Raw genomic sequence first — 55859 nt, forward strand, 5'->3', positions numbered from 1 at the left:
TGACCTCGTCGTCGTGCAGGGGGCGGAAGGGCGAGCCGCCGGGGGCCACGTCGTCCTTGTAGCTCTTGTCGAACCAGGCCAGGCCGGGCACGTTTTCGTGGGAGAAAACCTGGAGCACGCCCGGTATAGCCAGTACCTTGTCGGCGTGGATTTTCAGGATTTTGCCTTTGGCAATGGGGCTGCTGACCACGTAGCCGTACACGAGGTCGGGCACGTTGAACTCGGCGGAGTACTTGGCCGCGCCGGTTACCTTGGCCGGTCCTTCGACGCGGCTCGGCGCTTTGCCGACGTGATTGGTAGTGCTGCTCATCGGGCTGCTCACGGATTACTGTTGTTGAATACGTTGGTTGCCTTTCCGCCCGCGGCGGCCTGCTTCAGAGCCCGCACAATGGCGCGCCGGGCCAGCTCAATCTTGAAGTCGTTGGCGCCCTGTCCCACGGCCCCTTCCACAGAGGCCTCGGCGGCCTTGCGGAACGTGGCCTCGGTAGCGGGCTGCCCCTTCAGCAGGTCCTCGGCGGCGGGACTGCGCCAGGGCTTGTGGGCCACGCCACCCAGGGCCAGCCGAGCATCCCGAATGGTGGTGCCGTCCAGCTCCAGGGCCGCCGCCACCGACACCAGGGCAAAGGCGTAGCTGGTCCGGTCGCGCAGCTTGAGGTAGCTGAAGTTTTTCTCAAACCCCTTCTTAGGCAGCTCCAGGGCCACTATCAGCTCCCCGGCTTTGAGGGTGTTGTCCTGCTCGGGCGCGTCGCCGGGCAGGCGGTGGAAGTCCTCGAACTTGATGCGCCGCTCGCCGCCGTTGCCGCGCACGTGCACCACGGCTTCCAGGGCGGCCAGGGCCACACACATGTCGGAGGGGTGAGTAGCAATGCACTGCTCCGAAGCGCCCAGAATGGCGTGGATGCGATTGTAGCCGCCAATGGCCGAACAGCCCGAGCCGGGTTCCCGCTTGTTGCAGGGCGTGGCCAAATCGTAGAAGTAGTAGCAGCGGGTGCGCTGCATCAGGTTGCCGCCGTTGGTGGCCATGTTGCGCAGCTGCGGCGAGGCCCCGGCCAAAATGGCCTGGCTCAGCAGCGGGTAGCGCGCCTGCACATCGGGGTGCCAGGCGGTGTCGGCGTTAGTGGCGGTGGCGCCCAGGCGCAGGCCACCCTCGGCGGTGGTTTCGATGCTGGTGAGCGGCAGCTTGTTGAGCCCGACGAGGTGCGTGGGCCGGGCCACGTTTTCCTTCATCAAGTCCAGCAGATTGGTACCGCCGCCGATGTAAGCCGAACTATCGTGGCCGCTGAAGTCGCGCACGGCAGCATCGACCGACTCGGCGCGTGTGAGGGTGAAGGGGTTCATTGGTGTAGAGCTTAGAGCGAAGAGGTGAGAACGTAGATTGGACTGCAAGGCCAGACGCGGTGGGCCGGCTGTTTCTCAGCTCTAGCTTCTGAGTGCTATGCTCTTTTTATCTACAACTTCCTTCACGGCGTTGAGGATGCCCACATAGGCCCCGCAACGGCAGATGTTACCGCTCATCAATTCCCGAATTTCGTCTTCGGTGTGGGCCTTGCCCTCGTTGATGAGGCCCTGCGCCGAGCAAATCTGGCCCGGGGTGCAGTATCCGCACTGAAAAGCGTCGTGGTCGATGAAAGCCTGCTGCAGGGGGTGCAGGTTGCCTTCCTGGCCCAGGCCTTCGATGGTGGTAATGTCGGCTCCTTCCTGGAGCACGGCCAGCGTGAGGCAGCTGTTGATGCGCTTGCCGTCGACGAGCACGGTGCAGGCCCCGCACTGGCCATGGTCGCAGCCTTTCTTGGTGCCCGTCAGGCCGGCGTACTCGCGCAGGGCGTCGAGCAGCGAGGTCCAGGGCGCCAGTTCCAGGTGATGGTCCTGACCATTGATGCGCAGCGTAACAGGGGCGGCTGGGGGCGGCGGCAAAGATTGGCCGGCGGATTTGGGGGTCGACGTTCCACTCATAGCACGAAGCGGGTGAGAAGGTTTGGGATTCGACGAAGCGGCGGAATGGACATGCCGCACTTCGGCATAGATGTTTCCTTACGCCCATTTGCCGCACTAGTTGTAGAGCTTGCCGTAGTTTGCGGGCATTATGGCATCTTTTTCGGCCTCCCTACCGGTATAGAGAAACGTCTGCCTTTACTGCTGCCATGCTCACGCCTCCCGAACGCCACCGCTACCGCCGCCACCTGCAGCTCGCCGAAATTGGGGAGGCCGGGCAGTTGCGGCTACGCGCAGCGCGGGTGCTGGTGGTGGGGGCCGGGGGCCTGGGCTGCCCGGTGCTGCAATACCTGGCGGCCGCCGGCGTGGGCACCCTCGGCATTGCCGATGCCGACCAAGTGGAACTCAGCAACCTGCAGCGCCAGGTTCTCTACGGCCCGGCCGACGTCGGTCAGCCCAAGGCCGAAACCGCCGCCCGCGCCGTGCAGCGCCTGAACCCGTTGGTGGCTTGCGAAATTCACAGCCTGCGCGTCGACCGCAGCAACGTGTGCACCTTGGTAGCAGCCTACGACGCGGTGGTGGACGGCACCGACAATTTTGCCACCCGCTACCTGCTCAACGACGCCTGCGTGAGCTTGGGCAAACCGCTGATTTCGGGCGCCATCTACAAGTTCGAAGGCCAGGTGTCGGTGTTCAACTACCGCGGCGGCCCTACCTACCGTTGCCTGTTTCCGGCGCCGCCCGGCCCCACCGAAGCCCCCAACTGCGACACTACCGGCGTGCTGGGCGTGCTGCCGGGGTTGGTAGGCACGGCCCAGGCCACCGAAACGCTCAAGGTGCTGCTCGACCTGGGCGAAGTGCTCAGCGGCCGGCTCTGGGTTATCGACGCGCTAACGTTTCAATCCCGCGCCCTGCGGTTTCCGCGCCACCCCGAGCGCAGCCTCATCAACCTCGACACGGCCAACCCCACCGATTACACCGACGCCATGTGTCCACCGGCCGTAGCCCCCATTTCGGTGGCCGAGCTGCGCCGCCTGCTGCATTCGGCCGCGCCGCCGTTTCTGCTCGACGTGCGCGAACCGGATGAATACGCTGCCGGCCACCTGCCCGGTGCCACATTGGTGCCGCTGGGGCTCCTGGCCGAAAACGCGGCCACCATCCCGCAGCACCAAACCGTGGTGGTGTATTGCCGCTCCGGTGCCCGCAGCGCCCGCGCCGTGGCCCAGCTGCAGACTGATTTCGGCTACACCAACCTGCTCAACCTCGAAGGCGGCATCAGCGCGTGCGACGCCGATTTGCTCGGAGCTTAACCATGCCGCAAACCGCCACGCCCCCCACCCGTCCGCGCCTGCGCTTCGACCGCCACGAGCTGGCCGGTGCCTTCGGCGACTTGGGCACCGACTTGCCGCTGCTCATCGGCGTCATTGCGGCCTCCGGCGCCGACAGCGCAGGCATTCTGATCATGTTTGGGCTGATGCAGGTGTTTTCGGGCCTGTGGTATGGCATGCCCATGCCGGTGCAGCCCCTTAAAGCCTTTGCGGCCCTGGTCATTGCCCAGAAGATTCCCGGCCGCATCATCTTCGGCGGCGGGCTGGCCATTGGCGTTTCCATGTTGCTGCTCACCATCACGGGGCTGATTGATGCCCTGGCGCGGCTGGTGCCCAAGCCCGTGGTGCGCGGCATTCAGCTGGGCCTGGCGCTGCAGCTGGCCACGCTGGCCCTCAAGGAATATGTGCCCGCCGATGGGTGGCCCGGCTACGCCCTGGCTGCCGCTGCCTTTGCTCTGACGGTGGTGTTGCTGGGGCACCGCCGCTGGCCGGCCGCGCTGGCTGTCATTGCCCTAGGCATCGTGTATGCTCTGGTGTTCAAGCTCGATCTGGCCACGGCCCAGCGCGCCGTGGCGCTGCATTTGCCGACCTGGCACCTGCCCGCCCGCGCCGACATCCTGACCGGCGCCGTGCTGCTGGCCCTGCCCCAGATTCCGTTGTCGCTCGGCAACTCCATTCTGGCCACCCACCAGGTAGCCGCCGATTACTTTCCCGAGCGCGGCCTGACGGTGCGCCAGATCAGCTTCACCTACGCCCTGATGAACTTGGTAAATCCGTTTCTGGGCGGCTTTCCGGTGTGTCACGGCTCGGGCGGCATGGTAGGGCACTATGCTTTCGGGGCGCGCACCGGCGGCTCGGTGGTGCTTTACGGCCTGCTGTTTCTCGTGCTGGGCCTTGTGTTCAGCCAAGGCTTTGCGCAAGTGGTGCAGCTATTCCCATTGCCCATCCTTGGCGTGCTGCTGCTCTTCGAAGCCCTGACGCTGGCTGCTCTGCTGCGCGACGTGGCCGAATCCAGACCCGCTATGCTGGTGGCCTTGCTCGTGGGGCTGTTGTGCTGGGGCCTGCCCTACGGCTACCTCGTGGGCCTGACGGTGGGCACGGCCGTGCATTACGCCATGCGCCGCGGTTGGGTAGGGCTCGGCAAATAACTTCGTGGGGCTGGGCACCCGCTTTTCCACTTCCGTCATGACCCCGCAAGCACAGAACACCCAAACCGCCGTTGCCTTCTACCAGTTGATGTTCAACGACTGCCAGCCCGCCGAAGCCGTGGCGCGCTACGTGGGCGCCGAATACATTCAGCACAACCCGCACGTGGCCGACGGCAAGCAGGGTTTCATCGAGTACTTCGAGCGGATGCAGCGCGAGTACCCCGGCAAGCACGTGGAAATTAAGCGCACCGTGGCCGAGGGGAATTACGTGGTGCTGCATTGCCGCCAGCTCTGGCCCGGCGACCAGGATTGGGCCGGCATCGACATTTTCCGCTTCGACGACCACGGAAAAATTGTGGAGCACTGGGACGTGCTGCAACCCATACCCGGCGAAGCGAAAAACAGCAATACCATGTTCTAGCTTCCGCGTCGGCAGCTATTATCCCCCAATGGTCGACATCGACTCGAAGCTGAGCTGGTGCACCGGCCGGCGCTGCTCGGCCTCGAACCCATCGGCGGCGCGGGTATGAAAGGCAGCCGCCAGTGCGTCGCGCAGGTCATCGTCGGAAGCACCGCCGCGCAACAGGGCACGCACGTCGAGCACGCCTTGGTCGTAGAGGCAGGTCTTCACGCCCCCTTCGGCCGTGATGCGCAGGCGGTTGCAGGAGCCGCAGAATGTGCGCGAATACGCTGCAATGATGCCCACCCGGCCCGCATGGCCCGCCAACCTAAACTCGGAGGCCGTGGCGCCGGGGGCCGCGGGCAGCGGTAGCAAGGGGCCGAAGTGGTCTTCCAAGTGCTGCCGGATGCGGCGGTGGTTCCAGGGCAGCGTGGCCGGGGTGGCCTCGTGGCTGCCGCCGTTGAAAGGCATTTCCTCGATAAACCGCACGTTCACGGGTAAGTCGCGGGTCAGTTCGGCCAGCGGCACCAGGTCTTCGATGTTCTGCCCGTCCATTACCACGGCGTTGATTTTCACCTGCATGTCGGCGGCCAGCAGCGCGTGCAGCGTGTCGAGCACCTGCGGCAGCTCGTCGCGGCGGGTGATGCGCCGGAACCGGCTGCGGTCGAGGGTATCGAGGCTGAGGTTGACCGAGCGCACGCCCAACCGGGCCAGCGTGGGCACGTGCGGGGCAGTGAGTACGCCGTTGGTGGTCAGGCCGATGTCGTCGATGCCCGGAATCTGACCGAGCCGCTCGATGAAAGGCAGCAGGCCCCGCCGGACGAACGGTTCCCCACCGGTGAGGCGCACTTTGCGCACGCCCAGCCCGGCCAGTACGGCCACCACGCGCTCCATTTCTTCGTAGGTGAGCAGCTCCTGCCGCGGCACGTAGGCAATGCCTTCCTCGGGCATGCAGTAAAAACAGCGCAGGTTGCAACGGTCGGTTACGGCCAAACGCACGTATTCGAGCGGGCGGCCGTGGGCATCGTACAACTGGGTGGGCACTGCGGACATACAAAGCGGGCTGCGCCGGTGCACTTGCCGGCTGCGTGTGCCACAAAGAACGCCACCACGGCTTTTGTGTTCACATTTGCACCACAAAACATGGGTTTTCTCCTCCTACTTCGTTTATGAACCTCTCCATTGCCCTGTTCGGCATCACCCGCGAAATAGTGGGCAGCTCCGTGCTGCAGCTCGACGTGCCCGAGGGCCAATCGGTTGACGGGCTGCTGACCCAGCTGCGGCAGCACTACCCCGCGCTGGGCCAGCTCAGCAGCCTGGCGGTGGCCGTTAACAACGAATACGCCGAGCCCACCGACCGGCTGCACGAACGCGACGACGTGGCCCTGATTCCACCCGTCAGCGGCGGCTAAAAATCCAATTATCAAGTCATTGGAAGAGACTTCCGTACCCCGGTCCTAAGCCCGTTCGGTCAGTTCTTCCTTGCATTGCGCCTTACTCCATATGCTCATCCAACTCACCGACCAGCCCATCGACGTGGCCGCCGTGCTACAAGCCGCGCAGGCCGACGGCGCCGGAGCCGTTAATGCTTTCATTGGCACCATTCGCAACCAGAGCACCGGCCGGCGGGTGGTGCGCCTGCACTACGAAGCCTACGACCAGATGGCCCTGCACCAACTGCGCCGAGTGGCCGAGCAGGCCGTCGAAAAATGGCCCATGCTCCAGCAGGTAGCTGTGGTGCACCGCAAAGGCACGCTGGAAATCGGCGACGTAGCCGTGGTGGTGGCCGTGTCTACCCCGCACCGCGCCGAGTCGTTTGCCGCCTGCCAGTTCATCATCGACACCCTCAAGCAGGTGGTGCCCATCTGGAAAAAGGAGGAGTACGAAGACGGCTCGGTATGGGTAGCCGCGCATCCGTAGCTATTGGCCACGCAGCTCCTGCTGGGCCGCCGCCCGCTCGGCCGGCGTGTTCACGTTGCGCAAATCCTGCGGCACCGGGGCTTGCAGCACCTCGGTATCGGAGTTGATGAGGACTTTGCGCGGACACGAATACCCCTGGCCCAGAAACTGCAGCAGCACCCCGTAGCTGCGCGGCTCCCAAATGGTGATAAGCGGCTCGGGAAACTCGTTTTCCGGGCTTTGGAAGGCGGTAGCCACGCGGCCGGCGTGCCGGTGCTCCACCAGGTAGCGTAGCGTCTCGGCGGAGAGAAACGGCAGGTCGCAGGCCACCACCAGCCACGCGGCGTTGGGGTCGTGGCGGAAAGCTGTCAGGATGCCGCTCATCGGGCCGAGGTCGAGAAACTGGTCTGGCAGCGGCGTCAGGCCGTCCGGCACGTGGGAAACCTGGTCGGGGCGGCAGGAGATGAGCACGTCCTGGCAAAACGGCGCCAGCAGGGCGGCGGCGTGCGCCTGTTGCTCTTGCTGGTGGTAGCGCAGCCGGCTTTTGTCGGTTTGCATGCGCTGGCTCCGCCCGCCCGTCAGCACCAACCCACGCAACGGCGGCTGACGGTGCTGCCACCACTGTTGCACCCAGGTGGCAATGCCGGCAGTATCGGCCAGGTGCAGCACCGGCACCGAGCCGGCTTGAGCCAGGTGCGCTTCCAGGTACGCAGGCAACTCGGTTTGGCTCTCGGCCAGCAGCACGAGCTGCACATCGGTAAGGCGGTCGAGCTTTTTGTCGAGCGGTTTTTGGGCGCTGACGATGGCCACCTGCTGCCGGGCGCGAAAGTGGTTGCCGTTGACCAGCACCAGGCTTTGGTCGGCCAGCCACTGCTGCTGGGCAAACTTGTCGAAGCCCCGCCGCATATCGAGGCGCCGGAAGTGAATCTTGTCGGTCAGCTCGGCGGCTGCACCGGCTTGCAGGAGCGCATCGGCATCCCCTGCCCCACCCTGCGCCGCTGCGTCGCCGGCGGCGTGGTCGGCATCCACGTAGGCCACGCTTAGCTTGGGGCTAAGATGCGCTGCCAACTGCGCCGCCAAGTCTTTGATAACGCCGCAGGACGCGCCCAGAATGGCCAGTTCGTGGCGGCCGAATTCGCCTGCTGCCGGCCGGGCCAGCGCGGCGTGCTTCTGGTGCTGCTTGGGTTCCATACGTCTCGTTCAGCGCGGCCGAATCGAAAGCCGGCCTTGATGTTAGTTCTTTTGCTCGTCTACGTGCTGGAAGTCACGCTTGCCGCCGGTTTTGCTGAGCAGGCGCGTTTCCTGAATGACAATATTGTGCGACAGCGCCTTGCACATATCGTAAATGGTGAGGGCCGCGACGGAAGCTCCGGTCAGGGCCTCCATTTCCACGCCGGTTTTGCCCGTCACGCTGGTCGTGCATTCGATGACGACGGCGTCGGGCAGTTCCACTTCGATGGTCACCTGGCAGTCGTCGAGACCCAGCGGATGGCAGAGCGGGATGAGGTCGGCGGTGCGCTTGGCGCCCATGATGCCCGCCAGAATGGCCGTTTGAAACACCGGGCCCTTGCGCGTGGGCAGGTCGCCGTGCTGCACCAGCGCCACAATATCGGCGCCGAGCACCACGCGGCTGCGGGCGCGCGCCACCCGGCGGGTTACGGCTTTGGCCCCCACATCTACCATGGCCGGTTGGCCGGCGGCGTTGAGGTGCGTGAGTTTTGAGGAAGTATCCGACATAGAAAGCAACAACAGCGAAAGAAGCCGGCAAGTTGACCAAAACCGCCGTAACAAGGCCCGCGGTTTCCGTTATTCGTGCCGTCCGCACCTTTGCGGCCCGCCTTTGCCGTGCTCCGGGTGCAAACCACAACGGTTACACCGGGCGGCGAAGTGCCTGCCTTTCCTTCCGCGCATGATTTCAGTTGCCGAAGCCACCCGCCTGGTTTTTTCCACCGTCGGCCCCCTGCCTGCCGAAACCGTGGCCCTGCCCCAGGCGGCCGGCCGCGTGCTGCGCGAGCCGCTGCATGCCGACCGCGACTTTCCGCCTTTCGACCGCGTAGCCATGGATGGCATTGCCCTGCGCTTTGCCGCCCTGGAAGCCGGGCAGCGCGCTTTTTCCATTGCCCGCACCCAGTTGGCCGGCCAGCCGCCGCTGCCGCTCGAGGAGCCCCAGGCTGCCGTCGAAATCATGACCGGAGCCGCCCTGCCGGCTGGTACCGACACCGTTATTCGCTACGAAGACCTGGTTTTTACCTCCGAAGCGGGCCGCCGCGTGGCTGCCGTGCAGGTGCTTCCGCCTGCCCCCGGTCACAACGTGCACCGCCGCGCCACCGACCGCCGCCAGGGCGACTTGCTGCTGCCCGCGGGCACCTTGCTTGGCCCGGCCGAGCTGGGCGTGGCCGCCACCATCGGCGCCGGCCTGGTGACGGTTGCGCGCCGCCCGCGGGTGGCTGTGGTGAGTACCGGCGACGAGTTGGTGCCAATCGACCAAACGCCTTTACCGCACCAGATTCGGCGCTCTAACGGGCTGATGCTGCAAGCCGCGGCGCAACAGGCCGGGGCCGTGGCCGAGCTGTTTCACTTCGACGACGACCCGGCCGCGCTGCGCCAGGGACTACCGCCGTTGCTGCGTGAATTCGACGCGGTGCTGCTGAGCGGAGGGGTATCGAAGGGGCAAGCCGATTTTTTGCCCGCCGCCCTGCAGGATGCCGGCGCCGAGCAGCTCTTCCACGAGGTGCGGCAGCGGCCGGGCAAGCCGTTTTGGTTTGGGCGCCATCCTGCAGGCGCGGTAGTGTTTGCCTTGCCAGGCAACCCGGTTTCCACTTTCGTCAATTACTACCGCTACGCCGCCCCGTGGCTGCGCGCCGTGCAACAGCCCGCACTGCCAATGCTTCCAGTATTCCACGCAGTGCTGGCGACTGATGTGGTGTTTCGACCGGCCCTTACGCATTTCCTGTTGGTGCGCCTCGTCAGCGCGCCCGACGGCCGCTTGCTGGCCTACCCGCTCGACCGCACTCAGAATTCCGGCGACCTGGCCAGCCTGCTGCTCGCGGATGGTTTTGTGGAGCTGCCTGCGGAGCGCGAAACGTTTGCCGTGGGCGAGGCGGTACCCGTGTGGCGTTTCCGCTACTAAAGACCAATCAGGCAGTCCGAGTGCAGAGAATGTCCTCCGCTCATTAGATACAAAGAGTGGCGCCGAACGCATGACCATGATATGCGTACATGGGTGTTGGCCTTCCCAGCCCACCGCTTACGCTATTACCCTTATGGCCCAGGAAAACCTTAACCCTACGGCGCCTGCCGACGACCACGACGAGGCACGCCGCACGTTTCTCAAGCAAACTTCGGTGCTGACGGCCCTGGCCCTCACGCCGGGTCCGGTGGTGCAGGCCGCAGCGGCGCAGTGGGACGAAAAAGTAGCGGCGGCTTTCGAGAAAGTGCCACTCAAGCTCGACATCAACGGCAAAAAATACCGCTTGCAGGTGGAGCCGCGCACGACGCTGCTAGACCTGCTACGCGAACAACTACACCTTACCGGCACCAAAAAAGGCTGCGACTACGGCCAGTGCGGCGCCTGCACCGTGCACGTCGACGGGCAGCGCGTGAACAGCTGCCTCACGCTGGCCGTGATGCAGGACGGCCGCAAAGTCACCACCATCGAGGGCCTGGCCGAGGGCGACAAGCTGCACCCCATGCAGGAGGCGTTCATCAAGCACGACGGGTTTCAGTGCGGCTACTGCACGCCGGGCCAAATCATGTCGGCCGTGGCTTGCATTCGGGAGGGCCACGCCAATTCGGAGGGCGAAATTCGGGAGTACATGAGCGGCAATATCTGCCGCTGTGGGGCGTATCCCAACATTGTGGCTGCCATTCAGGAAGTGAAAAACGGCGGGCAGAAAGTATAACTGCCGCTTTATCGACCAGTTGTATGAACCAGTTTCAATACGTTCGCCCCACCAAGCAGAAGGCCGCCATTGAGGCGCTGGCCCGTGACGCCAACGCCCAATTTATTGCCGGCGGCACCAACCTGCTCGACCTCATGAAGCGCGGCGTGATGCAGCCCCAGAAACTGGTCGACATCAACCGCCTGCCACTGAATAAGATCGAGCGGATGGACGGCGGCATTCGCATTGGGGCCCTGGCCCTCAACAGCGCCGTGGCCGAAGACCAATTGGTGCAGCAGCAGCTGCCGTTGCTGGCTCAGGCCCTGAACGCCGGCGCCTCGGCGCAGCTGCGCAACATGGCCACCGTGGGCGGCAACATGCTCCAGCGCACCCGCTGCCATTATTTCTACGACACGGCCCTGCCCTGCAACAAGCGCGAACCGGGCTCGGGCTGCGGCGCGCTCGAAGGCATCAACCGCATGCACGCCATCTTCGGCTTCTCCGACAAGTGCATTGCCGTGCACCCCTCCGACATGAGCGTGGCCCTGGCCGCCCTCGATGCCACGGTGCTGGTGAGCGGCCCCAAAGGCGAACGGCGCATTGCCTTCCTCGACTTTCACCGCCTGCCCGGCGACACTCCGCAGAAAGATACCAACCTGGAGCAGGGCGAACTGGTGGTGGCCGTGGAAGTGCCCGAAAACGCTTTCCCGAAGAATGTGCATTACCTGAAAGTGCGCGAGCGGGCCTCCTACGCCTTTGCGCTGGTGAGCGTAGCGGCCGCGCTCCAACTTGACGGCAACACCATCAAGGCCGCTCGCTTGGCTATGGGCGGCGTGGCCCACAAGCCTTGGCGGCTCACGGAAGCCGAAGCTGCCCTGGTGGGCAAGCCGGCTACCGAAGAAACGTTTCGGCAGGCGGCGGCCGTGGCCATGCAGGGCGCGAAGGCGTTCAAGCACAATGCCTACAAGCTGAAACTGGCCCCGAACTCGATTGTGCAAGCCCTGAAAAATGCCGCTGGCCTAGCCTAAGCTCCCCATGAAAGAACAACTGCTGCAAGACGGCAAGGCCGTCGGCGACCGGATGAGCCGCGTGGATGGCCGCTTGAAAGTGACGGGTGCGGCTACCTATTCGGCCGAATACGCGCTGCCCAACCTTGTGCACGCGGTGCTGGTGGGCAGCACCATTGCCAAAGGGCGCATCCGCAGCATCGACACCAAGGCTGCCGAACGGGCTCCGGGGGTGCTGGCCGTCATTACGCACGTGAACTCGCCCAAAGTACCCGGCTTTGCCGCCAAGCAGAACCCCGACGAGCCGCCCACCATCGGGCAGCCGTTGCGCGTGTTCTACGACGACAAAATCTACTTCAACGACCAGCCCATTGCGGTGGTGGTGGCCGATACGCTCGAGCGGGCCCGCTACGCGGCCGGCCTGGTGAAGACGCAGTACGCAGCCGAACCGCACCAAACCAATTTCGAAGCCAACAAGGCCCGTGGATTTCTGCCCACCCAGGCCAAGCGCAACCCCAAGTCCCCGCAGAACGACTACGACCGGGGCCAGAAAGACGGCTACCAGTCGGCGCCGGTGAAGCTGGAGGCCGAGTACGTGCACGAGTCGGAAATGCACAACCCGATGGAGCTGCAAAGCATCATTGCACACTGGGAAGCCCCCGACCGGCTGACGGTGTACGACAAGGTGCAGGCCGTGAAGGGCACCCAACGGGCCTTTGCCAAAGACTGGGCGCTGCCGGAAGAAAACGTGAAGGTCATTGCCACGTTTGTGGGCGGGGCCTTCGGCAACGGGCTGCACAACTGGCCGCACGAAACGGCCGCCATTATTGCCGCCAAAGTCACCAACCGGCCGGTAAAGCTGGTGCTGACGCGCGAGCAAATGTTTACGATGGTGGGCTACCGGCCCAAAACCTGGCAGCGCGTGGCCATGGGCGCTACCCGCGACGGAAAGCTGGTGGGCATCACCCACGAGTGCATCGGCCAAACCTCAAGCTACGAAGAGTTTACGGAGTCGTCGGTGCAGCAGACACGCATGATGTACGCCGCCCCGAACGTCTCCACCCGCTACCGCATTCTGGGGCTCGACATCAGCACGCCCATCTGGATGCGCGGGCCGGGTGAGGCTACCGGCGCCTTTGCCCTGGAATCGGCTATCGACGAAATGGCCCATTTGCTGAACCTCGACCCGCTGGAATTCCGCCTGCGCAACCACACCGACACCGACCCGGAAAAGAATAAGCCGTGGTCGACCAAGTACCTGAAGGAGTGCTTCCAGGCCGGGGCCGAGCGCATTGGCTGGAGCAAGCGGCGCATGCAGCCGGGCACGCTGCGCGAAGGCGACTGGCTGGTGGGCTACGGCATGGGCGTGGGCACTTTTGGCGCCAACCGCGGGGTGGCCAAAGTGCGCGCCGTGCTCCGCGCCGACGGCTCGGTGCTGCTGCAAAGCGCCACCACTGACATTGGCCCCGGCACCGGCACCGCCATGGTGCAGATTGCCGCCGATGCCCTAGGCCTGTCTCCCGACAAAATCCGTTTCGAGTTGGGCAATTCCACCTTTCCCACGGCCCCTTCGCAGGGTGGCTCGTCCACCGTCAACACCGTGGGCTCGGCCGTGCTGGCCGCCTGCACCGAGCTCAAGCAGAAACTGCAACAGTTGGGCGGCGCGGCTTTTGCCGGCGCCGCGCCCGATCAACTCACGCTGGCTGGTGGGCAGTTGGGCCTGAGAACCAACGCGGCGGCAAAAGCGTCGTTGGCCGATTTGCGCAAGCAAAACAACGGGCAGGATATCGAGGTAACCACCGAAGCCAAGCCCGGCGACGCCCGCCAGAAGTATTCGATGTATTCGTTTTCGGTGCACTTTGCCGAAGTGCGGGTGCACGCCCTCACGGGCGAGGTCAGAGTAACGAAAATGGTGTCGTGTGCCGACGCCGGCACCATCGTCAACCAGAAAACCGCCGGCAGCCAGATGATTGGCGGCGCCATCGGCGGCATTGGCATGGCTCTGCACGAAGGTGCCTTGATGGACGACCGGTTTGGGCGCTACGTAACCAAGGACCTGGCCGATTACCACGTGCCCGTACACGCCGACGCCCCGCCCGTAGAAGTGTTCTTCGTGAACAAGCCCGATACCCTGGTCGACCCCATCGGCACCAAGGGCATCGGCGAAATTGCCATCATCGGCGTGGCCCCGGCCATTGCCAACGCCATCTTCAATGCTACCGGCAAGCGCGTTCGGGAGCTTCCCATTACGCCTGACAAGCTGATCTGATACCCAACCCGACCAAAACAAAAAGGCCTCTGCGTTTCCGCAGAGGCCTTTTTCAAAACGAGCAGGTTGTAGTCCGTAGGGGAATCGAACCCCTGTTGGCAGAATGAAAATCTGCAGTCCTAACCCCTAGACGAACGGACCAGATTACGTGCCGTGTTCGTTTTGATGATGCAAAGGTAGCAAGCCGAAGCTCTGACGCAATACCTGCTCCTCAAAAAAGTCTTAGCCCGGCAGGATATTTCTGATTTTCAGAAAGAAAAATTTCGGGCCGCTGCGAGCTACTGATAGCTATAGAAACTCCTGGCGGCAGGCTTTTGCCCGATTCTGCGCCGCTTTACGGCTCCTTTTGCAGTCCTGATAAAAAAATAGTCCGCTCGTCACGGCGCGATACCACACCAATGGCCGCGCCAGTTGCCGCTTTTAATGAGCAGCCTGTCGCCTGTACAACGCCTCCACAGCGCCACCTGCCGCAGCGCAAATACGGGTTTGCCCTCGTGCAAATACGGATTTTGGTCACTCGACTGGCCTGATGAAGCCGCGTGCATTTTGGCGGCTGCACCCAAGCCCAACGGTATGCGTATACGGGCTACGCCGCGGCCACCAGCCCACCGTTTCCCCGTCATGAACGTTTTCCACGAAATATTGCCCGACCACTACTTGGTTCTGTTGGCCGATGACCAACCCGCTGCTTCCGCCGCCGATTCGCTGGAGCGCTGCCTGCTTCAGGCCTCGCGCAGCCGCAAACCCCGCGTGCTGGTCGATTGCAGCCGGTTGCAGGCTTTGGCCACATCGCACCGCGACGTGCTGCTGCGCTACCACGAACGGCTCCGCCGGCGGGGCGTGCAGCTGGTGCTGGTGCAACTGAGCCATGCGGTGCAACGGGCTTTCGAAAACCTGACCGAAGACGCCCGGCCCCTGATGCTGCCGGATGCGCCGAAATCGACCAGTTCGGCCGCCTAAACCAAACGCGTCTAAACTTCTGGGTTCCATGAGCGGTTGTTCGGGGTCTTTTCCCCTACTTGCCGCCCTATGAAACTGCTCTACGGCTACCTCCGAAATTACTGGGGGTTGTTGGTGCTGGCTTTGCTGCTCGCCGCCATCAACCAGGTTTTTTCGCTGCTCGACCCCTACATTTTCCGCCAAATCATCGACCGGCACGTGGTGCCGATGGTGGGCGACGGTCCGCCCGTGGGCTTCTGGGCGTTTCTGAGCGGCGGTGCGGGCGTGCTAATTTTGAAGGCCATGGGCGTGGCCATGGTCAGCCGCATTGCCAAGAACTTCCAGGATTATTACGTGAACGTGATTACCCAGCGGCTGGGCGCGCAGCTCTATACCGATGGGCTGCGGCACTCCTTGGAACTGCCTTATCAGGTTTTTGAGGATCAACGCTCGGGCGAAACTCTGGGCAAGCTGCAGAAAGTACGTTCCGACGTCGAGAAGCTCATTCAGTCGTTTGTGAACGTGCTATTTACCTCCATCGTGGGCATCGTGTTCGTGATGTGGTACGCGGCATCGGTGTACTGGCCCATTGCGCCGGCTTACTTCCTCACCATTCCGCTCCTGGGGTTCATCAGTTCGCTGCTGAGCAAGAAAATCAAGGTGGTGCAGAAAACCATTGTGGCCGAAACCACTGCGCTGGCCGGCTCCACCACCGAAAGCCTGCGCAACATTGAGTTGGTGAAAAGCCTTGGCCTGGCGCAGCAGGAAACCGACCGGCTGAACGCCACCACCGACAAGATCCTGAAGCTGGAGCTCAAAAAAGTGCGCTACATCCGCTCCCTGTCGTTTGTGCAAGGCACGTTTGTGAACCTGCTGCGCAATGCCATTCTGCTGATGATGCTGTTTCTGGTGGTGCAGCATCGCATCACGGTGGGCGAGTTTTTCTCGCTCTTTATCTACTCGTTCGCCATTTTCGGGCCGCTGCAGGAACTGGGCAACATCATCAACGTGTACCGCGAAACCGAGGCGTCGCTGGCCAACTTCCAGCAGATTCTCGATACGCCCCGCGACGTGAAGCCCGTGGCCCCCAAAGCCATCGGCCCGCTCCGCACCCTCGACTTCGACCACGTGCGGTTTAAGCACCAGTCGGCCGGCACGGCGGCGCTCGACGGTATTTCCTTCCATACCGAGCTGGGCGAAACCATTGCTTTTGTAGGCCCTTCGGGCTCGGGCAAAACCACGCTCGTGAAGCTGCTGGTGGGGCTGTACCCGCCCGCCGAGGGGCGGATTCTGTACAACGGCGTGGCCGGCAACGAACTGGACCTCGACGCGCTGCGCGAAGAAATTGGCTTTGTGACGCAGGACACGCAGCTCTTCGCCGGCACCATTCGCGACAACCTCCGTTTTGTAGCGCCCAATGCCACCGACGAAGAATGCCTGCGCGCCCTGCACCAAGCCGCCGCCGACACGCTGCTGGCCCGCGCGCCACAGGGCCTCGATTCGGTCATTGGCGAAGGCGGCGTGAAGGTGTCGGGCGGCGAAAAGCAGCGCCTCAGCATTGCCCGCGCCTTGTTGCGCCGCCCTACCCTCCTGGTATTCGACGAGGCTACTTCGGCCCTCGACTCGCTCACCGAAGAGGAAATCAGCCGGACGGTGCGCGAGCTATCGGCCACGCGCCAGCACCTCACCATCCTGATTGCCCACCGCCTGAGCACCATTCTGCACGCCGACCGCATTTATGTGCTGGAGCGCGGCCGCGTAGCCGAGCAGGGTCGTCACGAGGAACTACTGGCCCAAAAAGGCCTCTACTACGCCATGTGGCGGCAGCAGATTGGCGAGCGGCCATCGGCGGCGCCCGCCGCTCGCAAGCTGGAAAAAGTATAGGCTTCTTCTCGCCTACCCAGCAAACGAAAAGGCCGTGCACTGCACAGTGCACGGCCTTTTCGTTTCCCGATTGATACACTTAGTTCTTGGCCAGACGTGCCCGCAGTACGGTGTTGCCGTTCGACCACTCCACCCAGTACCAGCCCGGGCGCAGGCTGGCTACCGACACCTCGGTTTGGGAAGCCGGCAGCAGCCACTGCAACTGCCGCCGGCCGGCCAGGTCGTAGAAAGTCAGCTGCACGGTGCCTTCGGTGGCCGGGCCCAGCACTTGCAGTCGGTCGGTGGCGGGGTTGGGGTACACTTGCAGTTGGCTCGTCACGTCGCCGCGCACCGAAACGACCGGCGAAAACTGCGTGCTGCCGTCTTCATCTACTTGCCGAAGCCGGTAGTAGCGTATGCCGCTCAAGGGGGCTGCGTGCAGGGCTTCGTAGCGGCGCGGGGTGTTGCTGGAGCCGGCGGCCGGCACGCGTTGTACTTCGGCCCAGTCGTCGGAAGCAAGCAAGGCAGTGGTTTCCACCCCGAAATAGGCGCTGTTTTTTTCGCTGGCAGTGGTCCATACCAAGCGGGTGCCGTGGGATGGGTTGTGGGTTGCTGTGAAGCTGACCAGCTCCACCGGCAACACCCGCGGACACACCGCGGGCACGGCGGCAGCAACGGGTGGACTTAGTGCGGGGAAAAACGGCGTACACGGATTGGTGGCGCTGTAATTAAACACGTCTAATCCGGCCGCTACGTCGCTGTCGGCGCGCAGTCGGCGCTTGTTGGTTGCGTTGGCAATGGCAAAGTGCATGACGGCCGTGGGGTCGATGATGTGCGAGAGTTGCGTGCCGTGCCCCAGCTCGTGCAGCGCCACGCTCTCGAAATCGTATTGGCTGCCAGTGGCTTGCGCCGGCCCGAATTGCCAGTTGGTACCGCTGTTGAAGGTATAGTCCATTTCCACCAGCGAAAAAGCCGTGACGCCGTTTAGGGTGCAGCCCGAGTAATACGAACTGGCAAAGCCCAGCACGCCCGTGGGCACTTCCACTGCCGAGCCGAAGCGCACCGCGTTTACGCCGTCGTTGGCGGTAGCTTCGGGAGCCGGCGTGCTGCTCACAGCCCGCCGCAGCTGCGTGGCGCAGGTCCAGGTATTGAGGGCCCGCTCGAAGGACGCCGTGGCCCCGGCCTGGTTGGTAAAGCTGGGGCTGTATTGCAGGGTATAGCCGCCTTGCCCGTCGTCGTTGATGAGCCGCGGGCGGGTGGGCGTGGTCGAGCCGCTGGCCAACGCGTTGGTGAGGGCGTAAACGACGGTCAGCGACGCCGGGCTGGTGCCCGTCTCACCATCGTTGTTGGTCACCCGAAACACGCCCGAGCCCGCAGTGCCGTTGGTGGCAATAATGAGCGACGGCACCCGCACCTGAATTTGGTTGTCGCTCCACAGCACGTAATCGGTAGGGTTGGCCGGCGCGTACATGAAGGGCGGTCCGCCTTGGTTGGCATCGGGAAACAAAACTTGTCCGTTGCCCCGCGTTGCGCCAAAATTGGTCCCGTTGATGGTGAGAACCGCCCCCGTACCGGCCGTAATGGTAGTAGGTGCAAAGCCTGAAACGACCGGCACCGCTGCGGGCCGGTGCTGCGGCAGCGGTTCGGCCAGCGCCGCATTTGCCAGCATCCGGCGCATGGGCTGCCGGGTGAGGGCGAGCAGCGCGGGGTACACCTCCGTTTCAATGGACGCGTAGCGGGTAAATGGATCGGCGGCGGTACGAGTGGTAAGGTCATAGCGGATTATCCCCTGCGGCCCGGCATATAGCCGGAAAAAGCCGGAAGCAGGGTTGGCCGGGTCAGGCTCCAGAAAAAAGACGCCTTGCTGGCCCGGTTGCAGGTTCGCAGCGGTGCTTACCACCTCGCGCCGTCCCTCCAGAGAACCGCCAGGTTCGGCCAGCTGCAAGCGGCCAGCCGGCAGCTGCCCTTGCAGCACCTGGAATACCGTCAGTTGGCTCACTGTGAAAAGGTGCTGCCCGCTGGCTACGGGTTGTTGCGCCCCAATGCCGGCCTCCACCACCAGCGGTGCGCCAGCCACGCGTTCGGCAAGCGTAACTGGCCGGAGCAAACAGCCCGATTGGGCTAGGGCGGCCGAACTGTTGGTCAACAACAAGCCTGCGAATAAGGCAAGGCACTCCCACTCGGGCAGCAGGCGTATGCGTAGCAGTAGCTTCATGAGACAGGCTGGTATTCGGGTTGACGATGGTTGACAAACAGGTGTGGCCCAGACAGTAGGATTTTACGGGACTAACAGCACGAAAAGTCGTTGGTCGACGTTCTACGTATGGCACCGAGGCTTAAAACACACTCCGTTTTTTTGGCCGGAAAGTTGCCTTCTGCCTCCTGATCCTTTGCTTTTTTTCGCATGAGCTCCACCCGCATCCTCCGTCGCCTCGCAGGTTCGTTGCTTGCCGGCTGGCTTTTGTTCACTGGTCCTGCCTCCATGGCCCAATCGTCGCAACGCGACGTATTGCGCGAAATAACCGACGTGGTGGGTCTCAAACCCCGCTTCGAGCTGCGGGCTACGTCGGACGTAGAAAACGCTGCCGCCGTGGTGTACGGCGGCAAACGATACCTGCTCTACAACCCTACTTTTGTGGCCGCCGTGAACCGCGCAGGCCGCACCGACTGGGCCGGCATCAGCATTTTGGCCCACGAAATGGGCCACCACCTCAACGGCCATACCCTGCGCGCCGGCGGCTCCAACCCCTCGGATGAGCTGGAAGCCGACGAGTTTTCGGGCTTTGTGCTCCGCAAGATGGGTGCTAGCCTGGCCGAGTCGCAAACGGCAATGGCCGTGGTAGCGCAGGAAACCGATTCGCCTACGCACCCCGGCCGTACCACCCGCCTGGCTGCCATTGGGCGCGGCTGGCAGCAGGCCAACGGCCAAATTGTGGCCAGTGCCCGCACGTCGGCACCTTCGTCGGCGCCGGTAGCTGTAGCCCAGCGCCCGGTGGTACAGCCTGGTCGCCCCACCACGCCGGTGGTGCAGGCGTCGTCGGCCCCGGTTAGCGTGGTAGGCAAGCTCACGTTCCACAACAGCCCGCAGGATATGCTCTTCGTTACCAATCGGCTGAGCGTGGTGCGTTTCGACCCAGCCGACCACACCACCGAGGTGGTGGGCCGCCTTACCCGTTCCACCAGCGCCGACTTCCCGTTTGTGCTCGTTGATGCCCAGCAGCGCCGCCTTTTTGTGAGTGCCCAAGGCGGCATCTACAACACGCAGGGCCAGCAAATTGGCCGTATGTCCGACCCGTCGTAAGCCGTTTGCAGCGGCGTTTGCTCAGCCGGCATCCGAATCTGGATGCCGGCTTTTTTTGCTTGCGCGCGGTGTTGGGGCACGTTTTTCGGCAGCGCGTTGGTGAATGTTTGCAGCCGAAAAAGTGTTTTCAACCCACGGCAGCTGGCACACGGCCGCGCTGCACTCATCCTCAATTCGTTTCCGTGCCAGAGCTACCCGAAGTCGAAACCTACCGCCGCTTTCTCGACGAACTCGTATTGGGCCAGACCATTGCGGCCGTGGAAATCCTGGATGCCAAAGTGCTGGCCGTGGAAGCCGACACCCTGCGCCGCGAAGTTTCCGGGGCCGCCGTTACCGCCACGCGTCGCCTGGGTAAAAACTGTTTTCTGGAGTTGTCGACGGGCAAGGTGCTGGTGCTGCACTTTGGCATGACCGGCGACGTGGGCGCCTACCGCGACGACTACGACCGGCCCCGCTTCACGCGGGTGGCCCTGCACCTGGACAGTGGCTTGCGCATCGCCTTCATCGACCCGCGCAAGTTTGGCCGTATTCGGCTGACCGACAGCGTAGCCGCTTTCCAGCTGGCCAAAAAGTTGGGACCCGATGCACTAGAGCTGACGGCCGCGGAGTTGCAGACGGCGCTGGCGCGCAAGAAAACCCTGCTCAAGCCGCTGCTGCTCGATCAGCGCCTAACGGCCGGCCTCGGCAACTGGATTGTCGACGAAGTCTTGTTTCAGGCGGCAGTGCACCCCGAGCGGCGGGCCAATACGCTGGAGCCGGCCGAGGTGGAACGGGTGCACGCGGCGGTGCAATTGGTATTGCACACAGCCATCGAGCAAGAAGCCACCTACCGGCAGTTTCCGGCTTCGTTTCTGATTCATGCCCGCGAGTGGGACGAGTCGCCCGACCCGCACTCCGATGCCCACGAGTATTGCCCGCGCGACCGAGCCCCAATTGTAAAAAAGTATGTCGGCGGGCGGGCCACCTATTATTGCCCGACTTGTCAGCCTACGCCATCGGAGGAATAGCCAATAGTAAATCAGCATAAAAAGCCATCTACAGCATATGTAAATGGCTTTTTCCTTTTCCAAAGATTCCGCTATAGTCCGAAACCAGAATTTACTTTTACATATATAAAATTTCAATTATTGTCTTTTTCCGATATGTCCTGAACTAATCGGCATCGCCTCTAGGTTAGGCTTTCAACTTGAAGTACCGGACGAACCGGGCGCTACGAGGAGGACTTGTGCTGCTGCTATCGAAAAGACGCCTACTGAGTAATGTCGCTCATCATTCTTCATCCAAAACCCCAACCGTTCTTCATGAAGAAACTGTCTGTTTACCTGAGCTTGGCAATGGCCTTTGCGGGCCTGGCCGCATGTGAGAAGAATTTAGAGGAGGTAGCGCAGCCCAAAGCCCAATCGGTAGCGGCAGCAGCAACAGCTCAGTCGCCCAAGCAACTGCTGACGGCTTCGACCTGGCGCCAGACCGACTTCGCCACCACGCACCTGGATGCCGCGTCGCAACAGGTAGTAACGTCGAGCCTGTTTGCCCGCTTCAAGCCGGCCCAGCGCGACAACATCACCCAGTTTACCACCGATGGTCGCTACGTACTCGATGAGGGTGCCAGCAAAGTCAACGATGCCGTTGCGCAGCAAAAGAATGGCACCTACTCGCTGAGCGAAGACGGCAAGACCCTGAACGTAACCTTGCCTGATATTCAGCGCCACTACACCGTGGAAGAGCTGTCGGACAACAAGTTGCGCCTGAAACTGACCGATGGTGAAGGCGCCAGCGCCGTGTCGTACATCACCACCTTCACGCACTAACACCGAACCCCAGGGGCTGCCAAGCCCTGCTGCGTCCACCTGCAGCACCGACGCCCGGCCCCCAAGGCCGGGCGTTTTGGCGTTTGGGCAAGGCCACGTTGCGCGGGTTTGACAACCGAGCCGGCACACGCTAGTGCATGTTGCCCAGTCCGCCGCCTACCGAAAACATGGCGGCGCACGCTCCAAAACCGATAATCAGGATCAGTAAGGCACTGAGGAAATACGGCGCCGCGCTGCGGCCGATTCTTTTGGGCGCAACCAATGCCACAGTGCCCAGCAGCAGGTTCACAAGCGCCTGAATGCTATAGCCCAGCGCAAATAATACGGTACTGCCGTTGTCGGTCATTTTTGCGAGGGCCCCCAGTAGAACCGCGGAGCCCAGCAAAATCAACAGGTTGTTGCGCAGCACATGGCTTTTGGGCGCGGGAGCATCGGGTTCCATGAGACTGTATGCTTGCCGTTTAACCGATGAATAGTCCTCTCCTTCAGTGGGTCCATTACGCGAGTTGCTACACGCGCTCGGCGCGTAGTTCTTCCAGCCGCGCCAGCTTTTCCGGGTCGCGGTAGAAGATGTTCATGGTTTCGAAAGGAATGATTTTGCGGTCCTTGGAAATGATGTGTACGCAGGACTTCTTCACGGCGCGCACGTCGAAATTCCAGGCGTCCATGAACTGCAGGATGATGACGCGAAACAGGTTTTCGTAGCGCAACTCGGGAGCCTTCACCAGCGGCAGGCAGCACAAAATCTGGTTTAGCTCGGGCGTGATGGTGTCCACGGTGTTGGCCGTGCTGAAGAGCCGCAGCAGGTGGTTGCGCAGGCCGGCGTCGCGTTCGTAGACGATGGTGTTGCCGGCGTTTTGGAGCAGGTCGGCGGGCTGAATGTAGCGCGTGAGCGGAAACACTTCGCCATCGAGCTTCAGGGCGTAGCCCATCACCAGCGCATCGGGGTTGCAGGGCACGGGCAGCAGGTCCTGGGCCGAGAAAACCGGGCTTTGATCGAGGATGGCCTGGCGCACGTCGGTGAGGGAAAACCGGTCGGTTTCGGGGTCGAAGTGCTCGAGGCGGCCAGCGGCCTGCGTGGGCTGAAACGTGACGCCGCGCACGCACCGCTGCTGCAGCGCGAAGTCGATGATCTGGCCTACTTCGTCGTCGTTCAGCCCCTTTTGCAAGGTGGCCACCAGCGTGGTGCTCAGGTTGTACTTGTTCAGATGGGCCAAGGCATCGAGGCGCACCTGGCGCAGGTCGCGGCCGCGCATGGTTTCCAGTACCTCTTGCCGAAACGAGTCGAACTGCAAATACACCTCAAAAGCCGGCATGTAGCTAGCCAGTCGCGCCACAAAGGCTTCGTCCTTGGCCAGCCGCACGCCGTTGGTATTCACCATCAGGTGCTTGATGGGCTTGCGCTTGCACATGTCCAGGATTTCCCAGAACTGCGGGTGCAGCGTCGGTTCGCCGCCCGAAATCTGCACCACGTCCGGCTCGCCTTCGTTGGCCACCAGCACGTCAATCATGGCCTCCACTTCTTCCAGGGTGCGGTGCCGGCCGTGGGTGGGGCTGCTTTCGGCGTAGCAGGTGGGGCAGGTGAGGTTGCAGCGGTCGGTTATTTCCACCACCGTGAGGCAGGAGTGCTGCTCGTGGTCGGCGCAGAGGCCACAGTCGTAGGGGCAGCCGTAATGCGTGGCGGTGTTGAAGCGGCGCGGCACCTCGCTCGGCTTCACGTAGTTGCGGATGCTCTTGTAGTACTCCACATCGGACGCAATGCGCACTTTCTGCCGGCCGTGCTCGGGGCAGCGCTTGAGCATGTACACCGCGTTGTCTTCGAAGACAATCTTGGCCTCGATGCGCCGCAGGCAGTGCGGGCAAAGGCTCAGGGTGAAGTCGTAGTAGGTATAGGGGCGCTCGGGCATGGGTAGGCCACGGGCGGAAAGGCGGCATCGACCCTGCGGCGGAGAAATATAGCGAGGTAAAATGGCAAGCCTACAAATGGCTGGCCCTACTCGCCGTACCACTACTTCGCCACCGAATACTTCAGCGCCTTGCTCACCTGCGGAAACGCCTGGCGCACGGTGTCGGCATCTTTTCCCGAAGTGTCGAGGAAGTACCAATTCTGACCTTTGTCCGCCGAAAACGCAATCAGCGTCGATTTTACGGTGGTGCCGCCGCTGGGCAGCTGCATATCTGTGATTTGCGGCACCGTGCATTGCAGCTCGCCATTGTTGGTGCTGATGACGGCAGAAGGTTCGCCGTAACGCACACCGCGCACCTTCATTCCTTGCCCTTCCATACCGGTAATGCCTTTGCGCAGCTCCTCGGCCATGGCCTGCGGCCCGCCGGCCATCTTCACCATATCGGGGTGCATAAAGCGCACGAACGATGCGTAATCGTGCTTCACGAAGGCCGTGCCCATGGCATTGACCTGCGTTTTGAGGCGCTGCCTGCGGCCAGCATCGTCGAGGGGCTTGCTTTGCGCGAAGCCCGCTGTGGCAGCTAGCAACAGCAGCAGCAGGTGGCCGAGCCAGAGCAGGCGTTTCTTCGAGTCAGCTGCTTGGGGAAGGAATAGGATTAGCGTCACAGTGGGGTTCAACTAGGAGTGTTTCCTTCAAAGATAACAGCCGACGCGCCCGGTTTTCGGCGGCGGTCGGTGGCCCATAGCCAAGCGTAGTACGCCAGTCCCGCCACGCAGGCCCACTGAATGGCCGTCAGCCCCAGGCCCGGCAGCGGCGGGGTAGGCTTGATGGACTCCGCCCACAGCCGAAACAGCAGGTACGCCACCATCAGCAGCCGAAAACGCCAGCCGTCGGGCAACGGCCGGCGGCGCTCGGTCAGCCAGAGGGCGGCGACCAGCAGTAGCCAGAACCCGATTTCGTAGAGGTTGGTGGGGTGGCGCGGCACGCCGTCGCCGAAGTCAATGGCCCAGGGCAGCGCGGTGGCAGTACCGAAGGTGCCGTCGTCGAGGCCGGAGAGAAAACAACCGATTCGTCCCAGCACCATGCCCAGAATCAGCGGGTACACCATCAGGTCGCCCGACGACGCGGTGACGCCGAGCCGATTTTTGGTCAGCTCCACGCCTATCAAACCGCCGAGCAGGCCACCGACGATGGTTTTGTTGGTGAAGTAGTAGAGCCAGCCGCCGGGCGGGTGCAACAGCTCGTGCGGGTGTTCCAGCAGCCCGAGCAGGCGCGACCCCAGCAAGGCACCGGCGGCCGCGCCCACAAAAATCCAGAGGCGGTGCTCGGTGCTGATGCGGTCGGCGGCGTGCTGACGCAGGTGCGTGTAGAGGCGGTAGCCGAGCGAGTAGGCCAGCACCTCAAAGAGCAAATGCACCGGCAGCGTGAGCGGCCCGAGGGAAAGTTGAACGGGAAACGTCAAATGGCGGCGGGTTGGCGCCGGGCGCGAGGGGCGCCCGGCGCCATCAAGTTAGTCGGCCGATTCGGTCAGGCAAGCGGCCTGGCGCAGCTGTCGTTGCACGGCAGGCAGCGTGGGCAGCAGTTGCTCGAAGGAGTCGAGCACGAAGTAAGTGGTCTGGAACACGTCTTTGCGGAAAGCCGTGTCGAGCACCTGGGCTATGTCGAACGGCTGGCGCGTGGGCTCGGGACCGAGGCTGTAACGGGTTTCGCCGGCCGACGACAGGATGCCCGCGCCGTAGATGCGCGCCGCGCCGCTGCCGGCGTCACGAATCAGGCCAAACTCCACCGTGAACCAGTACAGCCGGGCCAGCAGCTCCGCGGCTCCGGCATCGGAGGCGTGCAGCGTGCCGATGTGGCCGAGCTGGTGCAGGAAGCGGCAAAAGCTGAGGTTGGTGAGCAAGGGCACGTGGCCGAACACGTCGTGAAACATGTCGGGTTCTTCGAGGTAGTCCAGCTCGGAAAGCTTGCGCAGCCACGTGGTAGCGGGGAATTTGCGGGCGGCCAGCAAGCCGAAGAACACGGCGTCGTCGACGATGCCGGGCACAGCCACCAACTCCCAGCCCGTGAGCCGGCGCAACACCTGGTTGGTCTGGCGGAAATCGGGGATGCGGTCGGCCGTGAAGCCGATGCGGGCCAAGCCTTCCATAAACTCGGGCGCCGCTCGACCGGGCAGGGCCTGGAGTTGGCGTTCGAACAAGAGCTGCCATACGTGGCGGTCTTCGGCGGTGTACTGGTCGTAGTGTTGTTGCAGAGCGTTCATGGTGGTTCGCATTGGGGTTGGGAGAAAACGAAAAAGCCCCATTCCGGAATCGGAATGGGGCGAGTATGAGTCGGTTCTTCGGAGACGTTAGGGAGTCTGCTCAGGTGCCGTCGCGCATACACGACCGATGCCGAAGCCGGAGGGCTGGCAGGTCGGGTAATAATAATAGAACGACTGGCGGAAGCGGGACATGCGGCAAAGATGGTGATTTTTGGCTGATAGTTAATAGCTATTGGCCATCGGATGTGAGCCAACAGCTAGCAGCCATCAGCTCATAGCTTTCAGCTGCCTCAAGCCGGGTAGGCCGGGTGGTTGCCCAGCTCGTTGTTCTGCTTTTCGGCTTTGCGGGTGAGGGCGGTTAGCCAGGAGCGCGTCACATCCGATTCGCTCTGGTAGCCGCGCTGGCGCACGTTGCCCAGGTCGCCGGCGTGGTCGGGCAGGGCGCGGTTGATCCAGCTCAGGGCGTTGATGGTGGTGCCCGGCGCCAGGCCATGCGCCAACGACAGCAGCTTGGCGGGCAGCCCCAGAATCAGCTCGGCGTCGCCGCGGCGGCAGGCGTTCCAGATGCTGCGGGCGGCGTATTCGGCGCTGACGGTGAGCCCCGGCAACGAGTCGGCAATCATAAACCAGCCGAACTCCTTCTCGTGCTGGCCCTTCACCACGGCCTGGCGGGCCGAGCCGGTGCGCATCAGGCCGGGGCACACGGTGGTTACGTGCACGCCGTAGCGCAGCATTTCGGAGCGAAACCCTTCGGAGAGGCCCACGAGGGCAAATTTGCTGGCGCAGTAGGGCGCCATGTGCGGCACGGCCACTTTGCCGCCGAGCGAGGCCACGTTTACGATGCGGCCTTCGCGGCGGCTCATCATGTCGGGCAATACGGCGTGCATGGCGTGCAGCGGCGCCCAGAAGTGCGTATTCATCGACTCCTGGTAGTCGCGCTCTTCCATGTGCTCGAGCGGGCCGCCGGTAATGATGCCGGCGTTGTTGATCAGCACATCCACTGGCCCGAAAGCCTGCTTGACTTCGGCCACGAGGGTGCGCACTTCCGTTTCGCTGGTCAGGTCGCGGGCCAGGGCCAGCACCTCGGCGCCGTCGGCGGCCAGCTCTTGGCGGGCGCGCTCCAGTTCGTCGGCGTCGCGGGCGCAAATGGCCACGCGGGCGCCCTCGGCCACGGCCTGGCGGGCCAGCACCAGCCCGAGGCCGCGCGAGCCGCCGGTGATGAGAACGACGCGGCCGCTAAGGCGGTAGGAACCGCGGCGCGACGACCAGAGCGCGGCCGCCACGGCGGCCAAGCCAGCCGCAGCCAGCCAGGAAGTGCGGGTGTGCTTCATGCTGCTATTCTATGGATGCGCGCCGGAAAGGTTACACCGGGGCCCCACGCCTGCCGCCAAACCCGCCCGCTGCGGGAATAAAACCGGCGCCGGTTGCGTTAGGGGCTGCGTGCATCGGTCTGGCACGCTATTTTCGTGCAACCGATTTCCGCCGGCGGACCGCCCGCTTGTTACCGCTCACCCTTCCCCACTTTGCCATGAAACGCACCTTGTTCGCCGCCCTGCTGCTGCTCGCCGCACCCGCGGCGTGGGCGCAGACGACCACCGTCAAAACCAAAACCAAGTCGGACGCTGCCGGCACGTCGGTAAAAACCAAAGGGCCGGCCGCCGCGCCCGCTGCCCCGCCGCTCGACGACGCCAAAATCGAAGCCAAAGCCCGCGAGCTGACGCTGAACCTGAAGCAGGGCTTGAGCCTGACGCCGCAGCAGGAAGTGAAAGTGCAGGAGATTAACGTGCGCAGCATTCGGCAGGTGGAAACCGCCCGCGCCGAAAACCGCACCGACCTGCGCAAGCTCAACCTCTTGATTGAGGACATTGGGCAGGCCCGCCTCGCGGCGCTGAAAGACGCCCTGACGCCGGCCCAGTTTGCGCGCTACCAGCAGCAGCGCGAAAAGAAAATGGGTATTCCCAACGTGCAGGGCGCCCAGGGCAACCCCGTGCCGGGCCTGCGCGGCGAAGAATAGCCGCCGCGCAAACCGCAGCTTTAGAAACGAAAGCAACCGTTGCACTGCGCTGCGACGGTTGCTTTTGCGCTTCATGCAGCTTCCCGTTTTGCGGGAAGACTGATTTCGAACGTCAGGTGGACCTCTATTTCGCGGGGCGGCATCCGACGCTTTTCAGCATCCCTTGCGTCTCGCGGGATGGCGCATGACGGATGAAAGGTGGGCTTCCTGCGAAACGGAAGCCTTAGTGGCCGAATGTGTCGAAGGCCAGTTTAGCAATGATGGCGCAGACGACCACCAGAAACAGCACCCGCACAAAGCCCACGCCGCTGCGCACGGCCAGCCGGGCACCGAGCGTGGAGCCCAGCATGTTGCACACGGCCATGGGCACGGCAATGTGCCAGATGATTTGGCCGGTGTAGGCAAAAAACAGCACGCTGGCGAAGTTGGTGGCCATGTTCACCAGCTTGGCCGAAGCCGAGGCACTCAGGAAATCGTACCCGAACAAGCCCACGAAAGCAAAGAGCAGAAAGCTGCCGGTACCGGGGCCGAAAAAGCCGTCGTAGAAGCCCAGCCCCACGCCCACCAGCACGCCGTAGAGCGGTTCGCGCTGCGCGGAGAGGCGCGGGGCGTGAATCGAGCCGAAATCCTTGCGCCAGAAGGTGTAGACGGCAATGACCACCAGCAGGCCCAGCACCAGCGGCCGGAGCAGCTCGGAGGGCAGCAGGCTGACAACCCTCGCCCCCAAAAACGAGAAAATGCCCGCCGCCACCGCTGCCGAACCCACGGCCGGCCACCGAATGGGCACGTGCCCGGCGTAGCGCCGAAACGCTGCCGTGGTGCCCGCCAACGACGATATTTTGCCGGTACCCAGCACCGTGGGCACCGGCACCCCCTTGAGCAGCAGCAGCATGGCCGGCAGCTGAATCAGCCCGCCGCCGCCCACGATGGAATCAATAAAGCCGGCCAGAAAAGCGGCGGCGCACAGCAGCAGAAGCGTGGTATCGAGAATCGACATGGGCGGCGAAGATAACAGGCGCCGCGCCGCGTATGGGCCGCAACTTCTGCGCTTGCCGCCACGCCGGTGTAACAACCCGGGCCGGTTGGGGGTTGATAGGCTTCACCTCGTGCTGTCATAGCTTATCATGGATTCCCTTTCCCATCGCCCGCTCCGCCTGAGTGTGCTCGATCAGTCTCCCATTCGGCAGGGCGCCACGGCCCGGCAGGCGCTGCAGGAAACCCTGCAGCTGGCCCAGCTCTGCGACCGGCTCGGCTACCACCGCTTCTGGGTATCGGAGCACCACAACACGGCTTTCTTGGCCGGCTCGTCGCCCGAAGTGCTCATTGCCCACCTGGCAGGCCACACCCAGCACATTCGGGTGGGCTCGGGCGGCGTGATGCTGCCGCACTATTCGGCCCTGAAGGTGGCGGAGAATTTCCGCCTGCTCGAAGCCCTCTTTCCCGGCCGCATCGACCTGGGCATGGGCCGTGCCCCCGGCGCCGACCGCCTCACGGCCCACGTGCTGAACCCCGCCAACACCTTCCGCGACGAAGATTTTGCCGAGCAGTTGATGGACCTGCGGGCCTACCTGCGCGACGAGCAAGTGCCCGACACGGTGCACATGAAAGTGCAGGCGCACCCCCAAACCGATACCGCGCCCGAGCTGTGGCTGCTGAGCTCCAGCGGACAGAGCGGGCTGTTTGCGGCGCACTTGGGCATGGGCTTTTCGTTTGCGCAGTTCATCAACCCCCACGGCGGTCCGGCCATGATGCAGCTCTACCGGGAGCGGTTTCAGCCCTCGGCCGAACTGGCCGTGCCCACCGCCAACGTGGCGCTGTTCGTGCTCTGCGCCGATACCGACGAGAAGGCCCGGCAGCTACAAGCCTCGCTCGATTTGCAGCTGCTGCGCATCGGCCGGGCCGACCGCACCGGCTTCCCCACCTACGAGGAAGCCCGCCGCTACGACTACTCCGTGGAGGAGCTGGGCCAACTTCAGCACAACCGCCAGCGCTACGTGTGCGGCACGCCCGAACAGGTGAAAAAGCAGCTCGAAAACCTGGCCCGCAGCTACGGCGTCGACGAGGTGGTGGCCACCACCATTACCGCCGATTTTGCCGACCGGCTGCGCTCCTACGAGCTGCTGGCTGAGGTATTTGCCGTGCCGGCGCACCACTAGCATTCGTTCACGTCACCATCAAAGCCCGCGCTCCGCCACGGCGGAACCGCGGGCTTTGCCGTACACTTGCTTTTTGCGCGCCTGCCCCTTGCTGCCATGAACCGCCCCACTCCCACTCGCTCCGCGTTCCTGTATTGGCTTGCGGCCGCTGCCTGCCTGCTGGTGGTGGGGGCCGATGTGGTAGCGGGCAATGGCAGTAAAATCGTTGGTTCGCTGGCGCTGTTTGGCTCGTTTCTGCTGCTGGCTTTCTTCCCCAACGGAGCCAGTCGCCCGCGCTGGGTGGGCTGGGTATCAATGGGCCTGGTGTTGGTGGCCCTGGTGAGCCTCGCCTACCGCCTCGCCCGCCCGACCAGCTAACCTCCGCGCTGTTACGGCCGCGTCCAGCTGCATCTTTGGTTTCGCTTTCAGTTCGCATGACTCCTGCCCCGCCCATCACTACTTCCACATCCGCTGTCTCGCCACCCTCGGCTTCGCTGCTCCAGCGCCTGGGCCTCGACTGGTTTCTGCTGGCGCTGCTAGCCGTGGTGGGGCTGGCGTACCTGCAGCCGGGCATCGGCAGCAAGGCCAGCGCGGTGCCGTGGGGCAGCATCACCACCGGCGGCGTGGCCCTCATTTTCTTTTCGTACGGGCTGCGCTTGAGCCCCGAAAAGCTACGAGCCGGCATGCGCAACTGGCGCCTGCACGCGGTGGTGCAGCTCAGCACGTTCGTGCTTTTTCCGTTGCTGGCGCTGGCAGTCAGGCCCCTGTTTGCCGGCGCACCTGAAGACGCGCTTTGGGCCAGCATTTTCTTTCTCTGCACGCTGCCCAGCACGGTTTCTACCTCGGTGGTGATGGTCAGCATTGCGGGCGGCAACATGCCGGCAGCCATCTTCAACGCCAGCATTTCCAGCCTGCTGGGCATCCTGCTCACGCCCATTTGGGTGAGCCTGGTGCTGCATACCGGCGCGGCCGACGGCAACCTGGGCGGCCTGGTACTCGATCTGGCTCTGCAGGTGCTGCTGCCGGTGGTGCTGGGCGTGCTGCTGCACCCGCGTTTCGGTGCCTGGGCCGAGGCCCACAAGGCCGGTCTGCGCGTGTTCGACCAAATCATCATCCTGCTGATGGTATTCACCTCATTTTGCGAGTCGTTTGCGCAGGGCGTGTTCCGCAGCTACGGCTGGGGCGAGGTACTGGGCCTGGGCGCGGGCATGGTGGCGCTGTTCCTGCTTGTGTTTGGCCTCATTACGCTGGTGTGCCGCCTGCTGGGCTTCTCGGCCGAAGACCGGATTGCGGCCGTGTTCTGCGGCTCCAAAAAATCGTTGGTGCACGGCACGGTGCTGGCCAAGGTGCTGTTTGCCGGCACCGTGGCTACCGGCGCGCTGCTGCTGCCGCTGATGCTCTACCACGCCCTGCAAATTGTGCTGGCCAGCAGCATTGCGCAGGCCCAAGGCCGCCGAATGGCCGCCGCGGTTTCAGCCGCCGGCTAGGTATGCCAGCAGCGGCAAAGTGTTCCAGCAAGGCATAGGCATTGAAGTCGCCACTTTCATCCCATTTTTCCGGTCATTCGTCCCAACTCGTTTCGGCCGCACGGTGGGCGCAGTATTCTTGCTGGCGAAAGGCCTCTGGCGGATGAGCGCCAAGGCCCGGTTGTTTCACTTGCCTTGCTGCTCTGTATGCTTGCCGTGCCCGTCTTTGCCAAAATCCTGAACGTTTTCGCGCCCGGCGCCGATCCGCTGCCTTCCGATTCGCGCAGCATCGTGCGCGACCTACTGCTGGGCGGGGCGCTGTGGTTTATGAGCCTGCTGCTGCTGGTAGCAGCAGAGGCCCCCAACGAGCTGCGCGTGTTCTGGGGGACGCTGGCGCCCGTTGCCATTCTGCTGCACGTGCTGGCCAGCCGCTACCTCATTCCATCGTCGCTGGGCAGTTCGCGGCCGTTCTGGAATTACCTGCTGAAAACCTTTCTCGTGCTGGTGGGCTCGGTGCTGCCGGTGGGGCTGGTCATCGTCATCATCACCAGCAACACCGACGCCGCTATTGCCTTCAACCTCTTTCAGGTGGCTTTTAACCTGGTCGTTACGGCGCCGCTTTCGTGGCTGGTGTTTCGCCGCCGCCTGCGCCGCCACCAGGCCGTGACGGGGCTGCAGCAGGAGTTGGGGCAGTCGACGGCCAACCTCGATTTGCTTCGCTCCCAGATCAACCCGCACTTTCTGTTCAACGCCCTGAACACGCTCTACGGCACGGCGCTGCAGGAAAACGGCGAACGAACGGCCCAGGGCATTCAGATGCTCGGCGACATGATGCGCTTCATGCTGCACGAAAACCACCAGCCGCGCATTCTGCTGGCCCGCGAAATCGAATACCTGCGCAACTACATCGACCTGCAAAGCCTGCGCACCGCCACCTCGCCCGGCATCAGCATCGACGCCCACCTGCTGGAGGTGCCGGCCGGCGTGCAGATTGCCCCCATGCTGCTGATTCCGTTCGTGGAAAACGCTTTCAAGCACGGCATCAGCCTCCAGCACAAGTCCTGGATTAAGGTAACGCTGCACTGCGAAGGCCACACCCTGTACTTCGATGTGTACAACAGCACCCACGAGCGGCCCGCGCCCGGCCTGGCCGATGATGCCTCGGGCATTGGGCTGGCCAACGTGCAGCAGCGCCTGGCCTTGCTCTACCCCGAGCGCCACGAGCTGCTCATTCGCCAAACCAAGGAAGAGTATTTTGTGCACCTGACCGTGCAGCTCTAGTCTGCTGCACCGACCGCCTTATCTTGCCCGCTTCACCTTTCCTGCATCCATGAAGGCCATTGCCATCGACGACGAACCCATTGCCCTGGACGTGGTGCGGGCTTTGGCGGCCAAAGTGCCGTTTGTGGAGCTGACAGCGTGCTTCACCGATGCTTTTGAGGCCCTGGCTTACCTGCAGCGGGAACCGGTGGAGTTGCTCTTCCTCGACATAAACATGCCTGATATTTCCGGGCTGGAACTGGTGGGCAGCCTGCCCCGCCGGCCGCTGGTGGTTTTCACGACGGCCTACGCCGAGCACGCCGTGCAGGGCTTTGAGCTTGACGCTATTGATTACCTGCTCAAGCCTTTTTCGCTGGCCCGTTTTGTGAAAGCCTGCAACAAGGCCCAGGAGCTACTGCAGCTGCGCGCGGCGGCCCCTGCCCCCACCCCGGCGCGCGACTACCTTTTCCTGAAAACCGGCTACGAGCAGGTAAAGGTGCGCTTCGCCGAAATACTGTACCTGGAAGCAGCCGGCAACTACATTACCGTCGTGCTGCCCGACCAACGCCTGCTCACCCGCATGACCATGCAGGAGGTGTTGGCCCTGTTGCCGGCCGAGCAGTTTGCGCGGGTGCACCGCTCCTACGTCGTCAATACCGCCCGCATCGACCGGATTGAGCGGCACCAAGTGGGCGTGCAAGGCCACCCGGTGCCGCTGGGCGCCGCCTACCAGGACCAGTTGCGGCTGGGTTGAACCGCCGCCCTCAACGGCCTAGGTAACGCCCCAGCTCCGACAACGACCCAATGCCCAGCTCCCGCGCCTGCCGCTGCCGCATGAGCAAGGCGTAGGTGTTGTTGAAGCCCAACGGCGGCAGCCACTCCAGCCCGTAGCGCCGCCGAAACTCCCGCTGCACGTAGTCGAACACCGCGGCGGGCTGCCCTCCCAGCGAATCGAGCGTAGCCACCGACGGCTGCAGCAGCACTTGCAGGCCGGTGCCGGTGTATTCCGGGTACATATCGATGGCGCCGCTGCGCAGGGCTTCGAAGCAGATGGTAGTGCCGCCGAGGCCGGTTTTGGTTTGCACGTCGAGGTCCGTCGCGCCGCGGATGAGGGCCGCGTACATTTCTACCAGAATGTACTGCTCGGCAAAGATTTTGGAGCCCAGCCGCACCACGGCCGCGCCCGGCACTAGCGTCCGTGGGGCACGCCACAGGCCGCGCCGCCGCAGAAACGCTTCGGCCACAGCGCGCGGCGGCTCGTGCAGGTAATCGACGCGGTAGTTCAGCTCGGTCATCACCGAATCGGAGAGCTGGCCGGCCAGTTGGTTGAGCACCGGTAGCAGCCCGGGGTGTGCCCGCAGCACAGTCGGGCGCACCACCGGGGCGGCGAAGTAGGGCGGAAACACGCGCCGGTCGTCGCGCAGCACCTGCAGGTCGTAGGCCCGAATGCGGCCGTCGGTGGAATAGCCGTCGATAACGTCGACATCGGCGTGGCGGGCGGCCTCGTACACCAGCGCCGGGGCCAGCACTACGCTGGGCAGGCGGCGCAGACCGTAGGCGCGCTGCAGGCTGGGCAGGCCATCGGCGCGGCCCACAAACTCGGGGCTGAAGCCGGCTTGCAGCTTGCCGCCCGCCCGTGGCAACAGGTAGAGCACACCCAGCAGCGGCAACAGCACCAGCAGCCCCACGCCCACGCGCACCAGGCGGCGGGCGCTCAGCCGCTGCAAGCCGGCCAGTGCGGCATCAAAAGCCACGGCTAGCGCCGCAGCCGGCAATGCTCCGGCCAGAATCATAACGGGGTTGTTCAGGGCAATGCCCCCGAAAATGAACTCGCCCAGCCCACCGGCCGCCACGTAGGCTGCCAGTGTGGCCACGCCCACCCCAATAACCGTGGCCGTGCGGATGCCCGCAAAGAGCACCGGCAAAGCCAGCGGCAGTTCCACGCGGCGCAGTATCTGGCCGTTGGTAAGGCCCAGGCCACGGGCCGCTTCTACCACGGCGGGGTTTACGCCCTGAATGCCGGCCACGGTGTTGCGAATGATGGGCAGCAGCGAATAGAGCAGCAGCGCCACAATGGCCGGCGTGGCCCCAATGCCGAGCAGCGGAATCAGGAAACCGAGCAGGGCAATGCTGGGCACGGTCTGGAGCACGCCCGCAAACCCCAACACCGCCGGTGCCCAGCGCGGGCGACGCGTGAGCCAGAGGCCCAGCGGCACGCCCAGTAGCACAGCCAGCAGCAGCGCGGCCGCCGTCAGGCCAATGTGCTGCAAGGTTTGCTCACCGAGCTTGCCGGCCTGTAGGCGCCAGAATTCCAGCAGTTCGGTCAGCGTGTCCATGCGTGTTCGGTTTGCAGGGCTTGTTCGAAGGCTTCCATCAGCGGCCGCATTACCGGTGCGGTTGGCTGCGGTAGTTGTTGGAGCGGGTCGGCGGCCTGTGTGTCCGTCAGCGCTTCCAGCGCCGCGTGCACCGAGGTTTCCGGGGGCCAGGCGTCAAAGGCTGTTGGTTCCAACAAAAACGGGCGTATGTCTTTCAGCGTGAGGGTGCGCATCTGTAGCTGCAGGCGCTCGGCGGCAAAAAACCGGCGCACAAAGTCGGTGGCGGGCCGAAACAGCAGCTCCCGCGGCGTGCCCAGTTGTTGCACGCGGCCGGCGTCGAGCAGCAAAATGCGGTCGGCCAACTCGAAGGCTTCAGCCACGTCGTGGGTGACGAGGACGATGGTTTTGTCGCGCAACTCTTCCAGCTCTCGAAACTCGCGGCGAATCCGGGCCCGCGTGACCGGGTCGAGGGCGCCGAAGGGCTCGTCGAGCAGCACGATGGGCGGATCGGCAGCCAGGGCACGGGCCAATCCCACACGCTGCTGCTGCCCGCCCGACAGCTCGTGCGGAAAGCGCGCCGCGTACCGCTCGGGCGGCAGGTGCAGGCGCGTGAGCAACTCGTGGGTGCGCGCCGCAATGGCAGCAGGCGCGTGGCCGAGCAGCCGCGGCACCACGGCCACGTTGTCGGCCACGGAATAGTGCGGCAGCAGGCCCACCTGCTGAATGACGTAACCGATACCGCGCCGCAGCTCTTCGGGGCGCTGTTGGCGCACGTCGCGGCCGTTGATTTCCACGGTGCCGGCGTCGGGTTCCACCAAGCGGTTGAGCATCTTGAGCAGCGTGGTTTTGCCGCAGCCCGAGGGCCCGAGCAGTACCAGTGTTTCGCCGGCAGGCAGCGAAAAAGAAACGTCGTGTACGGCGGCGTGCGCGCCGAAATGCTTGGTGAGGCCGCTGACGCGGATAGCGGGTTCGGGGAGGATTTCGGGCATAGTTGAGGCCGGTAATGTACGGCTTGCGGGTGGTTTCGGCGGCGCCCGCCGGCGTCTGTCGGCGGCCGAAGTAGCCGGAGCCTCAGCAGGTGTTAGCGCCCAGACCAGCGAACTGGCCTCAGGGCGGCCGGTATGCTGGCCGGCAGCAGGCAACCCTGCGGGCGGCTCGGGCCGAGTGAGGCGGCAGTGCGCTGCCCAATAGGCGCCCCGTTGTATCTTGCCTGTTGGCCGCGGGCCCGGCACTGGACCGGCAGCCCCTCTCCTTCTTCTCTCTCCACCCACATGAAAAAACTCGTTTACTCGCTGCTCGTCGCCAGCACCCTGCTTGCGCTGCCTGCCTTTACGCCCGCTCCCGCCCCGGCCGGCGCCCCCACGGCTACCGGCCGCAAAGACGCCGCCGAAACCTACACCGTACAAACCCAGCTGAGCAGCCTGGGCTGGCTGGCCAAGAAAGTAGGCGGCCAGCACCACGGGGCAGTGCCCGTGAAAGAGGGTGCGGTGCAGGTAAAGGGCAAGCAGATTGTGGGCGGCAGCTTCACCTTCGACATGGCAGGTTTAGTTGTGGAAGACACTGAAAGCCCGCGCCTGCTGGCTCACCTGAAATCCGACGATTTTTTCAGCACTGAGAAGAATCCTACGGCCACCTTCGTCATCACCAGCCTGAAACCCATCAAGAACGATGACCGGGGCAACAACGCCGAGGTGACGGGCAACCTCACCGTCAAGGGCATCACGAAATCGATAACCTTTCCGGCCAAAACCGGCGTGAAAGACGGCCTGGCTTCGGCCACGGGCACCACCACCATCGACCGTACCCAGTTCGACATCAAATACCGCTCAAAGTCCCTGCTCGATACGGCCGCCGATAAGGTCATCGACGACCTGTTCATCATCAGCTTCAACATCATTGCCAAGAAAGAAGCTCGCAGCTAGGCTGGCTGCTGGTGGTAAGCACCCGCGCCCGGGCTGCCTGTCGGCGGCCCGGGCGCTTGGTTTTTAGGCGTGTTTCGCGAAGATGCTTAGGTCGGTCAGCGCCCCGACGGCTCCAACTCCGGCTTGGCCGGCATTGGCCGCTCTACGGCGCCGCCGATGGGTGCCAGCGGCTGCAGCAGGCGAATGACGAGGGCGGTCCAGCCGGTTTGGTGGCTGGCGCCGAGGCCGTGGCCGTCGTCGCCGTGGAAGTACTCGTGGAAGAGCAGGTAGTCGCGGAAGTGCGGGTCGCGCTGTAGCAGCTCGTCGTGGCCGAAGGCGGGGCGGCGGCCTTCGGTGTCGCGGCGGAAGATGCCAGTGAGGCGCTCGGCCAGGGCGTTGGCCACGCCGTTCAGGTTCAGGTACTGGCCCGAGCCGGTGGGGTATTCTACCGTGAGCGTGTCGCCGTAGTAGAAATGGAAGCGCTGCAAGGCCTCGATGATGAGGTAGTTGATGGGGAACCACACCGGGCCGCGCCAGTTGGAGTTGCCGCCAAACAGGTCGGAGTTTGACTCGCCGGGCTCGTAGCGCACCTCGAAATCGGCCTCCGGCGTGTTGTACACATACGGGTGCTCCAGGTGGTGCCGCGACAAAGCCCGAATGCCGTAGTCGGAGAGAAACTCGGTTTCGTCGAGCATGCGTCGGAGCAGCTTTTCGAGGCGGTGGCGGCGCAATAAACTCAGCAGGTGCCGCTCGCCCTTGCCCGGCTCCTGCCAGCGCGACACCAGGGCCGAGAGTTGCGGGCGGTTGTCGAGCAGCCAGCGCAGGCGCTGGGTAAAGGCGGGCATGGCTTCCAGCAGCTCTTCGTCGAGCACTTCCACGGCAAAGAGCGGAATCAGGCCCACGATGCTGCGGACTTTGAGCTTGATGCGTTCATCGTCGGGTAGGTGCAGCACGTCGTAAAAAAACTGATCTTCTTCGTCCCAGAGGTTGAAGCTGCCGTCGCCGGCGCGGGTCATGGCCTCGGCGATGTAGAGGAAGTGCTCGAAGAACTTGCCGGCAATGTCCTGGTACACGGGGTTGGTTTTGGCCAGCTCCAGGGCAATGCGCATCAGGTTGAGCGCGTACATGGCCATCCAGCTCGTGCCGTCGGCCTGCTCGATGTAGCCACCGGTGGGCAAGGGCGCCGAGCGGTCGAACACGCCGATGTTGTCGAGGCCCAGAAAGCCGCCCTCGAAGATGTTGTGGTTGTTGCGGTCCTTGCGGTTTACCCACCAGGTGAAGTTGAGCATCAGCCGGTGAAACACCGACTCCAGGAACTCGGTGTCGCCGCGGCCGTCGTTGAGCTTCTGGTCCATTTTGTACACGCGCCAGGTGGCCCAGGCGTGCACGGGCGGGTTCACGTCGCCGAAATTCCACTCGTAAGCCGGCAGTTGCCCGTTGGGGTGCATGTACCAGTCGCGGGTGAGCAGGCGGAGCTGGTTTTTCGCAAACTCGCTGTCGACGACGGCCAACGGAATGCAGTGGAAGGCCAAGTCCCAGGCCGCGTACCAGGGGTACTCCCATTTGTCGGGCATCGAAATGAGGTCGGCGTTGTGGAGGTGCTGCCAGTTGCTGTTGCGGGCGCGGCGGCGCTCGGCAGGCGGCAGGTCCACGGCCGGGTCGCCGTCGAGCCACTGCGTCACGTCGTAGTAGTAGAACTGCTTGCTCCAGAGCATACCGGCCACGGCCTGCCGGTAGATGTTGCGGGCGTCCGGGTCGGGCTGGGTTTCCTGCAGGCAGTTAAAAAACGCGTCGGCCTCGCCGAGGCGCTGGGCAAACAGCTGGTCGAAGTCGGCGAACGGCTCGGCCAATTCGGCCTTGCTCAGGCGCAGGCACACGCGCTGCGAGGCCCCCGGCGCCAGCGTAAGGGAGTAGTGCGCAGCCACTTTGGTGCCTTGCTGCGCGGGGTTCACCGCCGCTTGGTCGCCTGCTACAATGTAGTCGTTGATGCCGTCCTTGAAGTAATGGCCTTCGGGTGCTTCGAGGTCGTAGAGCCGCGCGCCGTTGGTCTCGTTGTCGCAGAAGAGCAGCTTGGGGCTATCGGCGCAGTAAAGGTGGTAGCGGCCCAGGTCGCGGTGCTCGGCTTGTACGGTGGCAGGGCCGTTGCTGTGCAGCTTGGGGCGGTACCCGTCGTAGCCCCAGCTCCAGGTGTTGCGGAACCACAGCTGCGGCAGCACCTGCAGCGGTGCGGTTTTGGGGCCGCGGTTGTGCACCGTTAGCTGCACCAGCAGGTCGTCGGGCCCGGCTTTGGCGTATTCGATGAACACGTCGAAGTAGCGGCCCTGGCTGAAGATACCGGTATCGAGCAGCTCGTATTCGGCTTCCTGCCGACCGCGGCGCGCGTTTTCCGCCAACAACCGCTCGTAGGGGAAGCGCCGCTGCGGATACTTGTAGAGCATCTTCTGGTAGGCGTGCGTGGGGGTGCTGTCGAGGTAGTAGTAGCACTCCTTCACGTCTTCGCCGTGGTTGCCCTGGCCGTTGGTGAGGCCGAAAAGCCGTTCCTTCAGGCACGGGTCGTGGCCGTTCCAGAGGCCCACGCCGAAGCACAGCAACTGCTGGTCATCGGAGAAGCCGCCAAGGCCCTCTTCGCCCCAGCGGTAGGCGTAGCTGCGGGCCATGTCGTGGGTCACGTGGCCCCAGGCGTTGCCGTCGGGGCTGTAGTCTTCGCGCACCGTGCCCCATTGGCGTTCGGTGAGGTAGGGGCCGAACTTCTGCCAGGGTGCCGTCCCGGCTTTGTTTTCGGCTAAGCGTACTTGTTCCTGCGTCATGGATATATGGGCCAGAAGCCCGCCGCGGCGGGTGCTGAGTCGTTGGTTGGGAGAGCGGCTGCATGGCTAATCCGTCGTCACTGAATCCTGGGGAGAGGGCTCTTTCGCGTCTGCGCTACATGCAGCTGACCGGCAAGTGTACGTAATGCCCCGCACAGATTGTTGGAACAGCCGAGCACAAGCACCGCGCCAACAACTTCTGCAAACGTTTGCACTTAAGCCAGTTAACAACTTTACACCACAGCCAACACGCTTACTATCCGCCCTGCTTTCGGCGCAAGCAAACCGACTGCAACCTAGCCTGACGCCGTGCTAACCAAGGTTTTCGTGCCGTTGCGGAACCGGGAACCAAGTGGCGTAGGGAGCCCGCGGTGAGCGACTGGAAAACTTTTATGTAAATATTTCGCGCTCAGCAAAATCGGGGCGGATTATATTGTCTGTATCTGGAACTATCCGAGGACGCATTTGGCTTATGCGGCCGAACATTTCCCATTCAATATGCTTGATGTGCAGTTGGCCGACGCTGGCTTTTTCCCCATCTCGTGGCCCGAGGCACCCGACCAGCTTCCTGGCACCACCTACGTGCGGCCCGGCCGGCGCGAACTGGTGCGGGTATTTCTGGCCCACAACCGCTCGGAGGTGGCTATCTACACCGGCCGCGACTTACGCAGCACCCAACTGGTGTACCGCGGCCCAACCGCCGACGCCGCGCTTCTGCAGCAGCTCTGCGCGCCATTCGCCAACTCCAGTCCGCAGCCTATCGAAAACTAATACATTCTCGTGCTTCGCTGCCCAATACAACGGCGCCCCGCTGGCAGTAGCCAACGGGGCGCCGTTGCGTGGTATAAGTGCGGCAACTACTTACGCTAAGAGCAATTAAGCCAGCTGCTTGCGGCGGCCTTCCAGAATGCGGAAGAACGAACGGGTGTTGATTTCCTCCTTGGTAAGGCCAGTCGCTACAATTTCCTCCTCCGAAATGGCGCCGCAGTTCAGGGCTTTCAGGAAAAAGTTGAGCAAGCCCTGGCCGGTGGCGGCGTCGTCGAAAATGTCGCCCGTCAGCGTCGAAATGGCGGCACGCTCCACGAAGGTCTTCAGGCGGTGCACCGCGTCGTCGTAGCTGCTCAGGAAGAAGTTGTAGGTAGCCGCGTAGCGCATGGGCAGCTGCGCGGGGTTCAGGTCCCAGCCTTGGTAGAGGCCGTTGATGAGCGAGTGGGTGGTGTGGTGGAAACCCTGGCGCCAGGCGTTGTGCACGGCAGCGCGGTTTTCCTTCATCTGCTCAAACGTGAGGTTGTCGCCGCGGTGCGGACCGATGGGCATCACGTTGGTGGCGCCGTCGGAGAGAAAAATGCCGGTGCCGCCGAGGGCCACCTTGGTCATGTGGTGGGCAAAGTCGCACACCGGGTGGGCCATGGTCTGGTACTTGGCCGTGATGCCCGCCGAGGCCGTGTAATCGTAGGTGCCGAAGTGCGCGGCCACGCAGCGCCCCTCGCTGGCCCGGATGATGCGCATGAGCGGATTGCGGCCTTCCTCGTCCATGATGATCTGGGTGGCCTCCACCATTGTCTCCATTTTCAGGGTGCCGGGCGCGAGGTTGTTGGCCTGCTCGATCAGCTCGAAGAGGCGCACCATCGTGGTCATCTGCTCCGGAATGGTCACTTTGGGCAGCATCACCACGAAGTTGTCGGGCAGCTTGCCGCCGGTTTTTTCCAGCAGCGTGGTCAGGAAGATATCGAGCGTGCGCACGCCCCGGCCCTTCAAATCTTCGGTGAAGGGCTTGATGCGAATGCCGATGAAGGGCGAAATTGTGCCGTTCTGCATGCCCAAAGCCAGCTCGCCGGCGGCCTGCACGGCCGTGGCGTCTTCCTCGGCATCGGGCCGGTTGCCGAAACCGTCTTCAAAGTCGATGCGGAAGTCTTCCACCGGCTCGCGCTGCAGCTTGCTCACGATTTTGTTGTAAACCGAGTAGGCCAGCCACGCCGGTTCCTGCTTGCGCTCCTCCGCCGACATAGCATCGAGCTTGGCCGTGAGGGCCGCAATGTCCTTTTCCGAGGTGGGCAGGTATTCGTGGTTTTTCAACTGCAGCACGTTGGCCAGCTCCACAAAGTTGGGCGCGTAGGTACGCAGGTTGTTGAGGGCAATGTCGCCCATGCGCACGCAGGTATCGGCCTTGAAGAGGTTGGCGCCGCCGTACACGGTGTGCACCGGCTGGCGGTCGGGTTTGTCGCCGGGGTAGGTTTGCTGGAAACGCCGGTTGGCCTCGCCGAGTTGGTCGAGCAGTTGGGTTTTGGCGGCGTCCTGGAGGCTAAGCTTCATGGTTGGGGAAAGCGGAAAAGTGGGCTATTCTTCAATCTGGGCAAACTGGGCAATGTGTTGTTCCACATGCGCCCGAACAATGGCCGTCTGGCCGTCGATGATGTCGTAGAAACGATTTTCCAGCGGCACAAACTCCTGAAAATCTTGGTAGAGAGCTGAAAATTCAGGAATGGTGCGCTGCCGCTCCAGGTACTCCCGATGAGCCTGGTAAATGCGTTTGGCGTGGTTTACTAGTTCGGCAAGGTCACTTGCGCCCCACCCGGCCAAATCCTTCGCAAGAGGAGTCTCAAACAGATGCGGGCCGTAGCCATTTTGGATGAGCTGGATAAAACCGCCGTTGGTTACCTCCCCATACAAAACGTTAAACAAGATCAATATGCACGCCGCGTTCGAGAACTTATCCATGCGGGTTTCGGGTGTTTCCGGCCGCACATGTCGGTAATAGGCTTGGATAAAGACGTACAAATACTGCCAATCATTGGCCTTGGCCTGTTCCAATTCGGCGGCCGACACCGCAGGCAATGTGACCCACTTGATGCCAATGAGTTCCTGTAGCCTAGATAGAAGCTTCATGAGCCGCGGTAGGTACTGTAGCCGAAGGGGTTCAGCAGCAGCGGAATGTGGTAGTGCTCGGCGGCGCTCAGGTGAAACACGATTTCCACGAACGGGTAGAAATTGGGCGTGCCCTGCCGCTCGAAATACGCCTGCGTGAAGAACTTCATCTTGTACACGCCCGGCGGCAGTTGCTGCTCCTTCGGCAGCAAATCGGGAATGCGGCCGTCCTGGTTGGTGGTGCCACGGGCCAGCTCCTGCCAGGTGTCGCCGGCCTGCTGCGCCGACAAGGCAATGGTGACACCGGCCGCCGGCTTGCCCAGTGTGGTATCGAGAATGTGGGTCGTTATCTGACTCATGCAGCCAACAGCTTTTCCAGCCGGATTCGGGTGATTTTATTCTGCTCGCGGGCCGCAATCAGGATTTCGTCGTCGGGCTTGTTGAGCAGGCGCGCTTGCAGCAAAGCCAGCATTTCCTCGGCCGTTTTGCCGGTGGCAAACACGATGAAGATGTAGCCGAATTTCTGCTCGTAGGCGCGGTTGCCGTCGGCCAGCGCCTGCAGCACGTCTTCGGAGGCGTTTTTCACAGCTGCCTGCTCGCCTTCAGCCCAGTCGCTGGTGCTGGCAAACTTGGCCCGGAGCGACGCCACGTCGCTACCGATTTTGGGGTGGTGCGCAAATGCCTCGCGCCAGTCGTCTTCCGAGAGGCTGTTCCACACGGTGTTGGCGTGGTCCATCAGCGTGTCCGCGTCGGCCACGGGAAACACGGCCAGCATCTGCTGCACCCAGGCCTGCGAGCCGCAGCACTTCTGCAGCGCCTCGGCCAACGCAGGCTTATCGAGTTGGTTGAGTTCGTCTAGGGTCATGGGTTGGGGGAAGGCGTCTTATGGTCAATCGGCCGTCATCCTGAGGCGCAGCCGAAGGACCTTATGCCCGCTGAATGGCCGGTATTATAATGCCTCTTTCTATTGTGAGAAGGTCCTTCGGCTGCGCCTCAAGATGACAGAATGAGCTTACATCACCGTCGGAAAACGGTTGACGTTTTTGTAGTAGATGTACACCGAATCTTCCTGGCCCATGGCCGTGGCCCACTGCTGGCAGTAGGGCGCCATCCAAATGGAGTCGCCTTTTTTCACCGGGTACCAGTGCTGGTCGAGCATGTAAATGGCCTTGCCTTCGAGGTACATCAGGCCGTGCTCCATGATGTGGGTTTCCACCATCGGCAGGTTGCCGCCGGTGCTGTAAGTGAAGATGTTCACCGCCATGTCGAAGCCCAGCTCGTTGGGCAGCAGCTCCTGAATGCGCAGCGCGGGGTCGTTCATGTACACGGGCGCCTTGGCAATGTCCCGCTCGCCGAAGTGCACGCCCGGCACTGCCTGGCCTTCCAGCGGCTCGTACACTTTGTGGAAGGTGAGCAGCTGCGTGCCCTCGGTGGGCCCGGTAAACAAGTAGTCCTTCTCGATGGGCACGTACACGAACTGCCCCTGTGTGAGGCGCCGCTCCTGGCCATCGACGGCCACCTGCACCTGCCCTTCCACCACGTAGAAGAAGATTTGCGCGGCTTTGGTCTGGCCTTCGAGGCGGCCGCCGTCGCGCAGCGTGATGAGCGTTTGGGCCAGGCGGGCGCCCATTTGCTCGTTGATGATGACGTTGACGGTGCAGTTGGTCCAGCCCGGCACGTTGCTGTTGATGTAGCCATCGGGCGCGATGATGGCGTGGTTGCGCTTGACGACGGACCGGGTAAGGGCGGAAATTTCCATGTGGGGAAAGGGAACTGGGAGCTTATGAATCGGGGCTGTCATCCTAAAGCGCAGCCGAGGGACCTGCTCACGTCGGAACGAGTCGTTGCTTCAATGGTCGTTCAGCAGAGGAAAGGTCCTTCGGCTGCGCCTTAGGATGACAATTTCTCCTTCGTTAATAATTGAAGAAGAAACCGCTCGGAAACCTCCAGAGCGGCGGCAATATCGGGCTGCTCCGCGTTTTCGAGCGGGTTGTGGCTGATGCCTTTGTAGCACCGCACGAACAGCATGGTGGCGGGGGCCACGGCCGAAATCGGCACCGCGTCGTGGCCAGCGCCGCTGACCAGCTCGACGACCGGGTGCCCCGCCTCGGCTATGGCTTGGGCCAGCAATTTATTCATTTCGGCATCGCACGCAACCGGCGCGGTCTGCTGAATGGGGTTCCAGGCCACGGTGAGGCCGCGGCGCTGGGCAATGGCTTCGGCTTGGCGGTGCAGTTCGTCGTAGGCCGCGGCCAGGCGGGCGGCGTCGGCGCTGCGCAGGTCGAGGCTGCAGGTGGCTTCGCCCGAAATGACGTTGCTTGCGCTGTGGCGCATATCCAGCTTGCCCACGGTGGCGACGAGGTGCGCTTTGTGGTCAAGGCCGAATTGCTCGACGGCCAGCACAAACTCGGCGCAGCCGGCCAGGGCATCCTGGCGCATGTCCATGGGCACGGTGCCGGCGTGGCCGGCCATGCCGGTAAAGGTGAGGCCCACGCGGCGCTGCCCGGCAATAGCCGTTACCAGCGCCACCGGAATGTTCCGCTCCCAGAGTACCGGCCCTTGCTCGATGTGCGCCTCGAAGTAGCCCAGCCACTGGTCGGCGGGCAGCGCATCGGCGGCCAGCTGCCCGGCGTCGCCGCCCATTGTGGCAATGGCTTCGGCGAGGCTGATGCCGGCGGCGTCGGTACGGGGCAGCAGCGCTTGGTCGAAGGAGCCGGCGGCTACTTTGCTGCCGAGGTAGGTGGTGTGAAACCGCACGCCTTCCTCGTCGCTGAAGGCCATCAGCTCGAAGTGGAAGGGCAACTCCGCCTGCTTTTCGCCTAAATGTTCCAGCAAATCAAGGCCCAGCAGCACGCCCAGCGGCCCGTCGAAGCGGCCGGCGTTTACCACCGTGTCGATGTGCGAGCCGATGACGAAGGTTTTGGCGCCAGGCCGCGGGTTCAGGAGCCGCCCGCGCACGTTGCCGATGCTGTCGATGCGGGTTTGGAGGCCGGCGGCTTCCATCCAGGCGCGCACCAGGGCGCTGCCGCGCAGAAACGCGGGCGTGCCGAAGGTGCGGGTGACGCCGTCGGCGTCTTCGCTGATGGCGGCCAGTTCGTGAATGCGTTGCAGCAACCGGGCTGCGCGTGCGTGGTACTCCTGCATTCCGACTAGCGGGTTAGAATTTGGCCCTGGTTAAGATGGGTGAACTGCGGATTGGCGTAGACCTGAACGCCGTTCAGAAAAGTCTGCTCCACCACGCCGCGCAGCTCCCAGCCAAGGTACGGCGACACTTTGTGTTTGTGGTGCACCGCCTCGGCCTGCACAATGAAGGCCTTTTCGGGGTCGAGCACCAGCAAATCGGCGTCGTAGCCCTTGGCAATCTGGCCTTTTCGGTGCGCCATGCCGATGAGCCTGGCCGGGTTCGTGCTCAGCCACTTCGCCAGCTCCAAGAGCGAGGTGCCGCGCGGCTGGGCGGCAGTCCAGAGCACGGGCAGGGCCAGCTGCAGCGAAGCAATACCGCCCCAGGCCGTAGTGAAGTCGCCGGAGTCGAGCTGCTTTAGGTCGGGCGGCGCGGGCGAGTGGTCGGTGGCCACGAAGTCGATGAGGCCCGACTCCAGAGCCTGCCAGAGCTGCTCGTTGTTGCGCCGCTCCCGAATGGGCGGCGCGCACTTGAACTGCGTCTGGCCGTCGGGAATGTCTTCGGCGTTGAAAAACAGGTAGTGCTGGCCCGTCTCCACTGTCAGCGGCAGGCCTTCGGCTTTGGCGGCGGCTATCTGCGCCAGCGAGTCGGCCGACGACAAGTGCACGATGTGCGTGCGGCAGCCGGTGTCGCGGCACAGCCGAATCATCAGGGCCACGGCGGCGTCTTCCCAGGCTTTGGGGCGCGAGGCGAGATAGTTCGGGTACGAGCGTTTGTCGCGCTGCTTCCACGCGTCGTCGTCCTGGCTCAGCTCGCAGTGCACCAGCAGCGGCAGGCCGTGGCGGGCCAGCAGCGGCATCACCTGGCGCAAGTCGGCCTCCGAGGCGTTCGGAAAATCGTCGATGCCGGAGTGCGTAAGAAAGGCTTTGAAACCGAGTACGCCGGCTTCAACCAAGCCTTCTACATCGGCCGCGTTGCCGGGCACGATACCGCCCCAGAAGCCGCAGTTGGTGTGCATCTGGCCTTCGGTGGCGGCCAGCTTCTGGCGGAAGTTGGCTACCGAGGTCGTCACCGGCGCCGAGTTCAGCGGCATGTCCACGAGCGTAGTCAGGCCGCCGGCAATGGCGGCGCGAGTGGCCGTGTCAAAGCCTTCCCAGTCGGTGCGGCCGGGCTCGTTGATGTGCACGTGCGGATCGATGACGCCCGGCAGAATGGCGTGGTCGCCGAAGTCAACGACGGGGCAATCGACAGCAGTATCGGTGGGCACCACGTCGGCAATGCGGCCGGCTTGCAGCAGCACCAGGGCAGGGCGCACGCCATCGGGCGTTACCACGCGGCGGCTTTTCAGGGCTTGATGTAGCATTCGGGGAAAGTTTCTGTTTACATTGGTAGCCCTTTTAGGGCCAATCGGCTACGGCACATTCGGCGCGGAGGTCAGCTGCGTGGCTGACTGGCCCGCGGCTCCGGCGGCTTGGTCAGCGTGCTTCGGCGGCGCTCAGGCCCTGAAATCTGCTACCACAACCACCTCCCCTTTCCCCGAAGGCGCCGTTTCGGCGCTGCTGCTCCTGTTTGCATGATTCCGTTTCTTACCCTGGCCGTTGTTTTACTCGTTTTTGGTTTGCTGCTGGCCGGCAGCGCTTTTCTTCACCGCCTCGGCGCTGCCGACAAAAAGGGCGGTAATCTAGGTGAAAATGGCTTGACCATGCAAGGTTTTGGCTATGGCCTCACTTTGCTGGCTTTCATCTTCCTATTGGCGGTAATCTACCTCTTCATCGAAGGCACGCCGTGGGAAGGCCACCTGATGGAATGGCTCAACATTGTGGTGCGCCTGATGCACATCACCTTCGGCATTGCCTGGATCGGCGCCTCGTTCTATTTCGTGTTCCTCGAAAACGCCCTCAACCGCACCGACAACGTGCGCGAGGAGCTGGCCGGCAACCTCTGGGCCGTGCACGGCGGCGGCTTCTACTACCTCGAAAAATACAAGCTCGCGCCCAAGCAAATACCCAAAAGCCTGCACTGGTTTAAGTACGAGGCCTACTTCACGTGGCTGTCGGGTTTCAGCCTGCTGTTCGTGGTGTACTACTTCAACGCCGGCTCCATGCTCATCGACCCGAAGGTGCTCGACGTGAGCCCCTTGGCGGGCGTGGGCATCGGCATCGGCTCGTTTGTGGTGGCTTGGCTGATTTATGATTTGCTCTGCAAAACCTCGTTGGTGAAGCGCGGGCTGCTGTTTGCGGTGCTGGGCCTGGTGCTGGCTACGGCCTTTGCCTGGTTCTACTGCCAGGTGTTCAGCGCGCGGGCGGCCTACATTCATTTCGGCGCCATGCTCGGCACGCTGATGGTGGCCAACGTGTTTTTCATCATCATCCCGGCCCAGAAAGCCATGGTGAAGGCCGCCACCCTGGGCCAGCCCCTCGACCCGACGCTGGGCAAAAACGCGCTCAACCGCTCCCTGCACAACAACTACTTCACCCTGCCGGTGCTGTTTGTGATGGTGAGCAACCACTTTCCCAGCACCTTCGGCCATGCCTACCCGTGGGCCATTCTGGCCGCCATTGCGCTGGGCACCGCCGGCGTGAAGCACTGGCTGAACCTGCGCGAAAAGCACCAACCCAGCGGCCTCGTGCTGCCGCTCTCGGCCGGCCTGCTGCTGGCCGTGGCCTTTGTTTCGGCCCCCAAAAACGACGCCGGCGCAGCTGCAGCCTGCACGCCCAACGTGAGCATGGCGCAGGTGCAGGGCATCGTGCAGCAGCGCTGCGTCCGCTGCCACTCCTCCTCCCCCACCGACGACGTGTTCAAGTCGCCGCCCAACGGGGTGGTGTACGATACGCCCGAAGACATTATCCGGCTGAAGGACAAAATCATGCAGCGTGTGGTCGTCACCAAAACAATGCCCCAGAACAACAAAACCGGCATGACGCAGGAAGAGCGGGACCTGATTCGCTGCTGGATTGAGCAAGGCGCTAAGAATCAATAACCGATTACAAAACGTCATCCTGAGCAACGCGAAGGACCTTCTCACCGCTGGACGAGTCATTGCAACGACATTCGTTCTGGCGGGAGAAGGTCCTTCGCGTTGCTCAGGATAACGGGGCCTTATTCCTATCAGCCGACGGCCAGCGTGCGCATGCTCAGACCACCAAAGCTGACTTCCTCGAAGGCGTGCGTAATCGGCTCGTCTTTGTCGGCCAGGGCCAAGGTGTAGAGCAGCGGCCAGTAGTGGTCGGGGGTGGGCACGGCCAGCGGGCCGCTGGCGCCGGCTTTTTGCACATCGAAGAGGCTGCGGAAGTCGCGCTGGTCGATGCGGGTTTTCACCCATTCGTCGAACTCGGTGGCCCAGTCGTAAGGCGTCGCGTCGCCGGCCATCAGCTTGGGCATGCTCTGGCGCAGGTTGTGCACCACGTTGCCCGAGCCGATGATGAGCACGCCCCGCTCGCGCAGCTTCTGCAGCTGGGCCGCCAAGGCGAAGTGCTGTTCGGGTGTTTTGTAAAAATCGAGGCTTAGCTGGAACACGGGCACGTCGGCGGCCGGGAACAGGTGGTGCAGCACCGTCCAGGTGCCGTGGTCAAGACCCCACTCGTCGGAGCCGTGCAAATCGGGCACCATGTCGATGACCTGTTGAGCGTAAGCCGGGGCGCCGGGCGCGGGGTACTGCATGGCAAACAGCTCGGCCGGGAAGCCGCCGAAATCGTGAATGGTTTCGGGCCGCTCGTTCATGGTCACGAACGAGCCGCGCGTGAGCCAGTGCGCCGACACCACCAAGATGGCGTTGGGCTTCTGGCGCTGGCGAATGTCTTCGCCCAGTTTCTTGATGCGACGGGTAAAGGCGTTGTCTTCCAGCGCGTTCATGGGCGAGCCGTGCCCGATAAAGAGCACGGGCATCTTCTCGCTTTTTTTAAACGACGTGGCAACGGTATGGAGGTCTTGCAGGTTCATGGCAGCAGCGGTAAGCGGAAGCAGGGCCAGGGTTTTCAGAAAGGCTTTGCGGTCCATTGTTGGCTTCCTTGAGTACACCACAAAAGTACCGTAGCCCCAAGCCCGGCGCCTTGATGTATGGTAAGAAATGCGCCGCCAAAAGCTCTTCTGGAATGCAAACCTGGCCGGCATGCCTACTCCAAAGCGGCATCAATTATTCGCACATCCGGCCCCTGCAAATAGGCCGGCAGCTGCGGCACGCCCCGCCCGGAAAATGCCGCCATTCGCATGCCTTGCCCGCGCAGCAAGCGGTACTCTTCTTCGGTGGGCCACCAGGAATACACGTTGCGGTGAGAGTAGAACATGGCCTCGGTGTCTTCCAGAGCCGGCACGTTGAACACCACGTACCCGGCCGGCACCAGCGCATCGAGCCGGCGGTACACGGCGGTGCGCACCAGTTTGTGCTGCCGCTCAGGCAGCAGCCGGGCGGAGGCAAACCGCTCGGTGTGATGCTTGAGCAAACCCAACGGGCGCAAATCGGCCAGCACCACGGCCACGGCAAGCCCGGCCACGGCCCATTTGCCCCAAGCCCCGCGCCGGCGCAACCACCGCGAGGTTTCTACCCAGCCTAACGCCGCCAGTAGTAGCAGTGCCGGAGCCACCACATAGGTGTAGGAAACCATTTTGGTGGCCGCTGCCGAGAAGAATACAAACACGATCAGACAGGTGGTGAGCAGCAGGCGCACAGGGCGCGGGCGCAGCCGGGGCGTGGCGGTCCAGCCGATGCCGGCCGCAATCAGCAGCACCAGCCATTGGTATTGGTACCAGAGGTTGTTGAGGTAGTAGTACCACGGCCCGGCTTTGTCTTCCAGCGCCTGGGTGAAGTGCAGCGCGGCATAGTGCCGCTCAAAAGTGCTTTCCAGCGGAAACGCACGGTTGATATACAGCTGCCACGGCAGCACCAGCAGCGCCGCAACGGCCACGGCCAAGCCGTAACGGGCGTATTCCCCGCGGCTCCGCAACTTGGGGTTCAGTAGCATTTCCAGGGCCCAACCGGCGTACACCACCGCGCCCGGCAGCCATTTGCACAGCACCGCCGCCCCCGAGAATACCCCCACCAGCAGTGCCCAGCGTCCTTTGCCTGACGTGCTGCACTGGCCTTCATACCAGGCCCAAATGCTGGCCGTCACGTAGGCCATAAAGGCCACGTCGCTGTGGTCGACGCTTTGGCGGCCGGTGGTGAGGCCCAATTGGTAGTAGGCAAACGTGAGCAGCACCGCAGCGCAATACCCGACGGCCGGCGAGAAGACGAGGCGCCCCAGCCGGTACACGGGCCACAGCAGCAGGGCACCGAGCAAGGCGCTGGGCAGACGCAACGCCAACTCGTTGACACCGAACAGCTTGAAGCTAGCCGCAATCTGCCACAGAAACAGCGGCTGCTTGTGCACCCAAACGTGGTTGCAGCACCACGCCCGGTAGTCGTAAGGCAGCACGGGGTGTTGCCGGAGCACCGGCCTCAGCCAGTCGACCATGAGGTTTTTGGCGACCAGCGCGTGGAAACGTTCATCCCAATCGTGCAGAAATGGGTCGAGGCTGGCCAGCGCGAGGCGCAGACACAGCGCCGCAGCCATCAGCCACCACACTGCTTTGCTCGGGGAATAGCGGCTGAACACGAATACGCTGACGCCCGCCAGCAGTGCGCTCAGCACCAACAATACGTTCAGGAGGAAGGGAGCTAACAAAATGACAGTACCCAGGCGGCAAAACGGATGCGACTAAACGATGGGCCGGCCCAACCACGCCTTTCGAGCCTGCAAGATATTTACCGTCGTGCTACTCTGCCGGGAATCCCGGCCACGCGCTTTCCTCATCAGGCCCCAGCCAGTTCCCGCCGAATCCGACTCAGCGACTCCGGCGTGACACCTAAGTACCCGGCAATCATGCGCTGCGGCAGACGCAGGGCCAGCGTGGGGTACGTCTGCACGAAATCGAGGTAGCGTTCCTCGGCCGAGGCGCTGAGCGTGAGAACCAGCCGCTTCTGCATGGCATGCATGCTGTTTTGCAGCAGCCGATGAAAGAAGGCGGGAAAATCGGGGGTGAGGTGGGGGAGTTTGCGGTAGAAGGTGGCATCGAACAGCAGCACCTCGGCGTCTTCCACGGCGTCGATGGCAAACAGGGCGGGCGTGTGCTGCAAGAGGCTGTGCTGATCGGACACCCACCACTGCTCGGGCGCAAACTGCAGGATGTGCTCCTTGCCTTTGTCATCGACGACGAAGCTGCGCAGGCAGCCGCGCACCACGAACGCCCCAAAACGTGCCACCTCGCCGGCCGGCTGCAGCACCTCGTGCCGCCGCAGCTGCCGGGGCTCAAACAGCGCTTCGATGGCGGCCACCTGCTGGTCGGAAACGGGCAGCCGCTGCCGGAAATACTGCCGAAGCACATCGTACCCAGTGTCATTCATGGGCTCAATATCGGCAACGGGCGAAGATCAGCCACAGCTTGGCTCACGGTCTGTTTCCGCAATTGACTCCCCGCTTTACCAGCTTGATTTGAGTTGTCACTTGCTTCCCATAAACCCCATTGCACCCTATCCTCAATAGAATACTTGAGGCAGTCGATGAATTGTTACCAGTAATCGTGCTGATACTTCATCGGTTAATACTCCTCAACATCCTTATCTGGACAAATTCTAAAGTTTATTTGGACCCGTTCTAAACAGGCCTTTACTTTGCGTCAGATTTGAATCTGTCTAAACAACGCAGATGAGCCGCACGCTTCCCTTCCTCCTCCTCACCATCCTGCCCTGGGCCGCTACTGCCAAGCCCGTTCGCTTGGCCCACCGCCATTCCGGCGACGAAAACCCCACGACGACGCAGCCGGCCCATGGCCAGGCAGTAGGCCGTGTGGTGCTGGCCGACGGCCAGCCGGCCGAGCAGGTATCGGTGATGGTGAAGGGTACCACGATTGGTACCAGCACGGAGGCTGACGGCTCGTTCCGGTTGCGGCTGCCCGCGGGCAAGCAGACCCTAGCCATTGCCTACCTGGGCTACGTGACGCAGGAAATTGAAGTGGACGTGCCCAACCGCGCGACCGTAACAATACCGGCTGTGACGCTGGCCAAGAGCGCCCAGCAGCTGAGCGAGGTGAAAGTAACGGCGGGCCGCACCATCAACCAGCGCCCGACGAGCGTAAGCAAAATGCCCATTCGCCCGCTGGATTTGCCCCAGGCCGTGGTGACGGTGAACCAGGAAACCTTGGAAAAGCAGCAGGTACTGCGTTTAAGCGACGCCTTGGTGAACGTGCCGGGCCTGTACGTGACCAGCACAACCGGCGGCACGCAGGAAGAGCTGGGCAGCCGCGGCTTCGCCTACGGCTCCAACAACACCTTCAAGAACGGGGTGCGCTTCAACAACGGCATCATGCCCGAAACCTCGTCGCTGGAGAGCATGGAAGTGCTCAAGGGCAGCGCGGCCATTCTGTACGGCAACGTGGCCGCCGGCGGCGTGCTGAACCTGGTGACCAAGAAGCCTAAGTTTGAGCAGGGCGGCTCGGCAGCCCTGCGCGTGGGCTCGTTCGGTTTCTGGAAGCCGATGGTGGACGTGTACGGTGCCGTGGGAAAGAGCGACAAGGTGGCCTACCGCCTGAACACCAGCTACGAACAGGCCAACAGCTACCGCGACGAGGTGAAGTCGGACCGCTTCTACGTGAACCCCTCGCTGCTCTTCAAGCTCACGCCCAAAACCGACATGCTGGTGGAAGGCGACTACCTGCGCGACAACCGCACGCCGGACTTCGGCATCGGTGCCGTTGATTACGTGATTATTCCCTCGCGCAGCCGCTTCCTGAACGTGCCCGGCGCGCTGAATGCTACCTCCCAAACCAGCACCACCGCCACGCTCACCAGCCGCCTGAACGACACCTGGCAGGTGCGCGCCGTAACCGGCTTCCAGCACTACGACAACGAGTTGCGCTCGGCCTCGCGCCCCACGGGCAGCATTGTGCAAGGCCCCGCCTACGGCAACTGGAACCGCGGCCTGCAGCGCACCGAAACCTCGGAGAATTACTTCCTGGCCCAGCTGGACCTGACCGGCAACTTCCACACCGGCTTCCTGGGCCACACCCTGCTCGTGGGTGCCGACGCCGACCAGTACCAAACCAACACGCTGGCCTACACCAACCCGGCCAGCCCCACCAGCGCCAGCACCGCCGTATCGACTTACGACGTTATCAACCTGCTGGACCTGAACCGGGAAGTGGCGCAACCCGCGCTGCGCCTGAAGGGCTTTGGTGACCTGGAGCGCAACATCAACACCCAAGCCAACACCCGCCGCGCCGGTTTCTACGCCCAGGATCTGCTGAGCTTCAGCGAGAAGGTGAAGGCCCTGGTGGGCTTGCGTTGGAGCTACCAAGAAACGCCCAGCGACGTGTACTACTACAACACGGTAGTCAACCGTCAGCCCCAGGCAAACGGGCAGGTGCTGGCCGGCACCTTCAAGCAGAACCGCCGCTACGACAACGCCTTCTCGCCGCGCCTGGGCTTGATTTACCAGCCCCTCAAGACGATGTCGGTGTTTGCTTCGTACTCGAACTCCTTCTCGCCGCAGGCTAACACCGTGGCCGACTTGAATGGCCAGCCGCTGCCGCCTTCGGTAATTGACCAATACGAGGTGGGGGTGAAAAACGACCTGTTCAACGGTGCGCTGTCGGCAAACGTGACGGCCTACCGCATCGTCAACAGCAACCAGATTCAGAGCGTGCTGCCCACCGACCCGCGTTTTGCTACGGCTTCCAACCAGAACAGTCCGCAGGAGCTGGCCGGCGAGGTAACCAGCAAGGGCGTGGAAGTAGACGTGCAAAGCAAGCCCTACCTGGGCTGGGCGGTAATTGCCGGCTACAGCTACAACAACACGGCCTACACCAACAGCAACATTTACACGAACGGCAGCCGCCTGCGCTACAACCCCGCCCACACCGCCAACGCGAGCCTGTTCTACACCCTGGAAACCGGCGCGCTGAAAGGCCTGACCGCCGGCGTAACCGGCTACTACGTGGGCGACAAGCTGGCCGGCCGCAACCCGCGCCTCCTCAACCCCGCCGACGGCAAGCCCTGGGCCACCGCCGACGCCAACAAGTTCATTTCCATCCCCGACTACCTGCTGTTCGATGCCTCGCTGGGCTACACCCACAACCGCTTCGGGCTGCGCGTGAAACTGGCCAACCTTCTCGACGAGTTGAGCTACAACATGCACGACGACAACAGCGTGAACCCCATTGCCCCGCGCACTTTCGCGGCCACGTTCAGCTACAAGCTCTAACAATCCACACCTGATTGCCTGCCGCCAACCCATCGGGCCTCTCGACCATCGGAGGTTCGGTGGGTTCGGCATACCCCGCCACCGTTTCGTCATGAAGATCTTCTTTCGCACCATTCACCTCTACCTGAGCCTGGCCGCCGGCCTCGTCATTGCCATCGTGTGCTTTACCGGCGCGGTGCTGGTGTTCGAGAAGGAGTTGGAGCAAGGCCTGCACCCCGAGCGGTACTTCGTGACGGAGGCCGGCCCGCAGCGCCTCTCGCCCGAGCAGTTGGCACAGGCCGTAACCAACCAAGTACCCAAGGCCAAGGTCACGGGCCTGAAGCTGTATGCCGACCCGCTACGCACTGCCGAAGTAAGCCTAGCAGGCGGCCCCGAAGGCGGCCAGAAAGAAGGTGGTGCCCGTACCGGCGGCGGTGAGCAGCGCCGCGACGGCGCGGCCGGCAAGGGTGAGAAAGGCGGCAAGGAAGGCAAAGGCGGAAAAGGCGGTGGCGAAGGTGGCCGCGGGCCCACGTATTTTGTGAACCCCTACACCGGCGCCGTGGTGGGGCCCTACAACTACCGCGACACGTTTTTCTTCACCATGATGGCCCTGCACCGCGGCATGGTGGGCGGCCCCGTAGGCAAGTGGATTGTGGGCACCAGCACGCTGCTGTTCCTGTTCATCATCGTCACCGGCTTGGTGCTGTGGGTGCCCGCCACCGGCAAGGTGCTCAAGCAGCGCCTGGCGGTGAAGTGGGACGCCAGTTGGAAGCGCCTCAACCACGATTTGCACATCGTGCTGGGCTTCTACGCCGCGCTGT

At 63.2% G+C, this 55859-nt stretch carries 52 protein-coding genes and 1 tRNA gene (2 of these 53 only partly in view); 25 read left to right on the top strand and 28 right to left on the bottom strand.

The features are described from left to right. The 3 genes from F0P96_RS16270 to F0P96_RS16280 all read right to left on the bottom strand — a co-directional run. Positions 1-310, bottom strand: the 5' end (the start) of a protein-coding gene (locus tag F0P96_RS16270; RefSeq protein WP_151079984.1) for a xanthine dehydrogenase family protein molybdopterin-binding subunit. 1922 nt of this gene lie to the left of the window's left edge; the window shows 310 of its 2232 coding nt (coding positions 1-310); its start codon is at positions 308-310; its stop codon lies off the left edge, out of view. 8 nt (positions 311-318) lie between these two features. Next, positions 319-1338 (bottom strand): FAD binding domain-containing protein, encoded by a 1020-nt coding sequence (locus tag F0P96_RS16275; protein WP_151079985.1) that lies wholly within the window; start codon positions 1336-1338, stop codon positions 319-321. Positions 1339-1419: 81 nt separating this feature from the next. Beyond that, complete coding sequence (locus F0P96_RS16280) at positions 1420-1953, bottom strand: (2Fe-2S)-binding protein (RefSeq protein ID WP_151079986.1); 534 nt, start codon at positions 1951-1953, stop codon at positions 1420-1422. Between the two features lie 188 nt (positions 1954-2141). On the opposite strand from F0P96_RS16280, the gene moeB reads away from it, so the two are divergent. The 3 genes from moeB to F0P96_RS16295 are packed head-to-tail and all read left to right on the top strand — an operon-like array spanning position 2142 to position 4829. Further along, entirely contained in the window at positions 2142-3242 is a 1101-nt protein-coding gene (gene moeB, locus F0P96_RS16285) for a molybdopterin-synthase adenylyltransferase MoeB (protein ID WP_151079987.1), read from the top strand. 2 nt (positions 3243-3244) lie between these two features. After that, entirely contained in the window at positions 3245-4408 is a 1164-nt protein-coding gene (locus F0P96_RS16290) for a putative sulfate/molybdate transporter (RefSeq protein WP_151079988.1), read from the top strand. A gap of 37 nt (positions 4409-4445) precedes the next feature. Next, positions 4446-4829, top strand: a complete 384-nt coding sequence (locus tag F0P96_RS16295) for a nuclear transport factor 2 family protein (protein ID WP_151079989.1) — start codon at positions 4446-4448, stop codon at positions 4827-4829. A gap of 18 nt (positions 4830-4847) precedes the next feature. Here F0P96_RS16295 and moaA read toward each other — a convergent pair whose 3' ends face one another. Continuing rightward, positions 4848-5861 carry a GTP 3',8-cyclase MoaA gene (moaA, locus tag F0P96_RS16300; RefSeq protein ID WP_151079990.1) on the bottom strand — a complete coding sequence of 338 codons (1014 nt, stop codon included), beginning with the start codon at positions 5859-5861 and terminating at the stop codon, positions 4848-4850. A 116-nt stretch (positions 5862-5977) separates the two neighbouring features. Between moaA and F0P96_RS16305 the strand changes: the two genes are divergently transcribed. Together F0P96_RS16305 and F0P96_RS16310 are read left to right on the top strand one after the other, a co-directional pair. Continuing rightward, the gene (locus tag F0P96_RS16305) at positions 5978-6220 is read left to right on the top strand and encodes a MoaD/ThiS family protein (RefSeq protein ID WP_151079991.1); all 243 of its coding nucleotides are present in this window, start codon (positions 5978-5980) and stop codon (positions 6218-6220) included. A gap of 91 nt (positions 6221-6311) precedes the next feature. Further along, on the top strand, positions 6312-6728 hold the full coding sequence (locus F0P96_RS16310) for a molybdenum cofactor biosynthesis protein MoaE (protein ID WP_151079992.1): 417 nt from the start codon (positions 6312-6314) through the stop codon (positions 6726-6728). Here F0P96_RS16310 and F0P96_RS16315 read toward each other — a convergent pair whose 3' ends face one another. Continuing rightward, the gene (locus tag F0P96_RS16315) at positions 6729-7898 is read right to left on the bottom strand and encodes an NTP transferase domain-containing protein (RefSeq protein ID WP_201743874.1); all 1170 of its coding nucleotides are present in this window, start codon (positions 7896-7898) and stop codon (positions 6729-6731) included. It lies immediately after the preceding gene. A gap of 42 nt (positions 7899-7940) precedes the next feature. Beyond that, positions 7941-8444, bottom strand: a complete 504-nt coding sequence (gene moaC / locus F0P96_RS16320; protein WP_151079993.1) for a cyclic pyranopterin monophosphate synthase MoaC — start codon at positions 8442-8444, stop codon at positions 7941-7943. A 172-nt stretch (positions 8445-8616) separates the two neighbouring features. Between moaC and F0P96_RS16325 the strand changes: the two genes are divergently transcribed. The 4 genes from F0P96_RS16325 (at position 8617) to F0P96_RS16340 (ending at position 13864) form a co-directional block, all read left to right on the top strand. Next, positions 8617-9837 carry a molybdopterin molybdotransferase MoeA gene (locus tag F0P96_RS16325; protein WP_151079994.1) on the top strand — a complete coding sequence of 407 codons (1221 nt, stop codon included), beginning with the start codon at positions 8617-8619 and terminating at the stop codon, positions 9835-9837. A 133-nt stretch (positions 9838-9970) separates the two neighbouring features. Then, positions 9971-10609 carry a (2Fe-2S)-binding protein gene (locus tag F0P96_RS16330; RefSeq protein WP_151079995.1) on the top strand — a complete coding sequence of 213 codons (639 nt, stop codon included), beginning with the start codon at positions 9971-9973 and terminating at the stop codon, positions 10607-10609. Between the two features lie 23 nt (positions 10610-10632). Further along, complete coding sequence (locus F0P96_RS16335) at positions 10633-11616, top strand: FAD binding domain-containing protein (protein ID WP_151079996.1); 984 nt, start codon at positions 10633-10635, stop codon at positions 11614-11616. A gap of 7 nt (positions 11617-11623) precedes the next feature. Continuing rightward, positions 11624-13864 carry a xanthine dehydrogenase family protein molybdopterin-binding subunit gene (locus tag F0P96_RS16340; RefSeq protein WP_151079997.1) on the top strand — a complete coding sequence of 747 codons (2241 nt, stop codon included), beginning with the start codon at positions 11624-11626 and terminating at the stop codon, positions 13862-13864. Between the two features lie 69 nt (positions 13865-13933). Here the strand turns inward: F0P96_RS16340 and F0P96_RS16345 are convergent. Next, positions 13934-14005 (bottom strand) — tRNA-Glu (locus tag F0P96_RS16345). A gap of 480 nt (positions 14006-14485) precedes the next feature. Between F0P96_RS16345 and F0P96_RS21055 the strand changes: the two genes are divergently transcribed. Both F0P96_RS21055 and F0P96_RS16355 read left to right on the top strand, forming a co-directional pair. Continuing rightward, positions 14486-14824: an STAS domain-containing protein gene (locus F0P96_RS21055; RefSeq protein ID WP_160619905.1), complete on the top strand. Its 339-nt coding sequence runs from the start codon at positions 14486-14488 to the stop codon at positions 14822-14824. A 69-nt stretch (positions 14825-14893) separates the two neighbouring features. Then, a complete protein-coding gene (locus F0P96_RS16355; protein ID WP_151079999.1) occupies positions 14894-16687 on the top strand; it encodes an ABC transporter ATP-binding protein in 1794 nt (597 codons plus the stop codon). A gap of 79 nt (positions 16688-16766) precedes the next feature. Here the strand turns inward: F0P96_RS16355 and F0P96_RS16360 are convergent, their stop codons facing one another. Further along, a complete protein-coding gene (locus F0P96_RS16360; protein WP_151080000.1) occupies positions 16767-18881 on the bottom strand; it encodes a matrixin family metalloprotease in 2115 nt (704 codons plus the stop codon). Positions 18882-19070: 189 nt separating this feature from the next. On the opposite strand from F0P96_RS16360, the gene F0P96_RS16365 reads away from it, so the two are divergent. The 3 genes from F0P96_RS16365 (at position 19071) to F0P96_RS16375 (ending at position 21775) form a co-directional block, all read left to right on the top strand. Then, positions 19071-19967: a M48 family metalloprotease gene (locus tag F0P96_RS16365; RefSeq protein ID WP_151080001.1), complete on the top strand. Its 897-nt coding sequence runs from the start codon at positions 19071-19073 to the stop codon at positions 19965-19967. 182 nt (positions 19968-20149) lie between these two features. After that, positions 20150-20974: a DNA-formamidopyrimidine glycosylase gene (mutM, locus tag F0P96_RS16370; RefSeq protein ID WP_151080002.1), complete on the top strand. Its 825-nt coding sequence runs from the start codon at positions 20150-20152 to the stop codon at positions 20972-20974. A 294-nt stretch (positions 20975-21268) separates the two neighbouring features. Continuing rightward, on the top strand, positions 21269-21775 hold the full coding sequence (locus F0P96_RS16375) for a hypothetical protein (protein WP_151080003.1): 507 nt from the start codon (positions 21269-21271) through the stop codon (positions 21773-21775). 130 nt (positions 21776-21905) lie between these two features. Here the strand turns inward: F0P96_RS16375 and F0P96_RS16380 are convergent, their stop codons facing one another. From F0P96_RS16380 to F0P96_RS16405, 6 genes are all read right to left on the bottom strand, one after another. After that, positions 21906-22184 (bottom strand): hypothetical protein, encoded by a 279-nt coding sequence (locus F0P96_RS16380; protein ID WP_151080004.1) that lies wholly within the window; start codon positions 22182-22184, stop codon positions 21906-21908. 100 nt (positions 22185-22284) lie between these two features. Then, positions 22285-23682, bottom strand: a complete 1398-nt coding sequence (locus F0P96_RS16385) for a radical SAM protein (RefSeq protein ID WP_151080005.1) — start codon at positions 23680-23682, stop codon at positions 22285-22287. A 101-nt stretch (positions 23683-23783) separates the two neighbouring features. Further along, positions 23784-24347: a hypothetical protein gene (locus tag F0P96_RS16390; RefSeq protein WP_151080006.1), complete on the bottom strand. Its 564-nt coding sequence runs from the start codon at positions 24345-24347 to the stop codon at positions 23784-23786. Positions 24348-24355: 8 nt separating this feature from the next. Continuing rightward, complete coding sequence (locus F0P96_RS16395; protein ID WP_151080007.1) at positions 24356-25144, bottom strand: prolipoprotein diacylglyceryl transferase; 789 nt, start codon at positions 25142-25144, stop codon at positions 24356-24358. A 48-nt stretch (positions 25145-25192) separates the two neighbouring features. Next, complete coding sequence (gene phhA / locus F0P96_RS16400; protein WP_151080008.1) at positions 25193-25942, bottom strand: phenylalanine 4-monooxygenase; 750 nt, start codon at positions 25940-25942, stop codon at positions 25193-25195. Between the two features lie 290 nt (positions 25943-26232). After that, on the bottom strand, positions 26233-27273 hold the full coding sequence (locus tag F0P96_RS16405; RefSeq protein ID WP_151080009.1) for an SDR family NAD(P)-dependent oxidoreductase: 1041 nt from the start codon (positions 27271-27273) through the stop codon (positions 26233-26235). Between the two features lie 197 nt (positions 27274-27470). Here F0P96_RS16405 and F0P96_RS16410 point away from each other — a divergent pair, with 197 nt between their 5' ends. Then, complete coding sequence (locus F0P96_RS16410; RefSeq protein WP_151080010.1) at positions 27471-27956, top strand: hypothetical protein; 486 nt, start codon at positions 27471-27473, stop codon at positions 27954-27956. Between the two features lie 223 nt (positions 27957-28179). Here F0P96_RS16410 and F0P96_RS16415 read toward each other — a convergent pair whose 3' ends face one another. Further along, on the bottom strand, positions 28180-28953 hold the full coding sequence (locus tag F0P96_RS16415) for a sulfite exporter TauE/SafE family protein (protein ID WP_151080011.1): 774 nt from the start codon (positions 28951-28953) through the stop codon (positions 28180-28182). A gap of 127 nt (positions 28954-29080) precedes the next feature. Here F0P96_RS16415 and F0P96_RS16420 point away from each other — a divergent pair, with 127 nt between their 5' ends. The 5 genes from F0P96_RS16420 to F0P96_RS16440 all read left to right on the top strand — a co-directional run bounded on the left by F0P96_RS16420 (position 29081) and on the right by F0P96_RS16440 (position 33571). Beyond that, on the top strand, positions 29081-30112 hold the full coding sequence (locus tag F0P96_RS16420) for an LLM class flavin-dependent oxidoreductase (protein WP_151080012.1): 1032 nt from the start codon (positions 29081-29083) through the stop codon (positions 30110-30112). Positions 30113-30208: 96 nt separating this feature from the next. Continuing rightward, complete coding sequence (locus tag F0P96_RS16425) at positions 30209-30469, top strand: hypothetical protein (RefSeq protein ID WP_151080013.1); 261 nt, start codon at positions 30209-30211, stop codon at positions 30467-30469. Positions 30470-30525: 56 nt separating this feature from the next. Beyond that, the gene (locus F0P96_RS16430) at positions 30526-31578 is read left to right on the top strand and encodes a bile acid:sodium symporter family protein (protein ID WP_151080014.1); all 1053 of its coding nucleotides are present in this window, start codon (positions 30526-30528) and stop codon (positions 31576-31578) included. A gap of 186 nt (positions 31579-31764) precedes the next feature. Next, positions 31765-32838 carry a sensor histidine kinase gene (locus tag F0P96_RS16435; RefSeq protein WP_151080015.1) on the top strand — a complete coding sequence of 358 codons (1074 nt, stop codon included), beginning with the start codon at positions 31765-31767 and terminating at the stop codon, positions 32836-32838. A 49-nt stretch (positions 32839-32887) separates the two neighbouring features. Next, positions 32888-33571: a LytR/AlgR family response regulator transcription factor gene (locus F0P96_RS16440; protein WP_151080016.1), complete on the top strand. Its 684-nt coding sequence runs from the start codon at positions 32888-32890 to the stop codon at positions 33569-33571. 10 nt (positions 33572-33581) lie between these two features. Here F0P96_RS16440 and F0P96_RS16445 read toward each other — a convergent pair whose 3' ends face one another. Together F0P96_RS16445 and F0P96_RS16450 are read right to left on the bottom strand one after the other, a co-directional pair. Continuing rightward, on the bottom strand, positions 33582-35153 hold the full coding sequence (locus F0P96_RS16445) for an ABC transporter permease/substrate-binding protein (RefSeq protein WP_151080017.1): 1572 nt from the start codon (positions 35151-35153) through the stop codon (positions 33582-33584). Continuing rightward, on the bottom strand, positions 35141-36121 hold the full coding sequence (locus F0P96_RS16450) for an ABC transporter ATP-binding protein (protein ID WP_151080018.1): 981 nt from the start codon (positions 36119-36121) through the stop codon (positions 35141-35143). Before F0P96_RS16450 ends, F0P96_RS16445 begins: the two co-directional genes overlap by 13 nt. A 282-nt stretch (positions 36122-36403) precedes the next feature. On the opposite strand from F0P96_RS16450, the gene F0P96_RS16455 reads away from it, so the two are divergent. Continuing rightward, positions 36404-37054, top strand: coding sequence for a YceI family protein (locus F0P96_RS16455; RefSeq protein WP_160619903.1), 651 nt, complete (start codon positions 36404-36406; stop codon positions 37052-37054). Between the two features lie 95 nt (positions 37055-37149). Here F0P96_RS16455 and F0P96_RS16460 read toward each other — a convergent pair whose 3' ends face one another. Beyond that, complete coding sequence (locus F0P96_RS16460; protein ID WP_151080020.1) at positions 37150-39840, bottom strand: MGH1-like glycoside hydrolase domain-containing protein; 2691 nt, start codon at positions 39838-39840, stop codon at positions 37150-37152. Between the two features lie 498 nt (positions 39841-40338). Between F0P96_RS16460 and F0P96_RS16465 the strand changes: the two genes are divergently transcribed. Next, a complete protein-coding gene (locus tag F0P96_RS16465; RefSeq protein ID WP_151080021.1) occupies positions 40339-40611 on the top strand; it encodes a hypothetical protein in 273 nt (90 codons plus the stop codon). 105 nt (positions 40612-40716) lie between these two features. Here F0P96_RS16465 and F0P96_RS16470 read toward each other — a convergent pair whose 3' ends face one another. From F0P96_RS16470 to allB, 7 genes are all read right to left on the bottom strand, one after another. After that, complete coding sequence (locus F0P96_RS16470; protein ID WP_151080022.1) at positions 40717-42153, bottom strand: DUF6986 family protein; 1437 nt, start codon at positions 42151-42153, stop codon at positions 40717-40719. Between the two features lie 24 nt (positions 42154-42177). Further along, entirely contained in the window at positions 42178-42726 is a 549-nt protein-coding gene (locus tag F0P96_RS16475; RefSeq protein ID WP_151080023.1) for a DMP19 family protein, read from the bottom strand. Then, positions 42723-43064: a hydroxyisourate hydrolase gene (gene uraH, locus F0P96_RS16480; protein ID WP_151080024.1), complete on the bottom strand. Its 342-nt coding sequence runs from the start codon at positions 43062-43064 to the stop codon at positions 42723-42725. The genes F0P96_RS16475 and uraH overlap by 4 nt, the downstream gene beginning before the upstream one ends. Further along, complete coding sequence (uraD, locus tag F0P96_RS16485; protein ID WP_151080025.1) at positions 43061-43570, bottom strand: 2-oxo-4-hydroxy-4-carboxy-5-ureidoimidazoline decarboxylase; 510 nt, start codon at positions 43568-43570, stop codon at positions 43061-43063. The genes uraH and uraD overlap by 4 nt, the downstream gene beginning before the upstream one ends. A gap of 147 nt (positions 43571-43717) precedes the next feature. Beyond that, positions 43718-44464 carry a (S)-ureidoglycine aminohydrolase gene (gene allE, locus F0P96_RS16490; protein ID WP_151080026.1) on the bottom strand — a complete coding sequence of 249 codons (747 nt, stop codon included), beginning with the start codon at positions 44462-44464 and terminating at the stop codon, positions 43718-43720. 131 nt (positions 44465-44595) lie between these two features. Next, positions 44596-45849 carry an allantoate amidohydrolase gene (locus F0P96_RS16495; RefSeq protein ID WP_151080027.1) on the bottom strand — a complete coding sequence of 418 codons (1254 nt, stop codon included), beginning with the start codon at positions 45847-45849 and terminating at the stop codon, positions 44596-44598. Positions 45850-45854: 5 nt separating this feature from the next. Then, entirely contained in the window at positions 45855-47189 is a 1335-nt protein-coding gene (gene allB / locus F0P96_RS16500) for an allantoinase AllB (protein WP_151080028.1), read from the bottom strand. 210 nt (positions 47190-47399) lie between these two features. On the opposite strand from allB, the gene F0P96_RS16505 reads away from it, so the two are divergent. Beyond that, entirely contained in the window at positions 47400-48806 is a 1407-nt protein-coding gene (locus tag F0P96_RS16505; protein ID WP_201743873.1) for a urate hydroxylase PuuD, read from the top strand. A 128-nt stretch (positions 48807-48934) separates the two neighbouring features. Here the strand turns inward: F0P96_RS16505 and ygiD are convergent, their stop codons facing one another. The 3 genes from ygiD to F0P96_RS16520 form a co-directional block, all read right to left on the bottom strand. After that, complete coding sequence (ygiD, locus tag F0P96_RS16510; RefSeq protein WP_235917502.1) at positions 48935-49822, bottom strand: 4,5-DOPA-extradiol-dioxygenase; 888 nt, start codon at positions 49820-49822, stop codon at positions 48935-48937. Positions 49823-49938: 116 nt separating this feature from the next. Then, positions 49939-51486 (bottom strand): ArnT family glycosyltransferase, encoded by a 1548-nt coding sequence (locus F0P96_RS16515; protein WP_151080029.1) that lies wholly within the window; start codon positions 51484-51486, stop codon positions 49939-49941. Positions 51487-51614: 128 nt separating this feature from the next. Continuing rightward, the gene (locus tag F0P96_RS16520) at positions 51615-52205 is read right to left on the bottom strand and encodes a Crp/Fnr family transcriptional regulator (protein ID WP_151080030.1); all 591 of its coding nucleotides are present in this window, start codon (positions 52203-52205) and stop codon (positions 51615-51617) included. Between the two features lie 301 nt (positions 52206-52506). Here F0P96_RS16520 and F0P96_RS16525 point away from each other — a divergent pair, with 301 nt between their 5' ends. Both F0P96_RS16525 and F0P96_RS16530 read left to right on the top strand, forming a co-directional pair. Beyond that, positions 52507-55059 carry a TonB-dependent receptor gene (locus F0P96_RS16525; RefSeq protein ID WP_151080031.1) on the top strand — a complete coding sequence of 851 codons (2553 nt, stop codon included), beginning with the start codon at positions 52507-52509 and terminating at the stop codon, positions 55057-55059. A 91-nt stretch (positions 55060-55150) separates the two neighbouring features. Next, on the top strand, positions 55151-55859 hold the 5' portion of the coding sequence (locus F0P96_RS16530; protein WP_151080032.1) for a PepSY-associated TM helix domain-containing protein. It continues 536 nt past the right edge of the window; 709 of the gene's 1245 nt are visible here — the first part of the coding sequence; it begins with the start codon at positions 55151-55153; its stop codon lies beyond the right edge, outside the window.

Source organism: Hymenobacter busanensis (genome assembly GCF_008727865.1).
Taxonomy (GTDB): domain Bacteria; phylum Bacteroidota; class Bacteroidia; order Cytophagales; family Hymenobacteraceae; genus Solirubrum; species Solirubrum busanense.

Coding starts and splice junctions, on each gene's coding strand:
- allE (WP_151080026.1), bottom strand. CDS start 44,464: ATGGAAATTTCCGCCCTTACCCGGTCCGTCGTCAAGCGCAACCACGCC.
- F0P96_RS16335 (WP_151079996.1), top strand. CDS start 10,633: ATGAACCAGTTTCAATACGTTCGCCCCACCAAGCAGAAGGCCGCCATT.
- F0P96_RS16440 (WP_151080016.1), top strand. CDS start 32,888: ATGAAGGCCATTGCCATCGACGACGAACCCATTGCCCTGGACGTGGTG.
- moaC (WP_151079993.1), bottom strand. CDS start 8,444: ATGTCGGATACTTCCTCAAAACTCACGCACCTCAACGCCGCCGGCCAA.
- F0P96_RS16305 (WP_151079991.1), top strand. CDS start 5,978: ATGAACCTCTCCATTGCCCTGTTCGGCATCACCCGCGAAATAGTGGGC.
- F0P96_RS16470 (WP_151080022.1), bottom strand. CDS start 42,153: ATGAAGCTTAGCCTCCAGGACGCCGCCAAAACCCAACTGCTCGACCAA.
- F0P96_RS16280 (WP_151079986.1), bottom strand. CDS start 1,953: ATGAGTGGAACGTCGACCCCCAAATCCGCCGGCCAATCTTTGCCGCCG.
- F0P96_RS16340 (WP_151079997.1), top strand. CDS start 11,624: ATGAAAGAACAACTGCTGCAAGACGGCAAGGCCGTCGGCGACCGGATG.
- F0P96_RS16330 (WP_151079995.1), top strand. CDS start 9,971: ATGGCCCAGGAAAACCTTAACCCTACGGCGCCTGCCGACGACCACGAC.
- F0P96_RS16460 (WP_151080020.1), bottom strand. CDS start 39,840: ATGACGCAGGAACAAGTACGCTTAGCCGAAAACAAAGCCGGGACGGCA.
- F0P96_RS16295 (WP_151079989.1), top strand. CDS start 4,446: ATGACCCCGCAAGCACAGAACACCCAAACCGCCGTTGCCTTCTACCAG.
- F0P96_RS16365 (WP_151080001.1), top strand. CDS start 19,071: ATGAGCTCCACCCGCATCCTCCGTCGCCTCGCAGGTTCGTTGCTTGCC.
- F0P96_RS16475 (WP_151080023.1), bottom strand. CDS start 42,726: ATGAAGCTTCTATCTAGGCTACAGGAACTCATTGGCATCAAGTGGGTC.
- F0P96_RS16430 (WP_151080014.1), top strand. CDS start 30,526: ATGACTCCTGCCCCGCCCATCACTACTTCCACATCCGCTGTCTCGCCA.
- F0P96_RS16405 (WP_151080009.1), bottom strand. CDS start 27,273: ATGAAGCACACCCGCACTTCCTGGCTGGCTGCGGCTGGCTTGGCCGCC.
- ygiD (WP_235917502.1), bottom strand. CDS start 49,822: ATGGACCGCAAAGCCTTTCTGAAAACCCTGGCCCTGCTTCCGCTTACC.
- F0P96_RS16375 (WP_151080003.1), top strand. CDS start 21,269: ATGAAGAAACTGTCTGTTTACCTGAGCTTGGCAATGGCCTTTGCGGGC.
- F0P96_RS16420 (WP_151080012.1), top strand. CDS start 29,081: ATGGATTCCCTTTCCCATCGCCCGCTCCGCCTGAGTGTGCTCGATCAG.
- F0P96_RS16385 (WP_151080005.1), bottom strand. CDS start 23,682: ATGCCCGAGCGCCCCTATACCTACTACGACTTCACCCTGAGCCTTTGC.
- F0P96_RS16445 (WP_151080017.1), bottom strand. CDS start 35,153: ATGGACACGCTGACCGAACTGCTGGAATTCTGGCGCCTACAGGCCGGC.
- moeB (WP_151079987.1), top strand. CDS start 2,142: ATGCTCACGCCTCCCGAACGCCACCGCTACCGCCGCCACCTGCAGCTC.
- F0P96_RS16520 (WP_151080030.1), bottom strand. CDS start 52,205: ATGAATGACACTGGGTACGATGTGCTTCGGCAGTATTTCCGGCAGCGG.
- phhA (WP_151080008.1), bottom strand. CDS start 25,942: ATGAACGCTCTGCAACAACACTACGACCAGTACACCGCCGAAGACCGC.
- uraH (WP_151080024.1), bottom strand. CDS start 43,064: ATGAGTCAGATAACGACCCACATTCTCGATACCACACTGGGCAAGCCG.
- F0P96_RS16360 (WP_151080000.1), bottom strand. CDS start 18,881: ATGAAGCTACTGCTACGCATACGCCTGCTGCCCGAGTGGGAGTGCCTT.
- F0P96_RS16425 (WP_151080013.1), top strand. CDS start 30,209: ATGAACCGCCCCACTCCCACTCGCTCCGCGTTCCTGTATTGGCTTGCG.
- F0P96_RS16415 (WP_151080011.1), bottom strand. CDS start 28,953: ATGTCGATTCTCGATACCACGCTTCTGCTGCTGTGCGCCGCCGCTTTT.
- allB (WP_151080028.1), bottom strand. CDS start 47,189: ATGCTACATCAAGCCCTGAAAAGCCGCCGCGTGGTAACGCCCGATGGC.
- F0P96_RS16505 (WP_201743873.1), top strand. CDS start 47,400: ATGATTCCGTTTCTTACCCTGGCCGTTGTTTTACTCGTTTTTGGTTTG.
- F0P96_RS16310 (WP_151079992.1), top strand. CDS start 6,312: ATGCTCATCCAACTCACCGACCAGCCCATCGACGTGGCCGCCGTGCTA.
- F0P96_RS16465 (WP_151080021.1), top strand. CDS start 40,339: ATGCTTGATGTGCAGTTGGCCGACGCTGGCTTTTTCCCCATCTCGTGG.
- F0P96_RS16450 (WP_151080018.1), bottom strand. CDS start 36,121: ATGCCCGAAATCCTCCCCGAACCCGCTATCCGCGTCAGCGGCCTCACC.
- moaA (WP_151079990.1), bottom strand. CDS start 5,861: ATGTCCGCAGTGCCCACCCAGTTGTACGATGCCCACGGCCGCCCGCTC.
- F0P96_RS16435 (WP_151080015.1), top strand. CDS start 31,765: ATGCTTGCCGTGCCCGTCTTTGCCAAAATCCTGAACGTTTTCGCGCCC.
- F0P96_RS16495 (WP_151080027.1), bottom strand. CDS start 45,849: ATGCAGGAGTACCACGCACGCGCAGCCCGGTTGCTGCAACGCATTCAC.
- F0P96_RS16290 (WP_151079988.1), top strand. CDS start 3,245: ATGCCGCAAACCGCCACGCCCCCCACCCGTCCGCGCCTGCGCTTCGAC.
- F0P96_RS16325 (WP_151079994.1), top strand. CDS start 8,617: ATGATTTCAGTTGCCGAAGCCACCCGCCTGGTTTTTTCCACCGTCGGC.
- F0P96_RS16275 (WP_151079985.1), bottom strand. CDS start 1,338: ATGAACCCCTTCACCCTCACACGCGCCGAGTCGGTCGATGCTGCCGTG.
- uraD (WP_151080025.1), bottom strand. CDS start 43,570: ATGACCCTAGACGAACTCAACCAACTCGATAAGCCTGCGTTGGCCGAG.
- F0P96_RS16525 (WP_151080031.1), top strand. CDS start 52,507: ATGAGCCGCACGCTTCCCTTCCTCCTCCTCACCATCCTGCCCTGGGCC.
- F0P96_RS16355 (WP_151079999.1), top strand. CDS start 14,894: ATGAAACTGCTCTACGGCTACCTCCGAAATTACTGGGGGTTGTTGGTG.
- F0P96_RS21055 (WP_160619905.1), top strand. CDS start 14,486: ATGAACGTTTTCCACGAAATATTGCCCGACCACTACTTGGTTCTGTTG.
- F0P96_RS16315 (WP_201743874.1), bottom strand. CDS start 7,898: ATGGAACCCAAGCAGCACCAGAAGCACGCCGCGCTGGCCCGGCCGGCA.
- F0P96_RS16455 (WP_160619903.1), top strand. CDS start 36,404: ATGAAAAAACTCGTTTACTCGCTGCTCGTCGCCAGCACCCTGCTTGCG.
- F0P96_RS16410 (WP_151080010.1), top strand. CDS start 27,471: ATGAAACGCACCTTGTTCGCCGCCCTGCTGCTGCTCGCCGCACCCGCG.